We start from the raw sequence: 56821 nt of genomic DNA, 5'->3' as shown, positions 1-56821 counted from the left end.
CAAGCCCGGCGCGTCGCGCGCGCTTCTCGAGGAAGGCCTGGCGGTCTTCAACCGGAGCCAGTCCGGGGGCGCGGCCCGCGTGCGCCGGGCTCTGGTGCTGCGCGAGCCGCCCAGTCCCAACGCCCACGAGATCTCCGACAAGGGCACCATCAACCGCCGGGCGGTCATCGACCGTCGGGCCGCCGAGGTCGAGCGCCTGTTCGCGGACGATCCCGACGCCGAGGTGATGGTCGTTTCCTGACAAGGCGGCGGCGCGGGCCAGATGTCGCGCCGCCAATCACTTTCATAAAAAGATGCGAATGGCGCGCCGCGGCGCGCCGAACGGGGGAAGGCGATGCCTGACTATATTCTCATTCCGCTGGTGAACGCCGGCGTCATCCTCGCCGTGTTCGTGGCCGCCTGGGCCATCTGCGTGGCGATGCGCGACGTCACGCCCGTCGACAGCCTTTGGGGCCTGGGCATGGGCGTCGTCGCGGTCGCGACCTACCTGCAGACCGGCGGCGGCACGCAGCGGCGGATGGTCATGACCGGCCTCTGCGTCGCCTGGGCCCTGCGGCTGGGCGGCTACATGCTGTGGCGCTGGCGCGACCACGGCCCCGATGGCCGCTACGTGCGGATGCTGGCCAAGGCCAAGGAAGAGCGGGGCTGGGGCTTCGCCCATGCCGCCTTCCGCATGGTGTTCATGCTGCAGATGCCGCTGCTGTGGATGGTGTGCCTGCCCGTCCAGCTGGGCCAGATCGCCGACACGCCGACGCAGCTGGGCGTCCTGGGCATGGTCGGCGCGGGCCTGGCGGTGTTCGGCCTGCTGTTCGAGAGCCTGGCCGACTGGCAATTGGTGCGGTTCAAGAAGACCCCCGAAAACGCCGGCAAGGTGATGGACAAGGGCCTGTGGCGCTATACTCGCCACCCAAACTATTTCGGCGACGCCTGCGTCTGGTGGGGCCTATTCCTGATCGCGGCCGAGACGCAGCTAGGCCTGATCTCGGTCATCGGCCCGATCTGGCTGGTCTTCACCCTGACCCGCTGGAGCGGCGCGCCGACCGTCGAAGGCCGCATGCGTCGCCGCAAGCCCGACTACGAGGACTATATGCGCCGCACCTCGGGCTTCTTCCCATGGCCGCCCAAGCCGGCGAAGGCGGACTGAGCATGACGCTGCCCGCCAACCTCCTCGACCGCCTGAAAGTCCCGGCGATCGCCGCGCCGATGTTCCTGGTGTCCGGGACCGACATGGTGCTGGCCGCCTGCCGGGCCGGGATCATCGGCTCCTTCCCCGCCAACAACGCCCGCACCCTGGACGACCTCGACGCGTGGATGAACCTGATCGGCCGCGAGCTGCCGGCCGACGCGCCGCCGTGGGCGATCAACATCATGGTCCACCGCTCCTACGCCCGGAAGGACGAGGAGCTGGAGCTGGTGCTCAAGCACAGGCCGCCAATCGTGATCACCGCCCTGGGCGCGCCCACCGGCGTGGTCGACGCGATCCACGGCTATGGCGGTCTGGTCTTCGCCGACGTCAACTCGCTGACCCACGCCGAGAAGGCGGCGGCGGCCGGCGTCGACGGCCTGATCCTGGTGGCCTCGGGCGCGGGCGGGCATACCGGTCCGATCTCCGGCTTCGCCTTCGCGCCGGCCGTGCGCGAGATGTTCGACGGGACCGTCGTCCTGGGCGGCGGCATCGGCAGCGGCCGCGCGATCCTGGCGGCCCAGGCGTTGGGCGCGGACCTGGCCTATCTCGGCACCCGCCTGATTGCCTGCGCCGAGAGCATGGCCCAACCGGAATACAAGCAGATGCTGATCGAGTCGCGGGCCGAGGACATCGTCACCTCGGCGGCCCTGACCGGCATCCCGGCCAACTGGCTGCGCCAGAGCCTGCTGGCGGCCGGCTACGATCCCGCTTCACTGACCGGCCGCGCCGAGATCCAGCTGGGTCGCCCCGAGGACTCGGCCAAGCGCTGGCGCGACGTCTGGGCGGCGGGCCACGGCGTCGGCGAGGTCAAGGCGATCGAGCCGCTGGCCGCAATCGTCGAGTCCCTGGCCGCCGACTACGAACGCGCCCGCGCGACAGTGGGCGCCGGCCGGCGAGCTTGATAGAGAGGGCGGCGCGATGGCTATCGACCTTCCGCCGCCCTCGCCAGATACGGGACCTCATGGCCGAAGACAGTCCGCCGGAAACGATCTCCCCGCGCCCGCTGAACCAGTTGGTGCAGGCCAATTCGGCCACGCGGGCCCTGAACGTGGTGGGGGATCGCTGGACGCTGATGATCCTCTACCTGGCCTTCCAGCGGGTCCGGCGGTTCGACGATTTCCAGGCGCGCATCGGCCTGGCCCGCAGCTTGCTGACCGATCGCCTCAAGCGCCTGCAGGCGGCCGGCGTCATGGTCCGCACGCCCTATGCCGAGCGCCCCAACTGGTTCGAATACCGGCTGACCGAGATGGGCCGCGACCTCTATAGCGTCGCCCTGGCGATCATCGGCTGGGAGAAGCGCTGGTTCTATGACCCAGCCAATCCGGGCCACCGCCTGCGCCACAGCTGCGGAGCGGAGTTCACGCCGGTGCTGGCCTGCGGTCATTGCGGCGAGGCCCTGACGGTCCGCAACGTCATTGTCGAGCCAGGCCCCGGCGCGGGCTACGAGCCCTCGGCCCCGCCGCGCGCGCAGCGTCGGTCGATCGTCCCGTCGGAGGGGCTGAACAAGGGCAATCCGATGCTGGACCGCGCCTTCCAGGTGCTGGGCGACCGCTGGACCAGCCACGTCATCGCCTCGGCTTTCGCCGGCCGGCGGCGTTTCGGCGACTTCCAGGAAGCCCTGGCCATCGCCCCCAACATCCTGACCGACCGCCTGGGACGGCTGGTCGAGCTGGGCATCCTGCAACGCGTTCTCTATCAGACCCGGCCCGAACGCTGGGAGTATCGCCTGACCGACGAGGGCAAGGATCTGCACCCGTTGATCATCGAGCTGAACCGCTGGGGCGACCGCTGGCTGGCGACCGAGGCCGGACCGCCGACGGTCATGCGCCACCGGACCTGCGGCGCCGTGCTCGAGCCGCGCATGATCTGCGACCAGTGCGGGGGACCGGCCGACCTGACGACCGTCCTGCCGGCCGCCTAACGCGCGACGGGACGGCCGATCATTTCCTTGACCTCGGCCGAGAACGGCTCGCCGTTCTTCATCGCCAGGCTGAGGCGGCCGTCGAAATATTCGCGCCACTCGCAGACCTTGTCGCCCCGGAACTCCAGGCTGCCCGCATAGGGAATGGCGATGTGCTCGCCGGTGTGGAACCAGAACTCGTCGACGCCTTCCATGAACAGGCGATGGCCGTTCTCGGCGTGGTCGAAGATCCGCCAGTGGTTGGTCTTGATCTTGGACGCCATGGCCACCAGCACCTCGCGCATGGCCGCCTTGCCGCGGATCGCCGGGGCGAAGCCGCCCGAGTTGCGCCAGATAATGTCGTCGGTGACATGGACGAGCACGCCCTCGACGTCCTGACGACGCCAGGCGGCGATGATGGCTTCTAGGACCGGATAGAGACGGGCCATGCCAGCGCCCTCCGCTGAAGTGATGGGAAGAAGGGCCAGGGCCGCGCCCAGGCCCACGAGATCGCGTCGCGCCAGGCCGCTCATCCGACGGCCTCCCGACCGATCAGAGCATCGACCTGGGCGGTGAACGGCTCGCCGGCCTTCTGCTGGCCGATGACGCCGAGATCGACATAGTCGCGCCAGCCGGTGATCAGACCGTCGCGGAAGTCGAGCACGCCGGCATAGGGCACGGCCATGCGCTGGCCATCCGTGGTCCGGTAGTCGTCGACGCCCTCCAGGAACAGGCGGTCGGCCGTCTCGGCGTGGTTGAAGATCCGCCACTGGATGTCGTGCATGTCGCTCTGGAACTTGACCAGCAGCTTGCGCGCCGCCGCCTTGCCCTTGACCGGCGGCAAGGCCGGCGCGGCATAGTGCCAGACGATGTCGTCGGACATGTAGCTCAGCACCTTGTCGACATCCTTGGCCTGCCAGGCGGAGATGACTTCGGTCAAACGGGAGTACAGCGCGCCCATCGGCCCCTCGAAAAAGAAAGCGCCGGACGGCCCCAAAGGCCGCCGGCGCCAGGATAGGGAGTTAGAACTTGGTCGAAAGCTCGACGCCGAAGGTGCGCGGGGCGCCAAACGACGACACCGCATCGCCCAGGATGTCGATGATGTTGGTGCGGTAGACCTTGTCCGTCAGGTTGCGCCCCCAGACCGAAACCGCCCACGGCTTGTCCGCCGGCGACAGGCTGATGCGGCCGTCCAGCAGACCGTACGGCTTCTCGTACTGGACCGTGTCGGGCGCCCAGAACATCTTGCCCTGCTTCTTGTAGGCCAGCTTGAAGTGCAGCGCGTCCTCCAGCCCGAAGGCCGCGGTCGTGTATTCGGCGCTGGCCGACAGCTGGTACTTCGGCGTCCGCTGCATGAAGTTGTCGTTGTACGAGATCTTGGTCACCGGATCGACGAAGTCAGTATATTTGGCGTCGAGGATCGAGCCACCCAGCGCCAGGCGCAGGCCCCGCATCGGCGCGATCTGGAACTCCGACTCGACGCCCTTGATCTCGGCGGCGCCGGCGTTGGAAATCACGTTGCACAGGCAGGTGCCGTCGGTGCGCTGCACCTGCAGATCGGTGTAGTCCATGAAGAACACCGAGGTGTTCCACCGCGCGCGGCGGTCCATGAACTCCCACTTGTAGCCGGCTTCGTAGTTGGTGACCGACTCTGGCCGATAGGGTTGTTGCGCGGCGAAGGCGTTGGGCGCGTCGTTCTGGAAGCCGCCGCCCTTGAAGCCCACCGAGACCGTGGCATAGGCCATGAAGTCGTCGTTCGGGGTCCAGGTCAGGGTGGCCTGCGGGGTGACCTTCGACCACTTCTGGGCATAGGGCGTCAAGAAGCCGTTGGCGTCGGTCAGCGGGGTCAGAGGGGTCTTGTCATTGGGGTTCAGCTTGTCGCCCAAGGCGATGGCCCTGCCCTCCTGCGTGCCGCTCTTCTTGTCGCGCGTGTAGCGGACGCCGGCTTCCAGCTTCACCGTGTCCGTGAACTTGTAGCCGAGCTGGGCGAAGACGGCGATGTCGCGGTTCAGGCCGTGGTCATCCCAATAGCTTTCACCCGACAGCGCGCCCAGGACGGTGCTCTCGCCCCAGAAGCGGTTGGTCTGACGCACCTTGTTGTGCAGATAGAAGCCGCCGACGATCCAGTCGAAACGGCTGTTGTCATAGTGCGAGGTCAGACGAACTTCCTGGGTGAACTGGGCGATGTCCTCGACGAAGTTCACCGGCTCGGCGAACAGCAGCGGGGTGATGACGCCATAGCCGTTGGTCGGACCGACGCCCGACTGATCGTAGAGCGTGAACGCCTGGCCGCCGCGATAGCCGGTCACCGAGGTGAAGCCGACATCCGGGAAGATGTCCTTGTCGATCTTCAGGATGAAGCTGGCCGACTCGTGCTGGACGCGCTGGCGGGTCGGAGCGGCGTCGCCCTTGAACTGCGGCCACATCGGCAGGCTCTCGCGGATGGAGAGACCGCCGCGCAGGGCGGCGATGGCCAGGCGGGCCTTGTACCAGGGCGCGAAGCACTGGGCCGGCGTGGTGCAGGTCGTCTCGCCCATGCCCACGCGGTTGGGACCGTTGCTGGTGTCCCAGTTGTAGTCGGCGATGAAACGGACGCGCAGGTCGCTGCCTTCGGGCCTGTAGAGCAGCTGGCCGCGGATCTGCTTGGAGTCCAGGTCCTCCAGATCGACGTCGTGGAGAATGTCCTTGGCGTAGCCGGAGTGGTTGATCGTCTGGAACGACAGGCGGCCCGCCAGGGTGCTGGTGATCGGACCGGTCACGTGGCCGGTGGTCTGTTGCAGGTTGTAGTTGCCGAAGGTCACGGCCACCTGACCGCTATAGTCGAACTGTGGCGCGGCCGAGATGACGCTGATCGCGCCGCCGGCGACGTTCTTGCCCAGCACCACGCCCTGCGGACCGCGGATCAGCTCGACCCGGTCGATGTCGTAGAAGGACGTGTTCAGATTGCCCGAGCGGCTGACATAGACGTCGTCGACGAAGGTCGAGACCGACTGGTCGGCGGTCGGGGCCGACAGGCGCGTGTTGACGACGCCCCGGATGTTCAGTTCCAGCGCCTGGGGCGAGTTCTGGGTGAAGGACAAGCCGACGGTGGCGTGGCCCAGGTCCTCGGAATTCATGATCTTGTCGCGCGCCAGGGTCTCGCCGCCGACGGCCGAGATCGAAAGCGGGGCCTGCTGCAGGTTCACTTCGCGCTTTTGCGCGGTGACGATCAGTTCCTCGAGGGTGTTCTGCGGCGCGGTCTGGTCGGCCGAAGCCGCGAGCGCGGGCGCGCCCAGTCCGACGCCCGCGATCAGCGCGATGATGGAAGCGGATCTCTTGAGATGCATGTCATTCCTCCCCGGGGACCTGCGCCGATCAATCGGTCTTGGAGTCCCTTGTGTTGATGACCGGGCAAGCCCGGGTGGTTGCGGCTCGAGGGGGTGGCGCGCTGCGGGGGCGTGTCGTGCTCGCGACGGCCGAGGCCTGCTGGCAAATCGCTTGCATAACAGAAAGGCATTTACTGGATCACGGGATCGCGGCGGCCAGCGCGGCGACACTCGTGAAAGCCCCTATGAAGCGCTTCCCCTCTGATTTAGGGGCTCTTAACCGGCCCATGACGCGAGAATTGTCCTTTTAGTCTCGTAACGCAAGTGTCTATTTTAGGCGCGCAAACCGCCCCGCTCGCCCGTATCCATGGGTCGACAGAGGCGCGAGCCTGACATTAAGTACGGTTATAAAAGCTAAAAGAACAACGTCGGCTCTGGTCAAGCTTGGAGCCGATTTCAGGGAGAGAACCATGCTGACCCATGAACAGAAGATCGCGCGCGGCCTGGAGATGGCCGACGCCTGGAAGCGCATGGACTGGCGCGCGATCGCCGACATGTTCACGCCCGACGGCGTACTGCACTCGATGATGGTCGAACCCATCGTCGGGCGCGAAGCGATCTACGCTCGCGTCTCGGCGCTGGGCGAAGGGCTCGAGGCGATCGAGCTGAAGATTCATCACATCGGGGTGGTGGATGGCCTGCTGTTCATGGAGCGCAGCGACGAGTTCACGATCCGGGGCAAGTTCGGCTCGGCCCCGGTGGTCGGGATCCTCGAATTCGAAGGCGACCTGATCAAGACCTGGCGCGAGTACTACGACCGCGCCCACCTGCTGAAGGCCATGGGCGTCACGCAGGACTTCGACCACGCGGGCCGCCACTAGCTGGCGAACAAAAAGGGCGGGTCCCGCGAAGGACCCGCCCCAGTCTGGCGGCCGAGTAGGAAAGCCGCGGATCTCGTCTTAACGACCGAACGGGCGCAGGGCCGCCGACTTGGCCGAGTCCAGATACTCGTCCAGCCGCGTGATCACCCCGTTCTCGACCTTGACGACCACGCAGGCGTCCATCGCCCAGCGCTCGCCATTGGGCAGGGTGGCCTCCAGCACGTGCTGCTGCACGAAGCCGTCCGGCAGGGCCTCGACGCGCAGCACGCGGTAGTTGCGGTCAGGCAGGGTCTTCACGAACCAGGCCAACACCTTGAGGTTCTGGTCGACGGTCTGCTCGATATTGTCGGTGTTGTGCCACAGCTTGGCGTCTGGCGCGTAGAAGGCCCGGACGGCTTCACCGTCCCCGTCCTGGATGGCGGCCACGAAGCGCTTGGCGAAATCCACATAGTCCATTTTCGAGGTGTCGGGCTTGGACATGAACGCTCCTCAGCGGCCAGTGGTGACGCGCTCGCCCGCCAGGGAGCGCCGCATTTGAAGTTCGAAGCCCTTCGGATCGCGCGCCAGGTTGGCGCGCACGTCGATGGCCATGAAGTCGGTGTCGACCTCGTCGGCCTTGCGCTTGATGGCCTTCAGGCCGGCCTCGGCGATGGTCGCCGGCGTCTCCTTGAAGCCCTCGACATGGCTGGCCATCCGCGTGTCGACCGAGCCGACGATCAGGGCGACGACATTGGTGTTCTGCGGCGCCAGCTCGGCGCGCAGGCAGGTGCTCATCGCTCGCGCCGCGAACTTGGACGGGCTGTAGCCGCCCATGCCCGGCACGGCCACGAGCCCACCGGCCGACAGCACGTTGACAATCGTGCTCTCTGGACTCTTGGCCAGGATCGGCGCGAAGGCGCGGCTCATGCCCAGAGGGCCGAAATAGTTGACCTCCATCTCCAGGCGCGCGGTCTCCAGGGTGGGAGCCTTCAGCAGGGTCTGCATGCCGAACTGGCCGGCGTTGTTGACCAGGATCGTCACGTCCTGGCATTGCGCCGCCGCGGCCGTGATCGTCTCGGGCTTGGTGACGTCCAGCGCGATCGCCACGACCTTGCCGCCGGCCTCGTCGACCAGATGCTGGGCGCTGGCGACGTCGCGCGCGCCGACATAGACCTTGGCCGCCCCCGCGGCGACGAAGGCCCGCACGAAGGCCTCGCCGATGCCCCGGTTGCCGCCGGTCACCAGCGCGACGCTGTTCTTGATATCCATTTGAAACTCCCGGATTTCGGCGCGCTCAGGCGGCGCTGACGCCGTCGCGGATGAAGGCCCGGTCGGCCCAGACGCTATGGGTGCCGCTGGACAGCTTGTGCGGCAGGGCGATGCGCACGACCGGCCCGTCCTCGAAGCGCTTGCAGTCGATCAGCACGCATTCGGAGGTCTGCTTGTTCTCGTCGATGATGAAGCTGACGAGATAGCCGTCGTCCTCGTCCACGGCCCCGATGCGCGGCACGAACGGCGACTCGCTGGCGTAGCGCCCCTCCGGCAGGGTCACGCTCCAGGACTCGCCGGTCTCCAGGTCGTGCTTGACGAAGCCGGTGAACAGGAACCAGCCGGGCTTCGTCGTCGTCGAATAGGCGTAGCGGTAGGGCTTGCCGGCATAGCGCTGGTTGAACATGCCGAACTCGAGAATCCGCTCGTCCAGATGCTTCTCGGTCGTCTCGCCGGTCTTCAGGTTGAAGCGCCAGCGGTGCAGCTTGGGCCGGAACGACTGCTCGTCCAGGAACGCCATCAGGTGCCCCATGCCCTCGGGCGCGTCGGCCAGCGGCGGCGGGGTCGGATCCTCCTGGAAGTAGCCGTCCATGACGATCTCGTCGCCGTCCTCGTAGGCGTTGAGGAAGTGCAGGATGTAAGTCGGCGCGGCCTCGAACCAGCGAATCTCGTCGGAGCGTCCGTAGCGCGGGATGATCCCGAACCGCGACGGCAGGTCCCGGTGGAACCGCGTGGCGTGGATGTTGCGCTTCAGCAGTTCCTGGTCCCAGAACACTGGCAGGTCGTTGAGGATCGAGTAGTGGGTCGTGAAGACCATGTCGTGCGGCAGGCGCGGCCCGGGCAGGCCGATCGGCACGTAGTGCGTCGTCTTGCCGTGCCGGTCGACGACCCCGTAGTGCATGTACGGCGCGTGCTTGGAGTAGTTGAAGAACAATAGCTCGCCGGTGGCCTCGTCGATCTTCGGGTGGGCCGAGACGCCGTCCAGCGGTCCCCAGCTGGCCACTCCGCCCTGCTCCAGGGTTTCCGGATCCAGCCAGTAGGCCTCGCCGCACTGGTAGAAGGTCGAGACGATCTTGCCGCCGTGCACGACGACGTCGGTGGACGAGGCGTCCTTCATGCCGCCATGGCAGCCGAAGCCCGGCCGCGTCGAGACGCCCGGACCGTCCATGAGCCCGCCCCATAGGGAGCCGCCCGCCTCCTGCTCGGCCTGAAAGCCTCGCGTGCGCACGAAGCGGTTGCGGTAGTCGGCGCGCCCCTCGCGGATGCTGATCATATGGACCATGCCGTCGCCGTCGAACGGGTGATAGCGGCCTAGCGGACGGTGGACGGGGTTCTCGGTGTTGCGGATGTAGACGCCGTCGATGTCCGTCGGGATCGCCCCCTCCAGCACGGTCAGGTCGGTGGCGTTGACCTCCTCGTGCTGCGGCGTCCACGGCCCGGACATGTAGGGGTGATTGCTTTGCCCAAGCGTCGTCAGAACGGGGGGCAGGCGCTCCAGCTTCATCGAGACTCTCCCTGCTTCAAAGACGACGTGACCGCGCCTCTTGTCACGACCCTAGCACCATGGTCTTGTTATGCAAGTGATGTCGTAGCGTCATCCGGCGCATAAAAAGTCACGGGAGGAAATCATGAAGATCGCAAGCCTGGTCGCGTCGCTGACGCTCGCCCTGGCCCTCGCCTCGCCGACCTTCGCGCAGGACACCGACGCCAGCCGCTTGGCGGTGGCGCGCGACATGATCGCGGCCTGGAAGCACGCCGACTGGCGCAAGGTCGCGGACCTGTTCGCCGAGGACGGAACGCTGAAGTCGATGATGGTCGCGCCGGTCAAGGGCCGGACGGCGATCTACGAGCGCATCGCCGCCCTGGGCAAGGGCGCGCCCGACGGCGTCACCCTGGACATCGCCCACATGGGGATCATCGACGATCTGGTGTTCATGGAGCGCACCGACCGGTTCGTCTACAACGGCCATCCCGGCGCGGTTCCGGTGGTCGGCGTGCTCGACATCAAGGACGGCAAGATCGTGGAGTGGCGCGAATATTACGACCGCGCCAGCCTGGAAAAGGCGCTGAAGGGCGAGCCTTAGGGATCTAACTCAAAAAGCCTTCAGCTTCCCTCCTTGTCATCCCGGCCGGAAGACCGCGTAGCGGGCTGTAGAGCCGGGACCCAGGGGCAACCGCAGTGCATTGGCCCCTGGGTCCCGGACAGCCTCTGCGAGGCTTCCGGGATGACAAGAGTTTGTGGCTTTCGGGGGCGCTCCGATGAGAGCGCCCGCCTACCCTGCCCGCTCGAGAACCATAGCCGCCCCGACCCCGACGCCGCCCGTCGCCACGACCAGGCCGGTCTCGACATCGAACTGGGCCATGTCGTCCAGCAGGGTCGTGGTCAGGATCGCCCCGGTCGCCCCCATCGGATGGCCCATCGCCAGGTGCCCGCCATTGGGGTTGAGGCGCTCTGGATCAAAGCCGAAGTCGCGCTCGAACAGCACCGGCACGGCGGCGAAGGCTTCCATATATTCGACGACCCCGACCTCGCCGAGCGTCACGCCCGCCCGGTCGAGCGCCTTGCTCATCGCCACCGGCCCGGCCGTCAGCTGCAGGACATGATCCGCCGCCGCTTCGCCCAGGGCGCGGATCCTGGCGACCGGCGTCAGCCCCTGCCGTCGCCCCACCTCCTTTGAGCCCAGCAACACCAGCGCCGCGCCGTCCGAGATCGGCGGGCAGTGGGCGATGGTATGCAGATGCTCGACCTTGCCCAGCTCGGGGAAGCTCTCCAGCAGGATATCGTCATAGCCTTCCGCGCCCGTGGCCGCGAACACCGGCCCGAAGCGCTCCAGCGACTTGCCGTCGCCGTAGTCGCGGATGTTCTCGTCGCGATCCAGGGCCACCGTCTGGTCCTCATTCAGGATCGGCACGACCCGGCCGGCATAGCGGCCCTCGCGCCAGGCGGCGGCGGCGCGCTGGTGGGACTTGAGGACGGCGGCGTCCAGCGCGGCCCGCGTCAGGCCCTCGCGCGTCGCCAGCAGATCCGCCGCCAGCCCGACCGGCGCCCAGCCCATGCGCCTGGCCAGCGCCATGTCGGTATAGAAGTCGGCCTGGTCGGCCAGGAACGGCGTCTGTGACATCGACTCCGCGCCCCCCGCCAGGGCCAGGTCGACCTCGCCGGTGGCGATGCGCCGCGCCGCGTCCGCGATCGCCGACAGCCCCGAGACGCAGAAGTTGTTGATCGTCAGGCACGACATCGCGTCGGGCAGTCCCGCCTGGATCCGCGACGCCAGCGCCAGGTGGCCGCCCTGCACGCCGAACTGCGTCACGCAGCCCAGGGTGAAATGAGCGGCGGCGTGGACCGCCTCGCGACCGTTCCTCGCCTCCAGAGCCCGCACCAGTTGCGCGACGAGCTCGGCCGGCTTCACCCCGGCCAGCGAACCGTCCGGACGCCCCTTGCCGCGCGGCGTTCGCACCGCGTCAAAGATGTAGACGTCCATCCAGCCCCTCCCGGAAAGTCAGTATTCGTTTAAAAGTCTTTTTAACGAAGTGACCTAGATCCGACCAGAAAGCAATCCCATCGTCGGCGGATCGCGAGACGCGGATGGACGCTTTGAGGTTGCGCGGAGGTTGCGGTCAGCGACCGGCGCCGCTTCCCGAGACGGGGCCGCGGCGCCATGCCGATGGGACGATCAGGTCTGTTCCGCGAGCGCCTTCAGCACGGCGGCCGAGGTGATCGGGATGTGCCGCAGGCGCACACCGACCGCGCGGAAGATGGCGTTGGCGATCGCCGGGGCGACCACCGTCGTCGCCGGCTCGCCGAGGCCGACCGGGACCTCGACGCTGTCGACGAACTGGATGTCCAGCTCCGGCGTGTCGGAGATCCGAAGGGGCGTGTAGGTGTCTAGGTTCAGGTCCTTGACCTGGCCGTTCACGAACTCGGTCCCCTCGTGCAGGGCCATGCTCAGGCCCCACAGCGCCGCGCCCTCGGTCTGGGCGCGGGCGCCGTCGGGATCGACGATGGTGCCGGCGTCGGTCACCAGGGTCAGCTTCTGGACCGTGACCACGCCGCTGGCGCGATCCACATGGACCTTGGCGACGCAGGCGACCCAGGTCGGCATGTCGCGTTCCTGGCCAAAACTGGCAGCCAGGCCCAGGCCGGTGTCCTTCGGCAGGGGTCGCCCCCAGCCGGCGGCTTCCGCCGCGCGACGCACCACCTCGGCCTGGCGCTTGGCCCCGCCCTTGGTGCTGGCGTCGCTGCCCGCGTTGGCGCCGGCGCCGGTCAGCAGCTTCAGCCGCAGGGCGACCGGATCGGTCTTCAGGTGATGAGCGGCTTCGTCGATGAAGCTTTCGCCGGCCCAGTTGGTCCACCCCGGCCCCACCGACCGCAGCCAGCCAGGTCGGAAGGTCTCGTTGGCCAGGTCATTGTTGATGGCCCGCACCTTATGCGCGCCGACCTCGTACCAGTGGTCGGCGCCGGAAATGGCGAAGGGGTCGTAGGCCACGCCGTTCTTGCCCTTGGGCATCAGGGCCGGGGCGTTGGCCAGAGTCGGCCAGCCGGCGGCGGCGTGGTGCTCCTGGCCCAGGATGTTTCCGGCCCCGTCGAAGGCCATGCGCACCGTCTGCACCGAGGGCGAGCGCACCGAGTCGAAGCGCACATCGTCCTCGCGGGTCAGCACCAGCTTGACCGGCTTGCCCAGCGCCTTGGCCGCCAAGGCGGCCGGCACGGCGTAGTCGCCGTTCAGCCGCCGGCCGAAACCGCCGCCCAGCATATAGGTGCGCATGACGATGCGGGTCTCGGGACGGTCCAGCGCCTTGGCCAGGGTCGGCAGGATCAGGCTCTGCCACTGGTTGCCGGTGTGGATCTCCATCACCCCGTCCTTCTCGAAGGCCAGGGCGTTCAGCGGCTCGAGCTGGAAATGCAGGACGGTGGCGGCGGTGTAGGTCTGCTCCAGAACCGACTTGGCGGCCTTGAAGGCCGGGGCGGTGTCGGCGGTCTTGTTGTCCAGCAGCGCGCCGCCGTCAGGCCTGGCGATCAGGCTGGCGGCGTGGTCCTGCAGGTCCTTCTCCGACACCTTGGCGCCCGGCCCGGCGGCCCATTTCACCTTGACCAGTTCCGACGCGCGCAGGGCCGCCGGATAGCTTTCGGCGATCACCAGCACCCAGCCGGGAACGGTGTCGGACGGATCCTCGATCGTCAGGCAGCGCAGGTAGCCCTTGATCTTCTTGGCTTCGCTGTCGTTGACCGACAGAACCTTGGCCCCATGGCGGGTCGGCGGCAGCTTGGGCCGCGCGAACACCATGCCCGGGACCTTGGCGTCGATGCCGTAGATCGCCGTGCCATTGACCTTGGCGGCGATGTCCAGGGCCTTGCCGGGCTTGCCGATCAGCTTGCGTTCGGCCGCCGGCTTGATCGGCAGCTTGGCCAGTTCGTCGGGCGTGAACTGCCGCGCGACGCCGCCGCGCTTGACGATGTCGCCGTACGAGATCGACTTGCCGCCGACATGGACCACGCCGCCGCGCGCCGTCCCGCCGGCCGGCGAGACGTTCAGCAGCTTGGCCCCGGCCTCGACCAGGGCGATGCGTCCGGCCGCCCCGGCCTGGCTGAAGATCGGGAAGGTCTGCCACACCGACCAGCTGCCGCCGGTGACCATCAGCCCCCATTTGGGATCGGTGTCGACATGGACGATGCGGACCTTGTCCCAGGCGACGTCCAGCTCGTCGGCCAGGATGCGGGCCAGGGCGGTGCCGACGTGCTGGCCCATCTCGGCGCGGATGATGTTGACCGTGACGACGCCGTCGCCGTCGATGGCGAACCACAGGGTCGGCTCGAACCGGGGTCCTGCCGGGCTCACGGGGACACCGCCCGGAACGGCGGGATCCATCGCCGCCTCGACCAGGGCCGAGAAGCCGAAGGCCAGGCCCGCGCCGGTGGAGGCGACCAGGAAATTGCGGCGCGACAGGAAGCCGCCGGTCTCACCTTTCGGCGGCAGGCGGCTCACGACTTCTCTCCCATCGCCGCGGCGGCCTGCTTGATGGCCGCGCGGATGCGGACATAGGTCATGCAGCGACAGAGGTTGCCGCTCATGGTCGCGTCGATGTCCTGGTCGGTGGGCGCGGGGAAGTCCTTCAGCATGGCGGCGGCCTGCATGATCTGGCCCGACTGGCAGTAGCCGCATTGCGGGGTCTGCAGGTCCAGCCAGGCCTGCTGCACGGGGTGCTGGCCGTCCGGATCGAGACCCTCGATGGTGGTGACCTCAGCGCCGTCGACGGCGCTGATCGGGGTGATGCACGAGCGAGTCGCCCGGCCGCCGACGTGGACGGTGCAGGCTCCGCACATGCCGATGCCGCAGCCGAACTTGGTGCCGGTCAGGCCGATGTCGTCGCGGATCACCCACAGCAGGGGCGTATCCTCGTCGGCGTCGATGGAGACGGCCCGGCCGTTGATCGTGAACTGGGTCATGGCTGGCTCACTTTCCCTGCGCGCGGATCGCCGCGACCTTCTTCTCGAGGTTCGGCCAGGCGGGCTTGTCCGTGCGGGTGGCGCGCAGATAGGCGGCCAGCTTGGCGACGTCGGCGTCGCTGAAGCGGTTGAAGCCGGGCATCACGACCCCTGGCGCTCCATCCTTCACGCTGATCCCGTACAACACCACCTCGATCAGGTTGGTCGGGTCGTCCAGATTGACGGCGCTGTTGAGGGCCAGGTCCGGCCGCAGCGGATTGGGCTGGCCCGCGCCGTTGTAGTGGCAGGACGCGCAGGCCGCCGTGTAGAGCCGCGCCGACGGATCGTTCTGCGGACCGACGTTGAGCCGGTTGGCGGCGGCCGCGCGTTGCAGGGCCGGCGCCAGGGTCGAGGCTCGACTCGCCGCGCCGTCGCGGTCGGCGAAATAGACCGCCAGGGCCTGGATGTCGGCGTCGGGCAGCGTGACGAGTCCATCGTGGACCACCGGCGCCATGGGGCCGGCGGCGACGCCGTGATAGCGGCTGATCCCGGTGCGCAGATAGGCGACAAGCTCGGCCTGGTCCCAGGGCGCGGGCGACGGATTGGCGGCCGTCAGCGGCGGGGCGATCCAGTTGTCGATGGCCGCGCCGGCGAAGGCCTTGTCGTGCTTCTCGGCGCCCAGGACGTTGCGCGGCGTGTGACAGGCGCCGCAGTGGCTGACGCCCTCGGCCAGATAGGCGCCGCGGTTCCACTCGGCGCTCTTGGACGCGTCGGGCTCGAAGCGGCCGGGCTTGAAGAACAGCAGCTTCCATCCGGCCTGCAGCGCGCGGATGTTCAGTGGGAAGGGGACGCTGTTGCGCTTGGCGGGCGCGTCCACCGCCGGCCGGGTCATCATATAGGCGTAGAGGGCCGAGACGTCGGCGTCCGACAGCTTGGTGAAATGGTCGTAAGGGAACGCCGGGAACAGGTGGGCGCCGTCGCGGGCCACGCCCTCGTGCATCGCCCGGCGGAAGGCCGCCTCGGACCAGGTTCCGATCCCGGTCTTCGGGTCGGGGGTGATGTTGGTCGAGTAGATCGCGCCGAAGCTCGTCTTCATCGGATAACCGCCGGCGAACGGCTGGCCGCCCTTGGTGGTATGGCACGTCGAGCAATAGCCGGCCCCGGCCAGCACCGCGCCGCGCGCGACCAGTTCAGGCGCGAAGCTGGACGGCGCGGGCGGCGCGATCTTGTCGATCGCCGGGCGCCAGGCGAAGACCCCGAAGCCCACCAGGCCGACGACCACGATCGCCAGCGTTCCGACTAGGAGACGTTTCAGCACGGGGGCCCCTCCTGGCGGTCCCGCGCGGACGCGCAGCGCCCATCCGCAACAAGGCCAGATGCGGGGAGCTTGGGAGCAAATCCGACCCCAGGCAAGACATACGGACGTTCTGCGAGACGTTCGCAACGCCGCTCGGTCATCGCGAGCCCTCCGAGGACGGGGCGTCGATCAGGATCGCCCGGAAGTCATTGACGTTGGTGCGAGTAGGACCGGTGACCAGCAGGTCGCCGAGGGCGGCGAAGGCGCCGTATCCGTCGTTGTCGGCCAGACGCTCGGCGGCGTTCAGTCCCAGGGCCGAGAGGCGCGCCAGACTGCTCGGAAAGAGGATCGCCCCGGCGTTGTCCTCGGAGCCGTCGACACCGTCGGTGTCGGCGGCCAGGGCGTGAATTCCGGCCCGGCCGTCCAGGGCGACCGCCAGGGCCAGCAGGTATTCGGCGTTGCGGCCGCCTCGGCCGCCGCCCGTGACCGTCACGGTCGTCTCGCCGCCCGACAGCAGCACGCAGGGCGGCGCGACCTCGCCGCGCCCGGCGGCGATCTCCAGGGCTCGCCACGCCTGGGCGGCGGCGACGCCCCGGGCCTCGCCCTCGATCGCATCGCCCAGGATGACGGGAGTCAGCCCTCTTTCGGAGGCCGCCCGCGCCGCGGCGTTCAGGGCGTCGCGAGGGCGTGCGATCAGCGCCGTTCGCGCATCCGGGACGGCCTTGGGCGTTTCGCTGCGGGGGTCATCCAACCAGGCCCGGACACGGTCGGGGATGGCGATCCGCCAGCGCTCGAGGATCGCCAACGCCGCCTGGCGCGTCGTCGGGTCGGGAACGGTCGGCCCCGAGGCGATCGTCGAGATGTCATCGCCAGGCACGTCGGAGATGGCCAGGGTCACGACACGCGCCGGCGCGGCCAGCAGCGCCAGCCGGCCGCCCTTGACCGCGGACAGATGCTTGCGAACGCAGTTGATCTCGTCGATCGCCGCGCCGCTGCGCAGCAGTTCCCGCGTGATGGCCTGCTTGTCCGCCAGGGTCAGTCCCGGCGCGGGCGCGGCCAGCAGCGCCGAGCCGCCGCCCGACAGCAGGCACACCACCAGATCATCGGCGGTGAGGCCCTTCAGCAGCGCGATCATGGCGGCGGTCGCGGCCAGGCCCGCCGCGTCGGCGACCGGGTGCCCGGCCTCGACGACCGTGATGCGCTGGCACGGCGCGCCGTGGCCGTAACGGGTGATCACCAGCCCTTCGAGCGGGCCCTCCCAGTGAGCTTCCAGAGCGGCGGCCATGGCGGCGGCGGCCTTGCCCGCGCCGACCACGATCGTACGCCCCTTGGGCGGCGCAGGCAGATGCGGCGGCAGGCAAAGCCCTGGGGAGGCGGCGTCGACCACCGCCTGGAACATCGCCTTCAAGGCCTCCTGGGCTTCGATATCCGTCACGGGTCCGCGCCTTCTCCAGTCCGTCTCCGGGTTAGGCCGCCCACGGCCCATCCGGCGAAACGCATCGGATCCGCCGAAACCTGACGCGCCGCCTTCAGCGTCGCCGCGAAGCCAGCGCGCAAAAACCTTTTCCCGCCCATTTTTTGCGACGCGATCTATTGAGGCTCGCGGGCGGGCTCACGCTATAGAAAAGTCATGACTTCAGGACCACCCGACGCCGCTACCACCCCGGAGCCCCAGGTAGATCGCCTGATCGAGGCGGCTCGGCGAGAGCTTGCCCATGGCGGCCTGCGCGCGATGAGCTTCCGTCGCCTGGGCGACGCCGTGGGCGCGACATCGGGCGCCCTGGCCTACCATCTCGGCGCCAAGGCCGACATCCTGAGCGAGGTCGTCGCGCGCGAACGGCTTCGCGACCAACGCTGGCACGACGAATGGCTGGAACGCCTGGATGGCCTTGAACGCCTGGATCGCCAGGCCTTGGCCGCCATCCTGGAGCAGTATCTCGACGCCATGGTCCAAGGCGAGGCGCGCCTGACGCAACTGATCTGGATGGACCTGGCGCTACGGGCGCCGCGCGACGCCGAGGTCGCCGCCCAGGTGACGCCGTGGCTGGCCGAGCGCCGGGCCTTTTGGACGCGACTGTTCGAGGGGCGCATCGAGGCCCCGGCCATCTGGGCGGGCCTGGCCGCCGCCTATGTCACGGACGAGGGCTTCAACGGCCTGGTCGTGGGCGACGACCTCGACTATCGGCTGCTGCGCCGGATGGCGATCGACCGACTGTCCAGCCGGCTGGAACGCGACGGCATCGGGCGCGAACCGCTGTTCTCTCGGCTGGTGCGGCGCATGGATCGGCGCCTGGGCCTGCCGGTGGGCGATGTGGCGGCGGACGCCATGGGGCCAGGTCCAAGGCGCGAAGCCGCCCTCGCCGCCTGCCATGTTCTGGTCGATAGCGGCGCCGAAGCGCTCACCCACAGGGCGGTCGCCGAGCGCGCCGGTCTGTCCCGTTCGGCCGTGGGCTATTATTTCAGGACCGCGGCGGACCTGTTCAAGGCGGCGATCAGCGGGGTCTATCTGATCGCCGATGGGCGTGGCGATCCGCCCCCCGCGCCGCCCGGCGTTGATCCGATCCTGTGGCGAGGCCAGGCTGTCGCGCGCGGGGAACTCGCCGTGGTCCTGGCCGCCGCCCGGGACCCGGCGCTGTCGCCCTATGTCATCGATCAGCGCCGCTGGCGTGGCGTCAACTATGTCCGCCTCTTGAGATCCAGAGGCTATTCCGGTCTCGACGCCCTCGACGGCCAGACGGCTTCGCTGGTCGCCACCGGACAGACAATCCTGTCCGGTGTGGACGGCGACGACCGCCGCGACCTGTTGCTGAGCTGGCTGATCGCGCGCCACAAGGACTAGACAACCGTTCGATACCGTAAGGGGAAATCGGCGGCATCTCGCTTCCAAAATTAGGACAACTGTTATGTTGACGTCATAATCACCTGCGATTAAGCCCCTGCTCAATAACTTTTAGGGAGGGGCGCTTATGTCGGCACAAGGAATTTTTTCGGCCTTTCGTCTGGCTCTTTGCTGCAGCGTCAGCGCGCTGGGCGCTGGACAAGCGTTTGGACAGGAGCTGCCTGCTCATGACGATGTCGCGACCGTGGGCGATATCATCGTCACGGCGCAGAAGCGCACCCAACGCATCTCGGAAGTGCCCATGTCGATCAGCGCCTATGACGGCGCGACCCTGGAGCGGCTGGGGGTGACGGAGCTGGACAGGATCGCCCAGCTGACGCCGGGCCTGGTCATCCAGCTGCAGGACCGCCTGCTGCCGGGGATTTCGCTACGCGGCATCACCTCGGACGATACGTCGCCGGCGGCCGAGCCGCGGGTCGCCCTTTTTCAGGACGGCGTGCCGATCACGCAGATCGCTTCTGGCTATGGCGAGATGTTCGATGTTGACCGCGTCGAGGTCGAAAAGGGCCCGCAATCGACCCTGCACGGTCGCTCGGCCTTGAACGGGGGGATTTCCACCTTTCAGAAAATGCCGACCGACACGCTCGGTTTCGAAGTTCGCGCCGGACTGGGCGACCATGGTCAGCGGCTGGCGCAGGCCGTGGCCAATCTTCCGGTGAACGAGAGTTTCGGCCTTCGCATCGGGGCGCTGAAGCGTCAGCGAGACGGCTTCCTGAAGAACACCCAGGGCGGAACCTATAACAATGTCGACGGCCAGGCCTATCGACTGACGGCTCGCTACGCGCCCACCGACGCCTTCAAATTCCGGTTCTCGGGAACATACGACCGCGACGACACCGACAGCGGCGGCGCCTTCAAGTCCAACGTCTTCGTTCCCCGCAACCAACAGACCGGCGCGGTCGAGGGCGACCTGCGTTTCTGGACGCCGACCCACCTTGGTACGTTCGGCGACATGGCGGCGGACTACAGCCGACGGAAGATCGTCGGCCTCAGCGGGACCGCCGACCTGACTCTGAACGAGCGTTTCGACCTGACGTCGATCAGCGGGTATCGCTGGTACAAGGCCTGTCAGGCGGGCGATATCGACGGTACGCCCACCAACATCATCGCCTACGACCTCTGCAATGACGGGGAACAGTTCTCCCAGGAATTGCGCCTCAACATTCGACGTAACGGGATCTTCGAAGGTTTCGTCGGCGCCAGCTATTTCAACGCCAGCAATTCCCAGCAGACGGACCTCGGCGCCGACGAGCGCGCCATGGCGTTGCTGTTTTCGGGCACGCTGCACCGATATGCGCCCAACGGCCTGACGAACAGCCAGATCAACGCGGCGCTCGGTTCGGCGGCGGCCAACTACAAGCCTTTCCACCTGGATCGCCGGCGACAGACGGCGGACATCGAAACCTATGACCTGTTCGCGGATGGAACGTTCCATCTCACCGACAAGCTCCAGGCCTTTGTCGGCGGACGCCTGACCTGGGACGACAAGGCGGTGTCCATGCAGGTCACGACGCCCAAAGGCGTATCCCGCCTGACCGGGGGCGCGCTGCTGATGACCCTGACGCCGGCCGGCGGGATCGTCACGGGGGACCACGCCTCCAACCTGGCCACGGGACGGGCCGGGCTACGCTATCAGGTGACGCCGACCGTGAATGTCTACGCGGTCTACGGGATCGGCAAACGCCCGGAGAGCGTCGACCTGACCGCCTCCGGCGCCGTCAACATACTGCCCGCCGAAGAACTGGCGTCCGCCGAAACGGGGATCAAATATCGCCTCTTCAACGGCGCGCTGTTCGGCGACGCGTCGATCTACCACTTCGACTATTCCAACTTTCAGACCTTCCAGCGCAATGGCGACCGCCTGGAGCCCGTGAACGCGGGCAAGGCCAAGGCGACCGGTTTCGAGACCCAGGCGACCTGGCGACTGGCGGACGGTCTGTCGGTGTTCGGAAGCTACGCCTACAATCACGCGCGCTTCAACGGCGGCGCCTATGACGGCAACAGCTTCCGCAACAGCCCGGACAACAAGTTCGCGCTCGGCGTCAACGCCTCGGTTTCGACGCGCCTGGGCGAGCTGTCGCTCACCCCCGTCTACAGCTGGCAATCGAAGATCTTCTTCTCCGACGACAACGATCGCTCCGACCTTCAGGTCCGCTCGCGCGCGGTGTTCTCGGACAAGACGGTCGATGAATACCAGGACGCCTTCGGCCTCCTGAACATCCGGCTCGGCCTGACCCCCGCATCCGGCCCCTGGTCGTTCGCGGTCATGGGCGAAAACCTGTTGGACGAGAAATACATCGTCGACGGCGGGAACACGGGCGACTCCTTCGGCATGCCGACCTTCATCACGGGACCTCGCCGCACCGTGCGGTTCGAAGTCAGCGCTCACTTCTGACGCATCGGCGGTGACCGGAGCGTCGCGCGCGACGGTCACCGCCCCCCCCTAGGGAACCAGAACCATGAAGCTTGATCGACGCGCCGCCCTCGGCCTCGTTGGCGCGGCCGCCTATGCGGCGACCGCGGGAAACGCCACCGCGCGCTCCGAGGAGCCCGCGAATTTCCTGCACGGGGTCGCCTCCGGCGATCCCCTGCGCGATCGGGTCATTCTCTGGACCCGCGCCACGCCCTCGCGCCCCGACGCCGCGGCGGTGTCCGTGGATTGGGAGGTCTCGACGGACGCCGACTTTAGGAAGGTGGTCCGACGCGGCACGGCGACGACCACCGCCGCCCGCGACTTCACCGTCAAGGTCGATGTCGCGGGGCTGCGGCCGAACACCGAGTATCGCTATCGCTTCCGCGTCGGCGACCGGATCTCCCCCGTCGGCCTCACGCGCACCCTTCCGGTCGGCTCCGTGTCGGAAATGGTCCTCGCCGTCGCCTCCTGCGCGCTGTATTCGACCGGATTCTTCAACGCCTACCGTGACATCGCCAACCTCGATCGCGTCGATGTCGTTCTGCATCTAGGGGACTACATCTACGAATACGGCGGCGGCCCCGACCAACTCGGCATGAGCATCGGGCAGAAAATCGGCCGCGCGCCCACCCCCGCGCACGAGGCCCGCACCCTCGCCGACTACCGGGAGCGGCACGCCTGCTACAAGCTGGACGCCGATCTCCAGGCGGCCCATGCGCGAGCGCCCTGGATCTGCGTCTGGGACGACCACGAAACCGCCAATGACTCCTGGAGCGGCGGGGCGCAGAATCATCAGCCCGACGAAGGCGTATGGAGCGATCGTCGCGACGCCGCCGTGCGGGCCTTCTATGAGTGGATCCCCATTCGGGAGCCTGAACCGGGCGCATCGCCGCTGGCGATCAATCGCACCTTTGAACTGGGCGATCTGGCGACCCTGATCATGGTCGAAAATCGTTTTCTCGGCCGCGATCGCCAGATCAACCTGCGCGATCCCAACGATGTGACCTGGAACGCGGTGGACCTGACCGTTCCGGACCAGCCGGCTCTGGTCACCGATCCCGAACTCAAGCGGAAGATCCTGACCGCGTTCAGCCAGGGTCGGCCCGTGGCCGCGCCCTATGGCGTCAGGGTGGACGCCGATTCCATCCGCCGCTCCATGTCCCGGCCCGACCGCAGCGTCTATGGCCATGCGCAGGAGGCCTGGCTGCGCGATCGTCTGGCGGAGTCGGTCAAGGCTGGAAAGCGCTGGCAGGTGGTCGGCAATCAGGTGGTGATGGGGCACACGACGGGCGCCGACATCGCCGGCTTCCTGGGAAAAGAGGGCTGGGCGCGGGCCTTTGAACAGGTGACGCCCCTCCTGCGTCCCTGGCTCGAGCAACTGGCGACGCTGCCGAGCGATGTTCCGTTCGAATTCGACGGCTGGGACGCCTATCCCGCCGCGCGTGATCGCATGAACCGGATGTTCGTGGAGACGGGGAGCCGACCTCTGGTGCTGTCGGGCGACAGCCACGCCTTCTGGGTCAATGAACTGCACGACGCCCAAGATCGACGCGTGGCGGCCGAGCTCGGGGTCACCGCCATCACCAGCAGCAGTCTCGGCAACATGTTGGGCGACGTCGAGCTTGGGCCGGCCTTTTCAAAGGCCTGCCCGGAGGTCCGTTTCTGCCAGCATCTGACGAAGGGATACGGGCTGGTCACCTTGCGGGCCGACGACGTCCGGATCGACCTGATCGGCGTGACCACGGTTCTCGAGCGGAACTACGAGCGGTTCGTCCTGAAATCCTACCGGGTTCCCTCCAATCCGGCGGGCGGCGTCGGAGCGATGGAGGAAATCTAAACCGGGCGGGCGATCACGATCGATCGTGGACGAATGTGATCGCCCCGCACGGCCTCGCCGCTACCCGCCCGGATGCAGCCCCGGCGCTTCCTGGCCCGTGCGGGCGACATATTCGGTATAGCCGCCGCCGTACTGGTGGACGCCCTCGGGCGTCAGTTCCAGCACACGGTTCGACAGGGCGCCCAGGAAGTGGCGGTCGTGCGAGACGAACAGCATGGTGCCCTCGAAGTCCGCCAGGGCCGCGACCAGCATCTCCTTGGTCGCCATGTCCAGGTGGTTGGTCGGTTCGTCGAGCACCAGCAGGTTCGGCGGATCGAACAGCATCTTGGCCATGACCAGACGCGCCTTCTCGCCGCCGGACAGGACCCGGCAGGGCTTTTCGACATCGTCGCCGGAGAAGCCGAAGCACCCCGCCAGGGTGCGCAAGCTCCCCTGCCCCGCCTGCGGGAACGAGCGCTCCAGCGACTCGAAGATCGTCTCTTCGCCGTCCAGCAGGTCCATGGAGTGCTGGGCGAAATAGCCCATCTTGACGCTGGCGCCGATGTTGACCGCGCCCTGGTCGGGCTTGGTGTCGCCCGCCACCAGCTTCAGCAGGGTCGATTTGCCGGCGCCGTTGGCGCCGAGGACGCACCAGCGTTCCTTGCGGCGCACCAGGAAATCGAGCCCCTCGTAGATCGGCTGGGCGCCGTAGCCCTTGTGGACATTGCGCAGGCTGATCACGTCGTCGCCCGACCGCGGCGGGCTCTGGAACTCGAACTGCACCGACTGGCGACGGCGCGGCGCCTCGACGCGTTCGATCTTGTCGAGCTTCTTCACCCGGCTCTGGACCTGGGCGGCGTGCGAGGCGCGCGCCTTGAACTTCTCGATGAACTTGATTTCCTTGGCCAGCATGGCCTGCTGGCGCTCGTATTGCGCCTGGCGTTGCGCCTCGCCCAGCGCGCGCTGCTGGTCGTAGAAATCAAGGTCGCCGGAGTAGCTCGTCAACGTTCCCGCGTCGATCTCCACCACCTTGCCGATGATGCGGTTCATGAAGGCGCGGTCGTGCGAGGTCATCAGCAGGGCGCCCTCATAGTTCTTGAGGAAGGCCTCAAGCCAGATCAGGCTTTCCAAATCCAGGTGGTTGCTGGGTTCGTCCAGCAACATGCCATCGGGCCGCATCAGGAGGATGCGGGCCAGCGCCACACGCATCTTCCAGCCGCCGGACAGCATTCCGACATCGCCGTCCATGCGTTCCTGGCTGAAGCTCAGGCCGGCCAGCACCTCGCGCGCCCGCGCCTCCAGCGCATAGCCGTCCAATTCCTGGAAGCGCTCCAGCACCTCGCCATAGCGCTCCATGATGGCGTCCAGCTTGTCGGCCTGGTCGGGATCGACCATGGCCGCTTCCAGCGTCGCCATCTCGGCGGCCAGCGCGCTGACGGGACCGACGCCGTCCATCACCGCGGCGACCGCGCTCTGGCCCGACATCTCGCCGACGTCCTGGCTGAAATAGCCGATCTTCATGCCGGGATCGATCACGACCAGACCGTCGTCGGGCTGCTCCTGACCGGTGATCATGCGGAACAGAGTCGTCTTGCCGGCGCCGTTCGGGCCGACAAGCCCGACCTTCTCGCCCTTCTGGACGCCCATCGAGGCTTCGATGAACAGGAGTTGGTGGCCGTTCTGCTTGGAGATGTTGTCGAGGCGGATCATGGGCGGTCTGCTAACGCGGGCGGGCGGAGAACACCAGCCTTAGAGTCCCACCAATTCCTCGCCTCGCGCATCCGCCAAAGGCGGCGATCGGCGCGGAGTTCCACCTCGTCCGTCACGGCGTCGGCCTGCCGCTTTCGCCGTTCATGTTGTTGTGTGTCAATGCGCGGAGGTCGGGCGATCGTAGTCGATCGGCAAGGGAAATAAACGCATGACTGCAAGCGCGAGCGCCGCCAGGGCGAATAGATGGTCGGCGGTTTCCATCGTCGCCCGCGCCGCGCGGACGATGCTCGGTGGCCGAGTTTTCAAGATTGCGTTCGCCGCGTCCGTGTTCCTGGCGGCCCTATGGCTGCTCGGGCGGGAGCTTCGGGGATCGTCGCTCACGGCGGTCGTCGACGCGGCGCGCGCGACGAGACCGTCGGCGTTCTTTTGGGCCATCGTCGCCACGGCGATGAGCTATGGCTGCCTGGCCGTTTCGGAATGGTGGGCGCTGCGCACTGTCGGGCGCCGTCTTTCCGCGCCTCGTATCGGGCTGGTGACCTTCGTCGCGTACGCCCTGTCCAACGGCCTGGGCTTCAGCATGGCGACAGGCGCGGCGGCCCGGCTCCGCTTTTACCGCCCGTGGGGACTGAATACCGCTGAGGCGGCGGCGGTGAGCGTGCTGGCCGGGCTTGCCGTGACCCTCAGCGGCCTGGTGACCGCCGGGATCGCCCTGCTGGTTGTCGGCGACCTTCCGCTCGCTTACCGCGCGCTGGGCGTCTTGCTCGTTTCGCTGGGCGCCCTGTGGTTCGTGCGGCTGCCGGACAGGCTATGGTTTCTGCCGGGCTTGAGACCGCTCACCCCGCCGCGCAGGCTGGGCGTGCTGGCGCTTGGCGGGGGCGTCGCCGACTGGGTGTTCTCGGGCCTGGCGCTGTTCGTCCTGCTGCCCGGCGCCGCCGTCGCCGATTTCCTGCCCTTTCTCGCCATCTTCGTGTTCGGCTCGGTCGTCAGCGCGGTCTCGGGCGTGCCCGGAGGGGTTGGCGTATTCGACGCCATCGTGCTGGGCTTGAGCCACCGCTTCGCCGTCGCCCACGAGACGGCCGCGGCCTTGATCGTCTACCGACTGGTCTACGCGGTCGGACCCTTGATGATCACCGCCGCGGGGTTGTGCGCGGCTCAGTTGGTCCGCGGGTTGCGCGGCGCCCGGCGCGCCGAGCTGAAGGTTGTCGCGGCGATCTCCGCGCCGACCGTCTTCGCCGCCCTGACGTTCTATCTCGGCGCGGCCCTGCTGCTCGCCGCCGCCAACGCGCCCATTCGGCTGGCGTCGCTCCAGATGGGCGCCGAGCTCCCGCGCTCGGCCCTGATGTCGAGCGTCACCGGCGCGCTGTTGCTGGTTCTGGCCCAGGCGCTCTGGCGCCGGCGGGAGGCGGCCTATTATGCGAGCCTGGCCTTGCTGCTGGCCGGCGCCGTCGGCGAACTCTGGCGGGGGTTTGGCTGGATCTCGGCCGGCCCCTTGCTGGCCCTGGCGCTCTTGCTGGCGCCCTGTCGCTTCGCCTTCGATCGCCGCTCGGTCTTGACCCGCGACCTGGCCTCGCCGGAGTGGTTGGCGGCGATCGCGCTTTCGGGCGCGGCGGCCTGGATCCTGGCCCGCATCGTCGCGGCGGACGCGCAGGCCCTGGGCCGTCCGTGGTGGTCGTTGGCCGTGACGACGGGACGCTCCGGCGCGCTGGCCCTGGCTGCGGCCCTGGCGGCGATGGCGCTGATCGCGGCGGTCTGGAGTCTGCTCCGCGCGGCTCGGCCCGGTTTCACGCGTCCGGAACCCCAGGCGCTTGAGCGCGCCAAGTCCATCATCCTTGACGCGGGCCATGTCTCCTGTGACGCTTTTCTGGTCCTGATGGGCGACAAGGCGCTGATTTTCTCGCCTTCGGGCCGCAGCTTTGTGATGTACCGGCCGCGCGCGGGGCGTTGGATCGCCATGGGCGACCCGGTCGGACCGACCCAGGACCGCCCCGCGGCGATCGAGGCCTTCGCCGCGGCGGCCGATGAACACGATGCGCATCCCGTGTTCTACGCCGTGGAGGAAGAGAGCCTGGCGGATCTCGTGGCCGCGGGCTTCCTGCCCGTCAAAATTGGTGAGAGCGCTTCCGTCGATGTCGCGCGCTTTGACCTGAAGGGTCATGACAAGCAGGACCTGCGCCTGGCTCGCAACCGCGCCCTGCGCCACGGCTTGGTGTTCGAGGTCTTCGCGCTGGGCGATCCGGCGACGCCGTGGGCGGCGCTGGCGAACGTCTCGCACGAGTGGCTTTCGGCGCACGCGGGCGCGGAAAAGGGCTTCAGCCTGGGAGCCTTCGATCTCGGCTACCTCAACAACTTCCCGATCGCGGTGCTGCGGCAGGGAGCCGACGTGGTGGCTTTCGCCAATATCGTGGCGTCCCCGGATCGCTCGAAGTTCGGCGTGGACCTGATGCGGGCGCGCCGGGACGGGCCATCGAGCGCCATGGACGCCCTGTTCATTGAGCTGATCGCCTGGGGCCGCGACCAGGGCTATGGACGCTTTGAGCTCGGGATGGCGCCGCTGGCCGGGCTTGAGATGAGCGGCGTGGACTCCTGGTCCCGGCGCATCGAGCGGTGGATCTACCATGCCGGCGAGGGGCTCTACGGCTTCGAGGGCCTGCGGGCCTACAAGGACAAGTTCGGTCCCGAGTGGCGGCCCATCTTCCTGGCCGCGCCGCCGGGCCTGCGTCCGCTGGCTCTTCTCACCGACGTGGCGCTCCTGACGAGCGGCGGGGCGCGGGGGTTGGCGCGCAGGCCGCGTCCGGAAGGCGGGGCCGAACCATGAAGCCGCCCCGTGCCGCTCGCACGCCTTGGCGCACCGCGGCATGCGAGTCACCGTGGTGAGGCTTGACGGCGATCAATGTACGGTCGCGTGCGGCGCGCACTCTGGGGCCTCGGATGGATCCCGGTCGGGGTCGGCGCATCCGTCGGCTTGGAAGCCTTAGGCGCCGCGGCCGCAGTGCATGATCAAGAGGAGCAAAGCCATGACGACCCCGCATTTCGAAAGTCCCTTTGGTGTTCAAATCCGAAAAGGGGCCAACCACCTGATGTGGCTCGGCGGCGCGCTGCTGGCGATCGGCGTCGCGGCGCTGGTGTTCCCCGTCCTTTCGACCCTGGTGGCCACCGTCTTCGTGGGCTGGCTGGTCATGATCTTCGGCCTGACGACGCTGTTCGCGTCCTTCTCGATCCGCGCGGCCGGCCCGTTCTTCGGCGCGCTCCTGAGTTCGCTCCTGTCGATCGCGGGCGGCGTCTTCATCCTGATGCGCCCGGATGTCGGCGCGCTTGGCCTCACCATCTGCCTTGGCGCGCTGTTCATGGTCCAGGGCGCGTTCGAGATGATGCTGGCGGTCCAGCTGCGCCCCGCGAAGGGCTGGGTTTGGATGCTGGTGTCGGCCCTGACGAGCATCCTTCTGTCGCTCGCCATCGTCTCGGGCCTGCCCGGAACCTCGCTGATCTCGCTGGGCGTGATCATCGGCTTCAACTTCATCAGTACGGGCATCGCCTACATGTTCCTCGGCGGGACCGTGAAGCACGAGGTCAAGGCCTAGCGTCCTCTAGATGTTTGACTCGAGGGCCGCGGAGTTCCCGTGGCCTTCGAGAAGGCGTCCGAGCTTGATTTTATTGACGGTTCCGGGCTTTCGAGGGTGAGCACCGTGGAGCGTTTTGTGGAGTACTCCGTGGAGCGATTACTATCACCTCCGCGCTCTGGAGGTGATATGGAACACTGCCTTGTCCGGGGGGCGCGAAGCCGATCAGGCGCCACGGGTAGAGTAGACGCCTCCTTTCAGAAAATTCTTAGATTTTGCAATGCTGCGGGCGCTCCCTCGAAATGAGGTACAAGGCAAGCTAGATCATTGAGTTCATGCTCTGGGTCTAGCGGCCAACGCGAGTTTTACCTCTTGACCATAAAAGACTTCCCGGGCGTTGCGACCTTGGTTCTTGGCCCCTTCTTCGGCAGCTTCATCGGCCTGCTGAGCCTTCGTCTTCCGGCGGGACGAGCCTGGGTCGCCTCGCGGTCCGCCTGCTCCGCTTGCCATCGCCCCTTGGGCGTCACCGACCTCGCGCCGCTCTTCAGCTACCTTGCGCTCCGGGGCCGTTGTCGAACCTGCGGAGCCGCCATACCGGTGCGCTATCCGCTGTTCGAGGTCGGCTGCCTGCTGATCGCGGTTTGGAGCTTCGCGACCCAGACCGGCTGGCTCATTCCCGCCACGGCCCTGCTGGGCTGGCAGCTTCTGCTGATCGCGGTGATCGACGCCGAACACCTCTGGCTGCCGGACCTCCTGACCCTGCCGCTTGGCCTGGCCGGCGCCGTGGTGACGATCGCGCTGACCGACGCCCCCTACTGGGCGCCGCTGGCGGGCGCGGCGGTCGGCTATGGCGTGCTTGGCCTGATCGCCTGGCTCTACAAGCGGACGCGCGGACGCGACGGCCTCGGCGGCGGCGATCCGCGCCTGCTGGGCGCGATCGGCGCCTGGGTCGGCTGGCAGGGCCTGGCCTCGGTCCTCGTCTGGGCCAGTCTGGCGGGACTGAGCGTGGCGGCGGCGATGCTGATCACCCGACGCCGACTGGCGGAGGACAAGAAGCTGCCGTTCGGGACCTTCCTGGCGATCGGCGCCTGGCTGACCTGGTTATGGGGCCCGCTTCACACCTTGCTTCGCTGAGCTCTTGGGTGGTCCGAACAGCCACCCGTCGATCGTGCGCCGGACACCCGAGGCGTCGCGGGTGAAGCCGGTGGCCATCAGTCCCTGGAGCATGTCGGGATCGGTGGTGGCGACCGCCAGTTCCAGCTGAAACCCGCCCGCGCCGTTGACGCGCGAGGTCAGATTCAGCGTCGAGCCCGGCGCCTGGCCGACGAGGGCCACCGTCCACGCTTCTCCCCGGCATACGGGCGTTCCCTTGAGCGCGCTTCCCCGCAATGGCCCCTCGCTTGTCAGCCTCACGCGGACCTCGCCGCCGGCCTTGGCGCAGCGTCCCTCGCGGAACACGGCGGCGGCGTCCTGGAAGGCGATGTCGCCGGCCACCGGCAAGCCGATCGCGGTCAGGTCGACTGGCGTCAGCAGGGTCAAGTGGTCGACGCCCCTGTCGCGTCCGGCCAACAAGAGCTTGGCCTTCTGGTCCGACCCGGCCTTGTCCTGCCTTAGGCTCAGCTTGACACCGCCGCCCAGCAGCGCCAGCGGGTCCAGCCCCGCGCGCCAGCTGCCCAGCGGCGCGCCGACCACGGTCAGGTCCCGGAGCCGTCCGCTCCAGACCGTGCCACTAACCGCCGAGACACCGGCCAGGCTCGAACCGACCAGATCGGAGACCAGCAGACGCATCGGCGTCAGCACCGCCGTCATCACCAGGGTGAGGATCACCAGAAGGGCGATCAGGGCGCGGTTGCTCATCGGGACGCCTTCGCGAAGGTGATTTCAGCTTCCACCGCGCCGTTGTCGAGGCGCGACGCGGTGAAGTCGGTCACCGCCACGCCGCCGTCGCGCTCCAGCGACGCCAACCACGGCAGCAGCGCCCTGGCGTCGATCGTGGAGACCCAGATGGTGAAGCGGCCGTTGGCGTCCTGACGTCGGCGGGCGATCGACACCCCAACCTTGCCGGCGGCGGCCTCGACCAGGCTCTGCGCCGTGCCCTCGCGCGACGTCGTCGCCGAGGCGGGACGCGCCGACGCCCAGGAGCGAAGCTCCCCCAGCCGGGTCGAGGCCAGTTCGACCCGCTCGCGCGACGACTTCGACAGGCTCTTGAGAGGCATGGCCACGCCGTACCAACCGATCACGGCCAGCAGCACGACGCTCATGAGGCCGAGCATCACCCGTTCGCGAGGCGAGCGCGACAGCCACCACTGAACAGCGGCTTCCATGCGACCGTTCATGGCTGTCTCCTGATGACCAGATCGCTGGTGATCCGCCCGCCCTCGGCGACGGTGCTCTGCTCGGTCAACTCCAGGCGCAGGCGCTTGGCCGCGGCGCGCAGCTGGTCCATGTCCGAGGCGTTGACGTAGTCGATCGTCGACCGGATCACGCCCTCCTCGCCGTAGACCAGGCTGTCCAACCGTACGCCCGGCGTCGACTGGATCATGGTGAAGTAGACCGCGACGAGATCGCTGAACCCACCGCCGCCTCGCGCCGCCGCCAGGCGCGACAGCGCATAACCCGCCGCGTTCTCGTAGCGCGCCGCCTGCGGGACCAGCGACACCGCCAGGGCCGTGGCCCGCTTTTCCATCGCCTGAGCGGTCAGCACGTCATGGATGATCTGGGTCGCCAGCACGATCAGCGGCGAGATCACCAGCGCCGCCGCCAGGATCGCCAGACGACGCGGCCCCGGCGCCGTGGTCTGGTCGCGGCGACCGAACCGGCCTTGCAACAAGTTGATCCGCGGCGCTCGGGCCCCGGCCGCCAGCCATCGGTCCAGGTCCGCGGCCGGGATCAGCCGGTGCGGTCGGTTCTCGATCAACAGCGCGGCGAGGTCGGGCTCCACAGTCATGGCGCCGCCCGGCTCGCGAAGCGCCATTCGCTCGCCCAGCTCGGCCACCACCAGCTCGCCGTCCTGACCGTCGGGCAGCAGCAGATAGTCGGGGAGGGCCGCCACCGCCGTGGCGCCCCGCGCCGCCGCCAGCTCGAGCCAGGCCTGCAGTTTCTCGCGCGCCGTCCAAACCACTAGCGTGCGGCCGTCCGCATCGACGTCGCCGACGGCGATGTGCAGGTCGCCGCCGCCCAGCGCCACCTCGTCCTCGAGGCGGAAGGCGACGGCGGACCGCGCCTGCGCGGGGCTTCCGGTCGGCAGGTCCATCCACCGCGCCGTCGTCTCCGCGCCGGGCACGACCAGCGTGACCGGCCCGTCGAGGCCTTCGTCGGGCGCCAGCGTCCACCGGCTGACGCCGCCGCCGGTGACGTCTAGCACTTCGAGCGGCGCGTCCGGCTCGGGCGGCATGAACAGAAGTCGCGTTGAGGTCATTCGTCGGCGGTCCAACGTCGCGCGACCAGGACGACATCCTTGGTGGCGCGGGCTTCGAAGAGGGAGGTCATGAACACCGGCATGTCCGCGAAGACGACCTGGCTGTCCAAGGCGAAGAAGAGGGTGCGGAAGCGCACCTGGTTGCGCACCTCGTCACCGGGCGGATTGGCCAGCAGGGCCTGCTGCCCCCAGAAGGCCTGGGCGTCGGACCAGCCGTTCGCGGGGCGCGCGTCCAGCACCTGACGCGCCGCGCCACGGTCGATGCGCCCTTCGGTGAGGGCCGTCAGCAGCACCGCGCGCTCGGGCGACAGGGTGTTGAGGTTGATCGGCGAAAGGTCGGTCGTCGGCAGCGCGCAGACATAGGGCCGGATGGCGGCGTAGACCGCCGGGGTGAAGCCGCGGATGGCGCGCAGCTCGCTGACCTCGGCCAGAGGTCCGCCAGCGGTCCGATAGGGCTGGGGCAGCCTGGCGTAGCCGGGATCCTCGGCGTCGGCGTCGCCGACGTCGTTGCTATCCATCCACTCGGCCAGGCCCTCGGCCAGTTGCTGACCGCCGCCGACCCCCAGCTGGGTCAGCAGGGTCGCGAACTGCCGTACCCCCAGCTCGCGGCGGCGGAACGGCTCGCCCTGATTGGCCACCACCACGCTGTTGAGGTTGAAGCACCCCGTGGCGTCGGTGAGCCGGGCCTGCATCTGGCCCTGCTCGATCGGGAACGAGATCGCCCGCCCGTTCCAGCCGCCTTCCAGCGTGGTCTTGTTCTGGTCGCGGTCCAGCAGTTGAAGAATACGCGCGCGCGCCAGTTGCTCGGACCCGAGGGCGTACCAGTGGGCCTGGTCGGAGATACGGGCGTTGAAGGCGCGTCGCGTTCCGAACCGGATATCGTCGAGCACGCCGACGGCGATGACCGAGATGACCGCCACCAGCAGCAACACGGTCAGGAGCGCCGCGCCCTCTTCGTGCGCGCGCTTCATCGCCCTTCCCCCGAGGTCAGGAACAGCTGGTCGATCTCGCCCAGGTCCTCCAGCTTCATGTCCAGACGCACGGCGACCGGGATATCGCCGGTGGGATCGCCGCGCCAGCCGTCACGCCAGACGCCATCCAGGAGGTAAGACGAGCGGATGCTCTCGACGCCCGTCAGCATCACCTGCGCCGGGCCCAGGCGGGCGCCGTCCAGGGCCGGCCGCGCGCGGCGCTCCAACCGCCCTTCGACCAGCCGATATTCGACATATTGCATCGACGCGCGCGGCGCGAGATCGGGGTTCTCGTAGCCGCGGCGCGTGAGCGCCAGCAGGGGCCCGTCCACGACATAGGGGTTGACGCCGGCGAAGGCGGTCAGGGCCGGCTGCCCGTCCTCGCCGCGCGTCCGGCGCGTGGCGGCCTGGGACAGATCGGCCTTGAGGATGGCCCGTGTCCGCTGCAGTTCGGCGTAGCGTTCGACGTGGTTTCGCACCCGCGTCTGGTTCGTCAGGGTCGAACTCATCACGGCCACGCCCGCGGCCGTGATCAGCGCGAAGATGAACAGCGCCACCATCATCTCGATCAGGGTGAACCCATTGGCCTTCATGGCAGGGCCCTGAACACGGTCGCGGCCGCCGCTGGCCGGCGCGAGCGCGGCGTGGTGACCAGGATGTCGACCCTCAGGATCTTGGGATCGGCCGTGCGGCTGACGCCGCGCGTCCACAGCCAGGTCCGTCCGGCGGCCTGCTCGGCCCCGGCCGTGCGGCCCAGCGCCGGGGGCGTGGCGCTGGTCACCGCCTCGATCGCCCGGTTGTCCAGCACGACCTCGGCCACGATCCGGTCCTCCAGTTGCTGACCGGCGCGGGTGTTCTCCCCCGCCAGGTTCAGCAGGGCCAATACGGCGATGCCGAAGATCGCCAGGGCGACCAGCAGCTCGATCAGGGTGAACCCCGCCTCAGAGCGCGCGCGCGGCATTGACGGCAACATTTCCGGCGATGTCGACGCTGACCACATAGTCGTCCGCGCCGCCGCGCCCCAGGGTGAATTCCGCGCCGCTGGCCTGACCGGTCGGTTCGAAGACCACGACGGGTTCGCCAGCGCTTGCCGCCACATGGGTGTCGGGCTCCCAGACCATCGGCGAGAACGGCGCCTTGTCCAGCGCGCGCCAGTCGCGCCCGTCGCGGATGTCGAAGCGGTACTCGGTGGAGGACACGCTCACGCGGACCTGACGATTGACCAGCAGCGACTCCTCGCGCGCCCGCAGCAGACGGGCGGCGAAGCGTTCGCTCTCCCGCGCCAGCGACAGCTGGCCGTTCGGAAGGGTCAGGATCACCGCGGTGGCCAGCAGCCCCACGATGACCAGGACGACCATCATCTCGACCAGGGTGAAGCCGGACCGCGCGGCGCGCGGCGTCAGGGCTCGCGCGGGGCTAGCTCCAATTGCCAATGTCGGCGTCCTTGCCTTCCCCGCCCTCGCGGCCGTCCGCGCCGAACGAGAACACATCGATCGCCCCGTGCGCGCCCGGCGCGCGGTACTGGTAGGGATTGCCCCACGGGTCCTTGGGCAGGCGGCGGATGTAGCCGCCCTCGCGATAGCGGTCGACCTGGTTCAGGCCGGGCGGCGGCGTGACCAGCGACTCCAGGCCCTGCTCGTTGGTCGGGAAGGCGAAGTTGTCGAGGCGATAGGCCTCCAGCGCCTGTTCCAGCACCGCCACGTCGGCGCGCGCCTTGCCCTTCATGGCCTTGTCCTGGCTGGGCAGCACATTGATCGCGACCACGGTGGCGAGGATGCCCAGGATGACGATGACGACCATCATCTCCACCAGGGTGAAGCCGGCTTGTCGCGCCCGGCGACGGTTCTTCTGTTGATCGGGGTTCGGCATGGCTGCGCCTCCTACTTCAAGGCCAGGGTGTTGATCTGGAGGATGGGGAGCAAGATCGACAGCACGATCATGGCCACCACGCCCCCCAGGACGACGATGATCGCCGGCTCCAGCAAGCTCAGGAGCGTGGAGGTGAAGGTGTCAAACTCCCGCTCCAGATAGTCGGCGGCCCGCATCAGCATGGCCTCCACCCGCCCGCTGGCCTCGCCGCTGGCGGTCATGTAGACGAGCACCGGCGGAAAGACCTCGGCGCGGCGCATGGACGTCGACAGGGCTCCACCCTCACGGATCGCCGCGACCATGCCGTCCATGGCTTCCCGCAGGACGGCGTTGCGCACCGTGCCGGCCGTGAGCATCAGCCCTTCCAACAGCGGCAGACCGCTGGCGATCATGGTGGCCAGAGTGCGGGCCAGGCGCGCGGCGTGCACGTCGCGGATCAGCTTGCCCAGCAGCGGCGTCGCCAGAAGGGTCCGGTCCACCGCCAGCTTGAAGGGACGATGACGCAGGCCGCGCAGGAAGGCCGCCACGGCGGCGATCGCGAGCAACGCGATCAGCCAGCCGAAATGTGCTAGTCCGTTCGACACGGCGATGACGATGCGGGTCAGCAGCGGCAGGGTTTGCCCCATGGAGTCGAACTGCTCGACCACCTTGGGGATCACGAAGATCATCAGGGCGGCGACCACCAGACAGGCCACCACGGCCAGGACGATGGGATAGACCAGGGCCGTCGTGACCTTGGACTGCACTTTCTGTTGCTGTTCGAGCAGGTCGGCCAGACGCTCCAGGATCGTCGGCAGGGCGCCGGAGGTCTCGCCGGCCGCGACCATGGCCCGATAGAGCGGCGGGAACGCCTTGGGGGGACGCGACAGGGCGTCGGACAGGCGGTGGCCCTCCAGGACGCCGCCATGCACCTGGCCGATGATCTGCCGCAGCTTCGGCTTGTCGGCCTGGGCGGCCAGGGTCCGTAGCGCCTCTTCCAGGGTCGAGACCGTGGTCAGCGTCGCCAGCTGACGCGTGAACATCGAGCGGTCCTTGGCGCTCAGGCCCGCGCCGAACCCCACGGCCAAGCGATCGGCGGGCTTGGCGGTGACGCGCGCGATCCGGACCAGCGCCAGACGGCGCCGCTCCAGCTGGACGACCGCCTCGGCCTCGTCGCTGGCGCGAACCCGCCCTTCGCGGGTGCGTCCGGCCAGGTCCATCGCGACATAGTCAAACGTCGCCATCGCGCGCCCCCGCCCCCGTGATCCGCAAGGCCTCCTCGACGGTGGTCAGGCCGTCCAGGATGTAGCGGCGGGCTTCCTCGCCCAGGGTCGCGCCCAGCCCGGCGGCGGTGATCTCCTGCTCGCTGGCGTTCTGGCCGATCAGCCGGCGCAATCGATCATCGACGCGGATGGCCTCGTAGAGGCCGAGCCGCCCCTGATAGCCGGTGTGGCCGCAATGGGCGCAGCCGACCGCTCGATAGTGAATCTGGCCCGGCGCGATCCCGGCCAGGGCGGCGGCGGACGGGTCGGCGGGCTCCGGCGCGCGGCAATGCTCGCAGAGGCGGCGCACCAGGCGCTGGGCGATGATCAGGCGCAGGGTCGAGGCCAGCAGGAACGGTTCGACGCCCATGTCCCGCAAGCGCACGACCGCGCCGGCGGCGTCGTTGGTGTGGACCGTCGACAGCACCAGGTGGCCGGTGAGGCTGGCCTGGACCGCGATTTGGGCGGTCTCGGAATCGCGGATTTCGCCGACCATGATCACGTCCGGGTCCTGGCGGAGAATAGCGCGCAGGCCGGCGGCGAAGGTCATGCCGACCTTGGTGTTGACCTGGGTCTGGCCAATGCCGTGCACGGCATATTCGACCGGGTCCTCGATGGTCAGGATGTTGCGGCTGTTGTCGTTCAGCACCGCCAGGGCCGCATACAGCGTGGTGGTCTTGCCCGAGCCCGTCGGGCCCGTGACCAGGATGATGCCATGCGGCTCGCGCACGGCGCCGTTCAGCGCGCTGAGCACCCCCGGCGACATGCCCAGGTCCGTCAGACGCAGGCCGGCTTGATCCTTGTCCAGGATCCGCATGACCACCCGCTCACCCATGCGGGCCGGCAGGGTCGAGACGCGGACGTCCAGGCTCTTGCCGCCCAAGGCGAGCGAGATCCGCCCGTCCTGCGGCAGGCGCTTCTCGGCGATGTCCAGCTTGGCCATGACCTTGACCCGCGACACCAGCATGGCGGCGATCCGCGGCGACAGGCTGAGCACCTCGCGCAGCACGCCGTCGATGCGCAGCCGCACGATCAGCGCGTGCTCGAAGGGCTCGATGTGGATGTCCGAGGCCCCCAGTCGGACCGCCTCGGCGATCAAGCCGTTGATCAGCCGAATGATCGGCGCGTCGTCCTGCGGATCCAGAAGGTCCGCCGCCGCCGGGATATCCTCGAGCAGCGAGTTCAGCCCGCCCTCGAGGTTCAGGCTGTCGGCGCTGGACGCCGAGGCCAGACCCGCGCCGGCATAGACCTCCGAGAATTTCCGATCGAAAGCGGGCGCCGCCATCACCTCGACGGACAGCGGCACGCCGACCGACCGGCGCACCTCGATCAGCGCCGTCGGGTCATAGCCCGCCCGAACGCCGACGAGCGCCCGCTCGCCCAGCGACAGCAAGACCACGCCATTGCGCTTGGCGAAGCCGTAGGCGAGCATCGGCGTCATCGCGGCGGCGTCGCGGGCGAGGCCGGCGGCGTCGCGACGGGACGCGCGGCGTTGAGGTAGTCGCGCATGACCGCGTCCAGCGAATTGTCGCCATCCGGCGCGGTCATCGGCGGCAAGGAACGCATGTAGTCGTAGCGCGGCGCGGTGACGTTGCGAGCGTCGTCGATGGTGCGGATGATGCGCGGCCGGATGAAGACCATCAGGTTGGTCTTGCCCCGCTCGCGGGCGGTGCTGCGGAACAGCGCGCCGACACCCGGGATGTCGCCCAGGATCGGCGTTCGCTGGACCGACGAGGTGTCCTTCTGGTCCAGCAGGCCGCCCAGCACGACGATATCACCGTCATCGACCAGGGCCGTGGTCTCGATCTCGCGCTTGTTGATCACCAGCTCGGTCGAGCCGACGGACACGGGTCCCGCGACACTGGAGACCTCCTGGCGCAGGAACAGGGTGATGCCGCCGCCCGCGTTGATCTGCGGCTTGACCTCCAGCTGAACGCCGACGTTCTGGCGCTGGATCGTGCGGAAGGGATTGGAGTTGTTGGCGCCCAGCACCTCGCCGGTGGTGATCGGCACTTCCTGACCCACCAGGATCCGGGCCTCCTCGTTGTCCAGCGTCATGATCGACGGCGTCGACAGGACGTTGGAGCCGGCGTCCTTCTTCACGGCGTTGATGATCCCCGCGAACAGCACGTCGCCGCTGCGGCCATAGATCCCCGAGGTGACGCCCGAGGCCGTCAGCAGCGAGCTGACCGCCGCGTCGCGCAGGGAGGTCAGGCCTTGCGAGTCGCCCGTCTTGGAACCCGCCCCGGCCCCGGCGGCCACGAGCGGCAGCAGGCTGGGCGAGGCGTTGGTGTAGTTGGTGGCCACGAACGGCACGGTGCCGTTGGCTCCGCCCAGCAGGAACTGGACGCCCAGCTGCTTGGCGGTGTTGTCCGACACCTCGACGACGATGGCCTCGACCAGGACCTGCTCGCGACGGATGTCGAGCTGGCGGATGACCTCGGCCAGGGTGCGCTGGGTCTCGGGCGGGGCGTTGATGATCAGGGCGTTGGCGCCCGGATAGCGCGCGACGCTGACCTGCTTGCCGGTCGCGCTGCTGGCCGCCGGGACGGCGCCGACGATGGGCGCGGAGGCGTTGGAACTCCCCGTCGCGCCGGTCGATCCGGAGGCGCGCGACGCGCCCAGGGTGCGCGACGAAATGCCGGGGGAGACACCGCTGGTCTGGCCCACCAACTGCTGCAGCACTGGCAGCATCTGTTCGGCGTTGGCGTGGCGCAGGAAGACGACGCGTACATCGTCGCTGGACTCCGCGCGTCGGTCCAGATCGGCGATGATCGGCAGCAGGCGCTGGACCGCGTCGGCGTCGCCGCGCAGCAGCACCGAGTTGCTGCTCTCGACCGGGACCACGGATACCGCGCCGCGACCGCCCTTGCCGTCCGCGCCGGGCGTCGCCAGCACGTCGTTGATCACCTGGGCGATCTCGCGCGCCGAGCTGTTGGTCAGGGTGACGGTGTGGACCGCCGCGCGGTCCTGGTCCACCTGGGCCAGCAGCCCGCGAATCCGGCGGACGTTGTCGGCGTAGTCGGCGACCACGACGGCCTGGCCGCGCGGATTGGCCACCACCTGCCCCTGCGGACCGACCAGAGGCTTGAGCATCTCGACCGCGCTGGCAGCGTCTATCGTCCGTAGACGAAAGACTTCGGTCGCGAACTGGCCGCCGGCGGCGGCGGGCTGGCGCGCGGCGTTGTCGGCGGGCTCGACTCGATAGGTCCCCGCGCCGGCCGGCGTCGCCACCAGACCGTTGGCGCGCAAGGTCGCCAGGAACACCTCGAACAGTTCGCGGCGGCTCAGGGCGCCGTTGCTGGAGACCGACACCGTGCCCTTGACGCGCGGATCGATCAGCAGCGTCGTCCCCGTCGACTTGGCGATGTCCTGGATGAACACCCGGATGTCGGCGTCCTGGACATTCAGCACCTGGGTCTGGGCGCGGACGGGCGTCGTCGGCGCGACGGCGCAGCCCAGGGCCAAGGCTGCGGCGATAGCCAGAAGCGAGGTTCGCTGGCGATGGACCTTGGTCATGGGTTTCCCGGGAACGAAAGGGTGATGCGCGCCCCGCCACGGGACAGTTCGATATGGTCGGCGGCGACCGCGGCCAGGGTCAGTCCGTCGGCCACGGGGTCGCCCACGGCATACGATTTCTGGACGCCGTCGGGTCCGGCGATGATGGCGGAGCCGCCGCCGACGCCGCCGGCGCGCACGCCAAACAGGCGGAAGCTCGCCTGGGCCGGCGAAGCGCCGGGCGCGCCTTGCGCGCCGAACGCGTCGAAGCTGGCCAGGACGCCGAGGTCGGTGGGAGGACGCGACACGACGGGACGAGCCTTCAAGGCGCCGCTGGGGACAGCCACCGTCCACACCAGCCGCGAGGACTGGACCGCCAGCCCAAGAACCATCGCGATCTCCAGCGCCAGGATGATCCTGGGTCCCGACGAACGGACAAGTTCAGTGAGATTCAATGGAGCCCGCCAACTGGTCGTCTATAGCAAGGCGGAGTAACGCTGCTGCGCCGCAGATCTGCGACAGTTGAATGACAGTCTCGTGACAAACGCTCCTCGTGCGGACTATTCGAGGAGGTGAAAGACCTGTCGCAAACGGGGGAGAGGCTGGCCTCTCCCCCTACGCGTGCTAGAACTTGGCCGAGGCGCTGATCGTGAACGTGCGACCCAGGTCGTAGGTGTTCACGTCCAGGCGATTGCCGGCGGCCTTTTGCGACTCTTCATGCTTTTCGCCAGTCAGGTTGCGCGCTTCGAACTTCAGTTCGACCTCGCGGCCCAACAGCTCCAGCCCCTGGCGCGCGATGAAATCGACGCGCACGCCGGGATACTCGATGATGTCCGGTTGACCGCTGTTGACGAGACCGCGGCTGACAACCCGCTTGCTGGCGTAGTTGATCAGCAGGGTCTGCTGCGACAGGCGACCGGTGTCCTCGAGCCCGAACTGGAGGTTGGCGACGTGGTCGGACTGACCGGTGAGCGGCGCGCCGTCACGGAAGAAGTCCGTGGCCTTGGTCGAGCTCGAGGCGAAGGCCGCGACGGAGTCGTTGGCGCCCACCTTCAGTTCGGACTTGGTGTAGGTGTAGTTGGCGATCGTCACGAGGCGGCGGCTGGCCCAGAAGCCACCCTTCCAATCCGAAAGGTCGAAGTACTTCTGCGCTTCGAATTCGGCGCCGTAGAGGCTGGCTTCCGGAGCGTTCGCGAAGCTGGTCGTGAAGTCGTCGCCCGAGACGTAGGTCTCGATCGGCTTCTTGATCTTCTTGTAGAAGCCCGCGGCCGAAATGCGCTGGTCGGCCGCGAAGTACCACTCGTAGCGGCCTTCGAAGTTGGTCAGTTCACTGTCGACCAGCAGCGGATTGCCGCGATAGGTGCGGTTGTTCTCGGGGTCGAAATAGAACTGGTAGATCAGCTCCCGGAACTGCGGGCGGGCGATCGTCTTCGACGCGCTGGCGCGGATCTGGGTGTCCGGCTTGACGTGCCAGGTGACCGTCGCCGCCGGCAGCCAGTAGTTTTCGTCGAGGCTCGTCGCCGCCAGCGAGGCGCCCGGCGTCTTGAACACCTGGCTCGGCGCGACCTTTTCGCGAGCCTTTTCGTAGCGAACGCCGGCGTCGAATTCCCACGCGTTGAAAAGCGTTCCGTTCAGCTTGCCGTAGAACGCATGGTTCTGCAGCAGGGCGCGGAAGGCGGGGTTGCCTTCGTTGCTTTCGATGAGGTTGATGTTGAAGGCGTTGATCACGCCCGGCGCCAGCAGCAGGTCGGGACGCAGCATGTCCACGCCGCGCGGCAGGTCGTTCGGCGCCTGGAACTGGAAGTCGCGTCGCGAGCTGTCACGGTCGGTGTGCAGATAGGCGTAGCCGACGGTGCCGCTGAAACCCGGAGCAAACTTGTAGGAGGCGTCGACGCCGCCCGACCACAGGTTTTCGTTGAGGTCGGAATAGGCGACCGTGGCGTCGCCGCCGTTACCGTTGTTCAGGCGGTTGATATAGTACTGGCCGAAGGGATCGGCCGCGGCGTTGGTCCGCACGTATTCGAAGGTCAGCTCGCTCGGCGCCTTGCGCTTGGTGTTCGCATAGCTCAGGCGCGTGTCAACATCGAGCTTCGGCGTCACCTTGAATTCGCCGACGAACTGCGTGTTGAACAGCTCGCGTTCGAACCACGCGGTCCTCTGCTGCATGAAGTCGGCGGTCGTGCCGTGACGATTGCCGACGCCCAGGCTGGCGTTCTTTATGGTGTCGTGGACGTAGAGATTGGTCCAGCGAACCTTGTTGTCGCCGAAGCTGGCGGCCACGCCGACCAGGCCGTTGACGACGATGCGGTTGTCCGTCGTGACCCGGCGGAAATCGCTTTCCTTGTCCTGCAGATTGGCTTGCAGCGAGTTCTGGTTGATGGCCTCGCGTGACGACCACTTGTTGCTGTAGCCGACGGTGGCGATCAGCCCCAGGTCCATCGAGTTCAGGTCGAACGGCTTGGCCGCCGTGATGTCGGCCGTGAAGTTGGCCGGCAGGTGGTTCCAGGTCTGGAGCACCGCATTGCGGCCGTTCACCAGCTGGCCGGCGATCGGCTTGGTGTCGACCTTGCCGGAGCTGATGCGCTCGCCGCTCTTGAAGAACGCCGCCAGAGCCGACGGAGTGTCGCGATTGCCGTTGTCGTAGCCCGTCCAGTCGGTCTTGCTGCCGTAGTACGAATAGCCGAGCTGATTGGTGGTTTCGGTATCGGCCGAAACCGAACCGCCGATGCTGACGAAGCCTTCCGCCGGGATCGACTTGGTCGTGAGGTTGATCACGCCGCCGCCGAACTCACCGGGGAAATTGACCGAATAGCTCTTCTGGACCATCGACGAGGCGATGATCCGGCTCGGGAACAGGTCCATCGGAACCACCCGCTTCAGGGGCTCCGGGCTGGGCAGCTGCGAACCGTTCAGCAGCGCCAGCGAATAGCGGTCGCCCAGACCGCGGACATAGACATAGCCATTGCCGACTAGGCTCAGACCGGTCACGCGGCTCAGGGCGCCGGCGATGTTGCCTTCGCCCGTGCGGGCGATTTCGGCCGCCGACAGGACCGAGACGACCTGCGAACCGGTTCGCACGACGTTGCCCGTGCGGCTGGCGGTGATCACCACCGAGTCGACCATCCCCGGGATGGATACTTCAGGCTGCTCTTGCTGGGTCTCGCTTGGAGTCGTCGAAGGCGCGGCTTGGGCCAGGACCATCGACGGTATCGAGAGCGCAGTCGAAAGCAGCAACAGAGACGTAAGCCGCCGCGTCATCATTATCCGATCCCCTCGGAAATTCGTTTATGAAAAGAGGGGGCAGCCGCTTTCCGGCCGCCCCCTCCGTCACGATCAGACCGCGATCAGGTCGTCGGCAGCGAGGTGCAGCTCGTGTTGGACGAACCGAGGTTGGCCGCGCTGCTGTTGCAGGTCCAGCCGCTGTACCAGGTGTCGTTGCTGTCCTTCACCGCGCCGATGTTGCTCGGCTTGGCGAAGAAGGCGCCCAGGCCCGTCGCGTCGAAGGCCGCGACCGCCAGCTCGCTGGCGCCGTTGATGAAGGCGCTCAGCGTCGAGGTGAAGGCGTCGTTGTTGTTGTTGGCGCCCGAGCCGAACTGCGTCGAGGTGGTCGTGGCGTTGTAGCTGCCGGTGCCCAGGTACTTGGTGGCGTTGCAGCTCATGACGACCGAACGGGCGGTCAGCGTGGCCGGCGTCGCGCCCGAGCCGTTGAGGCGGATACACTCGTTGTTCGGCGTGTAGATGACGCTGTTGGCCAGGGTCACGTCCGAGTTGCCGCGGATCAGGATCGAGGCTTGGTCGTTGGCTTCGCTGTTGCTGCTGAGCTGGCGCTGGATCATCGTGAAGTTCGAGATCTTCAGCGTCTGGCGCGGCAGGTCCGACTCGAAGCCGTTGCTGTCGATTTCCATCAGGGCGTCGCCCGCGCCGTCGCGCTGGATCAGCAGGCCGTACTGGAAGTTGCCGGTGATGCCGGTGTCGGCGTCCAGGCTGTCGTCGTCGGCGCCGACGGCGACATAATACTTCATGTTGACGTTGCCGCCGAAGAATTCAGCGCCGTCGTCCGAGCTGTTGTAGCTCATGATGTGGTCGAGGACCGTGCCGCTGCCGACGCCTTCGGTGGTCAGCGACTGCAGTTCCTTGTCGGCGCCCAGGACGTATCCCGAGTAGCGAATCTGGACATACGACATCGCGCCGCTGTTGTCGGCGTTGTCGTTGCCGCCGAACAGGGCCGGGTCGGCCGCGCCTTCGGTTTGGCGTTCGCAGGTGTTGGCCGTCGTCGAGCCGGTGGTGCAGTCCGTCACCTTCGCGCGGCCCAGCAGCACAACGCCGCCCCATTGGCCTTGCGAGGTTTCGGTGTTCAGGCCCAGCACGTTGTCGCGGCTGGTGAAGATGATCGGCTTGGTGGCGGTGCCGACGGCGTTGATCTTGTTGCCGCGATTGACGGCCAGCCAAGACACGCCCGTACCGCCGTACAGGATGACGCCCGGCTCGATCGTCAGGGTGACGTTGGTGTCCGCCGAGGTCTTGGTGAAGCCGCCGTCCGTGCCGACGTCAACGCGCCCGCCCAGCTGATAGAGGAGACCCGAGATCTTCGGCAGGGTGACCGACTTGTTGAAGCGCGCCGGCAGCGTGCACACGCGCCAGGTGCCCGTCGGGCCCGTGATGGTGCCGTCGTCCTTGAGGCCCTGCGGATCGCTGATGGTCGGGCAGCCCGACGCGGCGGTCACCTTGCCGGCGTTCGGATCGGTCGGGGTGGTCGGCGTCGTCGGGGTGGACGGGTTGTTGATCGTGACGTTGCCGCCAGTGCCGGGCGAAGAGATATCATCCGAACCGCAGCCGGCGAGCGCGAGCGCGCTGCAGCTCACGATAAAGAGGTTCTTGTACAGCTTCACGGGAGTCCCCTTGATTTCCATGTCGCCGCGAACACTGCCGCCCGCGCCTTGGAAACCTTACTAGGCGGCGACTGTGACACTTTTTTTCAAACCGGGCCCGCCAGTGGCTGGTCCAGCCAGCCGCTCGCATGTTCGCCAGCCGAAGGCGAGACTGGCAGGAGGCGCGCGATCCATCGTTGCCGCGCTCTCAGGCAGGCCACAGCGCGATGCGGGGCGGCGCCTCTGGACCTGGGCGAGTCTAAGATCAAGAACGGCGCCCAGCGGGGCGCTGGCGCTCGGCTATGCCTAGAGCTTTTGTCGAACAGGCGATCGAATCCTCCACGCTCCCCGCCGCTTCACGCGGTTTGGCGCGCGTGGATGAATTGGGCCTATGCGTTCAACTTAATCGCGAAGATCTGGCACGATTGGATGAGGAGTGCAGAGCGGCCGGCGCAACACGCCGACGCGGGCTAAGATCTTGCGTTCGCGGCAGATTGAACGGCGCGATTCCCAACACTAAAATAGCTTAATAAATTCAATATTATAGCTGGAGCCGGTGGCGGTGAGAGAGGGATTCGAACCCTCGATAGAGTTTCCCCTATACACGCGTTCCAGGCGTGCGCCTTCAACCACTCGGCCACCTCACCAGCGCACGACGAGTCGGGGGTGGTTGAGACCCCCGGCGCGGGAAGGCGCGCAATATACTCAGGGACCGACAGGTAGCAAGCGCGTTCCCGGATGAAACCGGCGACACGAGCGTTTATATCGAGGCGCAGGAATTCCCGCCCCGAAAGGCCGCCATGCTGTCGTCCGCCAAGACCCTCGATATGCCCTCCGCCGACACGGCCCTACCGGGGCGCCCGGAGCCGATCCCGACGGCGGAGACGCACTTCATCAACGGCCATCCGCTGAAGGGTCCCTATCCGGACGGCCTGGAGACGACGGTCCTGGCCATGGGCTGCTTCTGGGGCGTCGAGCGGGTGTTCTGGGGGATCCCGGGCGTCCATGTGACCGCCGCCGGCTATGCGGCCGGGATCACGCCGAACCCGACCTATGAAGAGGTCTGCACCGGCCGCACCGGGCATACCGAGGTCGTCCTGGTGGTGTTCGACCCGAGGGTCGTCACCTATGAGACGCTGCTGAAGACCTTCTGGGAGAATCACGACCCGACTCAGGGCATGCGCCAGGGCGGCGACATCGGCACGCAGTACCGCTCGGGTCTCTATGTGACCAACGACGCCCAGGCCGCCGCGGCCGTGGAGTCGAAGGAAGCCTATCAGCAGGCCCTGTCGGCCAAGGGCCTGGGCGACATCACGACCGAGATCGCCGTCGCTGGCCCGTTCTATTTCGCCGAGGACTATCACCAGCAGTACCTAGCCAAGAACCCGGACGGCTATTGCGGCATCGGCGGCACGGGCGTGGTCTGCCCGATCGGCGTGGGCGTTTCGGCCTGATGACCCCGGAAGCGTTCGACAAGGCGTGCCTGGCGCTGCCGGGCGCCACGCTCTCGATCCAGTGGGGGAACGACCACGTCTTCAAGGTGGGCGGCAAGATGTTCGCCGTCCGCGGCGAGGGTGTCACCCTGGGCGGCGGGATATCCTTCAAGGCCTCGGACGTGGCGTTCGAGGTGTTGACCGAGACCGGCCGCGCGAGACCCGCGCCTTACCTGGCCCGCGCGCGGTGGGTGCACTTTCCGGAGTTGCCCGCGCTGGACGCCGACGAGGTGGCCGACTGGCTCAGGACCGCCCACGGCCTGATCGCCGCCAGGCTCACCCGCAAGCTTCGGGCGGAGCTAGGGCTTTAGGACCAGCCAGGCCCTTCATGGCCAAGACCTCGATGGCCTCCAGCAGGCGCTGGTTGGTCAGACCCGGCGTTCCCGGCGCCCACTTGGTCAGCCAGATCAGCATGCCCACCATCAGCTGCACCACCAGGGCCGGCTCGCACGGCGCGATGGTGCCGTCGACCATACCCTCCTCCAGGAAGCGCTCCAGCCGCCGGGACAGCCGCCCGGTCCAGGCCTCGATCGCCTGGCGCTGGTCCTGGTCCAGATAGGAGCTGTCGCCGAAATAGAGCTGCGGCCCATTGTCGACGGCGTCGTCCAGCAAGGCGCTCAGAAAACGCCGCAGCTTGCACAGGCCCGTGCCGCCGTCGGCGTCCACCTTGACCAGGATGGTCTCGAACCGTTCCAGCGACCGCTGGTGGCCGGCATAGGCCAGGGCCTGCTTGTTGGGGAAGTAGTAGTAGAGCGCCGCGTCCTTGAGATCGAGGGCGGCGGCGATGTCGGTCATCGTGGCCGCCGCGAAGCCCTTGGCGTTGATGATCTCGATGGCCGCGCGAAGAATCGCCTCGCGCTTCTTCACTGACTTCTGGCTCTGCGCCATCGGCCTGACATCGTCCCCATGACTCCGGGGCGTCAGGACCAGAGGGTCTCCGCCCTTAGCCAACCGCTGTCTCTCCTCCGTTCGGCGGGCGCGATTCTTCCGTCGCGCGATTACCGATGCCGCTGAGCATCACCCGAACGCGTTCTGCTGCAAACCGAAAATTCTAACTTGCGCTAGAATATCGAGGTCATATTAAAATCAGCGTCAGTTGCGGACGGATGCAAGCCGTTCGCGCTGGGGCGGAAACATGACGCAAAGCGTCTTCATCCTAGGCCAAGGGCTCGTGACCGCTCTCTGCGGTTCGCGCGGTCGGCCAGGATCGCCCTTCCCTCACGTCAACACGCCCGCCCTTCCCCAAAATAAACCCGCGATTGCTCGAGGCGGGATGGGAAGAGACGCGGCCGATAATAAAGAAAAACAGGGAGTTCGTTATGAGAAACGTCCATTTGCTGGGGGTCTCGGCCCTCGCGCTCGCCATCGCCGCGCCCGCCTACGCGCAAACCACCCAGGCTGACAGCAACTCGATTTCGGAAATCGTCGTCACCGCCACCAAGCGGGAACAAACCCTGCAGGACGTGCCGATCTCGGTCGCCGTCACGGGTCAGCAAACCATCGAACGCGCCCAGGTGCGTGACCTGATCGACCTGCAGTCGGTCGTTCCGTCACTGAAGGTCCAGCAATTCAACGCCGCGGGCCAGACCAACTTCGTCATCCGCGGCTTCGGCAACGGCAACGGCAACGACGGCATCGAAAGCTCGGTCGGCATCTTCATCGACGGCGTCTATCGCAGCCGCTCCGCCGCCGCCCTGGACGACCTGCCCGAGATCGAGCGCGTCGAAGTTCTGCGCGGCCCGCAATCGACGCTGTTCGGCAAGAACGTCTCGGCCGGCGCGATCAGCATCGTGACCAAGAAGCCGCAGTTCGACTTCGGCGCTAAGGTCGAGGGCACCTACGGCAACTACAACACCCGCCAGATCAAAGGCACGGTCACCGGCCCGCTCAGCGAGACCGTGGCGGTCCGCCTGTCGGGCAGCCTGAACAAGCGCGACGGCTACTTCACCAACCTGACCACCGGCGCCGACGTCAATGACCGCGACCGCTGGTCGATCCGCGGCGACCTGCTGTGGGAGCCGACCGACAAGACCTCGTTCCGCGTCATCGCCGACTACAACAAGATCAACGAGACCTGCTGCGGCGTGACCTCGATCTTCAACGGCCCGGCCACCCTGGCCATCGGCGGCCTGCTGAAAAAGCCGATCAGCGACACCACCAAGATCTTCGACCGCGACGTCATCTTCAACACCGACCCGGCGAACAAGCTGTCGGGCAAGGGCGTCTCGGGCCAGCTCGACCATGACCTCGGCTTCGCCAAGCTGACCGCGATCACGGCCTATCGGAACCAGAAGAACGCCTCGTTCCAGGACATCGACTTCACCGGCGCGGACATCTCCAACAACCGCACGGCCAACACCATCAAGACCTTCACCCAGGAAGTGCGCCTGGCGTCGAGCGGCGACGGCCCGTTCAACTGGCTGATCGGCGGCTTCTATCAGAATGAGAAGCTGGATACCGGCCGCACCGTCACCTACGGCAACGACATCCGCGCGTTCGCCGACGCGCTGTCGGGCGTCGTCAACACGGCCACCCTGCCGGCCGCGATCCGCCCCGCCCTGACCGGCCGATCGAACCTTTACACCCTGGAGTTCCTGCAGAGCCTGGTGACGCCGTCGATCAAGCCCGGCTTGACCTACTTCCAGCCCGGCCAAGGCATCGACGACTACTACAAGATGAAGCAGGAGTCGTACTCGCTGTTCAGCCAGTTCGACTACAAGGTCACCGAGAAGCTGACCCTGACCGGCGGCCTCGCCTACATGAACGACACCAAGAAGGCCCGCTCGAACGTCGTCCTGAACGACCCGTTCTCTTCGCTGAACCTGCAAAACGTTCCGCAGTTCGCCGCCCTCGGCCTTCCGGTGAACGCCTTCGGCGCCCTGGGCGCCCTGCAGTTCTTCTATGGCAACGACCCGACCCACGGCCCGGTCAACTATCCGAACGCCACCGAGTCCGGCCAATTGAAGGGCGACAAGGTCACCTACGCCGTTCGCGCGGCCTATGACTTCGGCGCGATCAACGCCTACGCCAGCTACTCCACGGGCTGGAAGGCCGGCGCCTTCAACCTGTCGTCGGACAGCCGTCCGCCGAACGCCAACGGCGTGGGCCGCACCGCCCAGCCGGAAAACGTCGACGTCTACGAACTGGGCGTAAAGGCCAGCTTCCCGGGCGGCTACGCCAACATCGCGGCCTTCAAGCAGTCGATCAAAGGCTTCCAGTCGAACGCCTTCACCGGCCTCGGCTACAGCCTGGTCAACGCCGGTGAGGAGTCGGTGAAGGGCTTCGAGGTCGACAGCGCCTGGCGTCCGGTCCAATGGCTGAACCTGGCCGCTTCGGTCACCTATCTCGATCCGAAGTACGACAGCTTCTCCGGCGCGGCCTGCGTGACCTTCGACACCGTTCGCTGCCCGGTCGACCCGGCCACCGGCCGTCGTCCGAACTTCCGCAACCTGACGGGCGACACCCCTGCGGGCATCTCGAAGTGGTCGTTCTCGACCTCGGCGACGATCAACCACGACATCACCGAGAACTGGCAGGGCTATGCGCGCGTGGAATACGACCACAGCAGCAAGGTCCAGCTGACGGAAACCGTGTCGCCGACCCTGGCCAGCTACGGCACCGACATCGTCAACGCCAGCATCGGCGTCGTCCAAACCGCCGGCCAACTGGAGGTGGGCCTGTGGGCCCGCAACCTGACCAACGACAAAAGCCTGATCTCGGCCTTCCCGACGGTGGCTCAGGACGGCAGCTACAGCGGCTATCCGAACGCGCCGCGCACCTACGGCCTGACGGTTCGCAAGAGCTTCTAAGCCGATCTGACGAGGGCGGCCCGGCCTCACGGCTGGGCCGCCCTTTTCCTATACAAAGTGGCCTGACCACCTTTCCTTGCGCCCTGGCCACGGGGCATGCTTCAACCTCTGCGACAAAGCCGAACGGCTGCTGGAGGACGCGCAATGGGAACGGGATTGAAGGCCATGATCGGCGCGGCGTGCGCCCTGGCCGTGCTGGCCCCGCTGGGCGCATCGGCCTTGTCCCCCACTCTGACCCGGGCCGACAACCGCGACGGCCAGGATCTCTCGGGGACCTGGCATTACTCGGTCGATCCGTATCGCGACGGCCTGGCCGGCTTCCACCGCGGCGCGCCCGGCGAGGGCCATCGCCGCTATGACGACGTCGATGTCGACGCCGTGACCAAGGCCAGGCCCAACGCCCTCTACGAATACGACATGGACCGCTCGCCAACGGCCACCCTGCCCCAGGGTTGGGTCGGGCACGATCCGAGCCTGCGCTACTACCAGGGCCTGATGTGGTACGAGCGGCGCTTCGACGCCCCGGTCCTGAAACCCGGCCAGCGCGCCTTCCTGCGCTTCGAGGCGGTCAATTACACCGCCAAGGTGTTCCTCAACGGCAAGAGCGTCGGCGAGCACGAAGGCGGCTTCACGCCGTTCTCGCTGGAGGTCACCGAGACCCTGCGCGCCAGCAACAACCAGCTGACGGTCGGCGTCGATTCCACGCCCCTGGCCGACGGCGTGCCGCCACCGGTCACCGACTGGGAGAACTATGGCGGGATCACCCGGCCGATGCGCCTGGTCATCACCCCCGGTACCTTCGTCGACGAAGCCTGGGTGCGCCTGACCAGGGACGGCAGGATCGCCGCCACCGTGAAGCTGGACGGCGCGCAAGCCGCCAACCAGGAGGTGCATGTCCGCGTCCCGGAGCTGGGCCTGGATATTTCCGGCAAGACCGACGCCGGCGGCGTCCTCAACGCCTCGTCCGCCGCGCCCAAAAGCCTGGTCCGCTGGTCGCCCGAGAAGCCCAAGCTGTACGACGTCGTCGTCCAGGCCGGCGAGGACCGGCTGACCGACCGGGTCGGCCTGCGCACCATCGAGACCAAGGGCGGCCAGATCCTGCTCAACGGCAAGCCGATCTTCCTGCGCGGCATCTCGGTCCACGAGGAGGAGTTCGGCGACAACCCCGCCCGCACCATTACCGAGGCCGGCGCCCGCGCCCTGCTGGCCGAGGTCAAGGAGGGCCTGCACGGCAACTTCGTCCGCCTGGCCCATTATCCGCACAGCGAGATCACCACCCGCGTCGCCGACGAGATGGGCCTGCTGGTCTGGAGCGAGATCCCCGTCTATTGGCTGGTCGACTTCGGCAATCCGCGCACCCTGGCGCTGGCCAGAGGGATGCTGGCCGACAACATCCGCCGCGATCGCAACCGCGCCTCGATCATCATGTGGAGCGTGGCCAACGAGACGCCGATCACCGAGCCGCGCAACACCTTCCTCTATCAACTGGTCGACGACGTCCGGGCGCTGGACGACAGCCGCCTGGTCACCGCCGCCCTGCTGACGGCGCGCAAGACCAACGACGGCCCCAATGGCAAACAAGTCGAGATGGGCCTCAACGACCCGCTGGCCGACAAGCTCGATGTGCTGGCCGCCAACACCTACAATGGCTGGTACAGCGACGACACGCTCGACAGCCTGCCCGCCATGACCTGGAAGGCCACCGACAAGCCGATGGTGTTCTCCGAATTCGGCGCCGACGCCCTGTCAGGCTTCAGCGATCCTGCGCTGATGCGCAAGTTCTCCGAGGACTTCCAGAAGAGGTACTACGAGAAGACCCTGGCCATGGCCGCCAAGGTCCCGACCCTGGCCGGCATGTCGCCCTGGATCCTCAAGGACTTCCGCAGCCCCAGGCGCCAGCATCCGATCTATCAGCAGGGCTGGAACCGCAAGGGCCTGGTCTCGCCGACCGGGCGGCGCAAGCCGGCGTTCTTCGTGCTGCGGGACTTCTACAGGCAGAAGGAAGCAGAGAGGTAGAGCCAGACGGGCGGACGGCCATACTCAGGTATAAGTGCGACAGACCAACGCAGGTCCCGGCCAAGCCTTCGTTGAATGGTCCCCAAAGCGGGGATGAAGAACACTGATCGTCGAAACACGGAGCCCCTCTCCCCCCGGGGCGCAACGGAGATCGACGCCATGTCCTATCAACCCGCCGCCCGCAGCTTCGACACCGCCTCAAATCCCTTCGACGGCGTCGTCGCCGGCCAGATCCTGGACGACGAGGTTCGCGCGTTCGCGCCGAACCTAAAGGACATCCTGGCCCGCGCCGAACGCTCGATCGGCGGCGACCTGGACGCCACCCGCGCCCTGCTGGCCCGAGCCAATGCGATGATCGCCGAGGCGACCGAGACGCAAGGCCGACCTCGCGAGATCAGCCTGGGCGGTCTCGCCCCCTGGCAGGCCAAGCGGGTCAGCGCCCATATCGACGCCCACCTCGGCGACACGATCCCGGTCTCGCACCTGGCCCAGCTGGTCACGCTGAGCGCCGGTCACTTCAGCCGCGCTTTCAAGCGGACCTTCGGCGACACCCCGCACGGTCACGTCATGCGCCGGCGGGTCGAGACGGCCAAGGCCATGATGCTGAAGAGCGCCGAACCGCTCAGCCAGATCGCCTATCTGTGCGGCTTCGCCGATCAGGCCCACTTCTCGCGGACCTTCCGGAAACTGGCCGGCGCGACGCCCCTGGCCTGGCGCCGAGCCCACGCAAACGCCTGACCCCCTATGCAATCGACTGCGCGCGTTTGTCGCACACATTCGGCAAGCTAGACCGTTGCCATTCGCTCGGGACTCGACGAGAGTCTTCGGACTCGGCGCACCCCACCGCGTCCGACACCTTTTAAAGCCGGCTGGCCACGCCTCGCGCGAGACCAGCCGGCTTCATTTATGGGTCCCGCGCTAGGCCAGTTCTTGGTCCCGCGCCGGCTCGCGCCCGTGACGATCACGCCGGGCCTTTGGGGTGGCGATCATCTAAGCGATCTCGACGCTTCTAGGCCGTCGGCAGGACCACCTGGAACAGGGCCCCGCCGCCCGGCGCGGTCTCCATGGCGATGCCGCCGCCATGCGCCTCGACGATCGACTTGCTGATCGACAGGCCCATGCCCATCCCCGTCGCCTTGGTCGAATGGAAGGCCTTGAACAGGACTTGCGCGTCCTGCGCCGCCACGCCCGGACCCGTGTCGGCCACCTCCAGCACCACACGATCGTCCGCGCGCCGGGTGCAGAGAGTCAGATCGCGCACACCGTCGCGTCCCGCCATCGCCTGGATGCCGTTCATGGCCAGATTGATGACCACCTGCTGCAACTGCACCCGGTCGCCCCGGACCTCGCCGACGTCCGGCGACAAGGCCATGATCAGTCGGACATCATGCGCCGCCAGTTCACGCTTCAGCAGCAGGGCGGCGTCCTCGATCGCCGCGTTCAGCGCCACCGGCGCGCGCTGCGGATCCTTGTTCGAGGCCAGAGCGCGGATGCGGCTGATGATGTCCGAGGCCCGTTGGCCCTCGACGATCATCCGCCCCATCGCCGCGCGGGCCTCTTCCAGGTCGGGCTCGGCGCGGTTGATCCAGCGCAGTCCGGCCTCGCCGTTGGTGACGATGGCGGCCAGGGGCTGGTTGACCTCGTGGGCGATCGAGGCGGTCAGTTCGCCCAGGGTAGAGACGCGGGCGGCGTGGGCGAGATCCGCCTCGGCCTTGCGCAAGGCGTCCTGCGCCGCCAGCCGATCGCTGATGTCGACAATGCCGATCAGCACCGTGCCTCGCTTGACCCCGTCGCGGGGGTAGCAGGTGGTGAACAGGGCGTCGAACTCGGTCCCGTCGGCCTTGTAGAACCGCGCCTCGGCCTCGTAGCTATGCCGCCGCTCCAGCGCCGCGAAGACGCTCTCGGCGAACACGCCTTCGCTGGACCGGGGCCAGAACCGCGACACCGAACCCAGAAGCTCTTCGCGGGGTGCGCCGAACAGGGCGACGGACTTGTCGTTGACGTCGACCACATTCGAGACCTCGATCATCCGGCGGACGACCTCCGGATGGGCGGCGACGTGGGCGCGGACATCGGTCACGCCTTGCCCTTGCAGTTCGGCCAGCATCTGGCTCAGGCCGTTGAAGTCCAGCTCCCAGAACGACACGGCCATGGCCCGAAAGACGTTGCTATAGCGATATTCGCTGTATTTCAGGGCCCGCGCCGCCTCGCGGGCGGCGGTGACGTCGCGGCCGGTCTCCAGAACTTCCGCGGACGCGCCATCCGCGTCTCGACGCAGAGTCCAGCGACCGTCGACGACCACGGTCTCGCCGGCGGCCGTGGTCCGCGTCAGCTCGCCCTCCCAGTGACCGGTCTCGATCAGCTGGGCCTTGATCGCCGCGATCTCGGCCGGATAGCGCGTCGCCAGCAGGACGTCGGGATCACGACCCACGGCGTCCTCGCGCGCATGGCCGTACAGCGCCGACGCCCCGCGATTCCAGAAGGTGATCCGGCCCTCAAGATCGCTGACGAAGATGGCGTCGTGCGCCGCGTCCAGCATCTCGGCCAGTTCCTGGCGGCGACGCTCTACGTCTTCGGACGCAGCCAGGGCGAACATCGCGGACGAACTGTCGATCATGCGGCCCCATCTCCAAACGCCTTTATTGACGAGGCGGCGCGGCTGGTCCAGCTAACGAACACGATGGCCTCCCAAACAGTCCATATCGTCGATGACGACGGCGCCCTGCGTGAAGCGCTGGGCAGCCTGTTCCGGTCCGTGGGGCTGGAGACCAAGGCGTTCGGCAACGCCCAGGAGTTCCTGCAGTCAGGCCACGCCCACGACGCCGGCTGCCTGGTGCTGGACGTGCGCCTGCCGGGCCTTTCGGGCCTGGACTTCCAAGAGAAGCTGGCCGCCGCCGACATCCGCATGCCGATCGTGCTGATGACCGGTCATGGCGACATCCCGATGAGCGTGCGCGGCATGAAGGCCGGGGCCGTGGACTTCCTGACCAAGCCCTTCCGCGACCAGGACATGCTGGACGCCGTCGCCGCGGCCCTGGAACGCGATGCGGCCTCCCGCGCCCAGCAGGGCGGCCTCGACGACCTGCGCGCCCTCTACGAAACCCTCAGCGGGCGCGAGAAGCAGGTCATGGCCCTGGTCGCGAGCGGGCTGATGAACAAGCAGGCCGCCCACCAACTGGGCCTGTCCGAGATCACCGTGAAGATCCATCGCGGCAACCTGATGCGCAAAATGGAGGCCCGGAGCCTGGCTGACCTGGTCCGCATGGCCGAGACGCTCAAGCTGCGGCCCGAAGACCCCTCGTGACGGGCCGTCTTGAACGATCCTTACGCAAGGCCACACAAACCTCCGTATAATTTCCGCGACCGCGGTTATCGGGCACTGATCATGACGCGCCCCGCCGTCGCGCGTTCGAGGAAGCCCGCTTGTCCCCCTCCCCCCTCATCTGTGTCGTCGATGACGACGACTCGGTCCGCGTCTCGCTGGAGGGGCTGCTGCGATCCCTGGGTCATCGCGTCCAGGCGTTCGACAGCGCCACGGCGTTCATGGCCTCGGCCGCGCGCGGTCTGGCCGACTGCGTGATCAGCGACCTGCAGATGCCGGGCATGACCGGCGTCGAGATGAAGGAGGCCATGATCGCCGCTGGCGAGAACACCCCGGTGATCCTGATCACCGCCTTCGCCGACGAGACCCAGAGGCTCCGCGCCGAGAAGGCGGGCGTGACCTGCTTCCTGCCCAAGCCGTTCACCGGCGAGGCGCTGATCGACTGCCTGAACCGGGCTTTGATCGGCTGACTAGAACGGCTTGTCGCCCTTGATCGTCACGCGCTCGACGATCCGCTCCTGGGGCCAGTAGTCGAGGATCGCGTAGTGCTGCGTCGCGCGGTTGTCCCAGAAGACGATGGCGTTCGGGGTCCAGCGGAAGCGGACTTGGTATTCGGGCGCCTTCACCCGGTCCAGCAGGTCGGCCAGCAGCGCCTTGGCCTCGTCCTCGGGCAGGCCCAGGATCCGGGTGGTGAAGACCTTGTTGACGAACAGGTGCTTCTCGCCGGTCTCCGGATGGATGCGGACCACCGGGTGGATCATCGGCGGATACTCCGCGCGCAGCGCCTGGCGCTTGGCCTCGTCGACGCGATAGCCGTAGCTCTGGATGATGTCGTGCTCGGCCGTCAGGGTCGCCAGTTGGTCCTTCAGAGCCCGCGGCAGGTCGGCATAGATGGCGGCGGTGTCGGCGAACAGGGTGTCGCCGCCCAGCGGCGGCATGCGCCGCATCCGCAGGACCCCGCCCATCGACGGCGCCTCGCGGAAGGTGACGTCGGTGTGCCACTTGTTGGCCGCGCGGACGAGCGGGACGATCTCCTCGCGCAGCTTCATGCCGTCGGCGGCCTCGATATGCAGGATCTCGGGGAAGCCCGGCACGTGGGCGGTCACCGGATGGCCTTCCAGTTCGCCGAAATAGCGACCGAAACGGACGTGATCCTCGTAGGAAATGTCCTGGTCGCGGAAGAACACCACCTTGTGGCGCAGCAGGGCCGCGCGGATCGCCGCGACGATCTCGGGCGTGAGCGGCTTTGTGAGGTCGAGACCGGAAATCTCGGCCCCCAGCACCGTGCTGACGGGCGTGACCGTCAGGCCGGCATAGAGGGCGGCGTCGGCCTGTGAAATCGAAACAGGGGCGTTCACGGCGGTCTCCCTGGGCCGTCTGGTGCGGCCCCGTGGGAGCGACCTTAAGAGCGAACAGGGTTCACTCAACTCACAATTTCTGATCTCCCCTACACCCGATCTCCCCGGCGAATGCCGGGGAGATCGGGATTTAGGGATTTCCGAGCACGGCCCGGTACGCCCGTTCCTCATAGTCGAACCAGTCGAAGTCGGCCGGCGCGGCCGTTCCGGCGGTGTCCTGACAGGCCATGCCGACGAAGGCGCCGGTGAAGTTGGGCGCGCCGGGGGCGGTGGCTTCATCCGACAGGATCGAGGCGTCGAACACCTCCGGCAGCCAGGTCCA

General features: G+C 67.6%; 50 protein-coding genes and 1 tRNA gene (2 of these 51 only partly in view). 19 read left to right on the top strand and 32 right to left on the bottom strand.

Annotated features, from left to right (window positions below):
• The 4 genes from AC1RNC_RS01290 to AC1RNC_RS01275 form a co-directional block, all read left to right on the top strand.
• Positions 1 to 241 carry the 3' end of an AMP-binding protein gene (locus AC1RNC_RS01290; RefSeq protein WP_492883052.1) on the top strand. 1544 nt of this gene lie to the left of the window's left edge, so the window shows 241 of its 1785 coding nt (coding positions 1545–1785); its start codon lies off the left edge, out of view; the stop codon is at positions 239 to 241.
• 93 nt (positions 242 to 334) lie between these two features.
• On the top strand, positions 335 to 1144 hold the full coding sequence (locus AC1RNC_RS01285) for a DUF1295 domain-containing protein (RefSeq protein WP_492883051.1): 810 nt from the start codon (positions 335 to 337) through the stop codon (positions 1142 to 1144).
• Entirely contained in the window at positions 1114 to 2088 is a 975-nt protein-coding gene (locus AC1RNC_RS01280; RefSeq protein ID WP_492883049.1) for an NAD(P)H-dependent flavin oxidoreductase, read from the top strand. The genes AC1RNC_RS01285 and AC1RNC_RS01280 overlap by 31 nt, the downstream gene beginning before the upstream one ends.
• A 59-nt stretch (positions 2089 to 2147) precedes the next feature.
• Positions 2148 to 3107, top strand: a complete 960-nt coding sequence (locus AC1RNC_RS01275) for a winged helix-turn-helix transcriptional regulator (protein ID WP_492883047.1) — start codon at positions 2148 to 2150, stop codon at positions 3105 to 3107.
• On the opposite strand, the gene AC1RNC_RS01270 is transcribed toward AC1RNC_RS01275, so the two are convergent.
• The 3 genes from AC1RNC_RS01270 to AC1RNC_RS01260 form a co-directional block, all read right to left on the bottom strand.
• Complete coding sequence (locus AC1RNC_RS01270) at positions 3104 to 3619, bottom strand: nuclear transport factor 2 family protein (RefSeq protein WP_492883045.1); 516 nt, start codon at positions 3617 to 3619, stop codon at positions 3104 to 3106. The two genes, AC1RNC_RS01275 and AC1RNC_RS01270, sit on opposite strands and share 4 nt — an antisense overlap.
• Entirely contained in the window at positions 3616 to 4047 is a 432-nt protein-coding gene (locus AC1RNC_RS01265) for a nuclear transport factor 2 family protein (RefSeq protein ID WP_492883043.1), read from the bottom strand. The genes AC1RNC_RS01270 and AC1RNC_RS01265 overlap by 4 nt, the downstream gene beginning before the upstream one ends.
• A gap of 61 nt (positions 4048 to 4108) precedes the next feature.
• Positions 4109 to 6412 (bottom strand): TonB-dependent receptor, encoded by a 2304-nt coding sequence (locus AC1RNC_RS01260; protein ID WP_492883041.1) that lies wholly within the window; start codon positions 6410 to 6412, stop codon positions 4109 to 4111.
• 449 nt (positions 6413 to 6861) lie between these two features.
• On the opposite strand from AC1RNC_RS01260, the gene AC1RNC_RS01255 reads away from it, so the two are divergent.
• Complete coding sequence (locus tag AC1RNC_RS01255) at positions 6862 to 7272, top strand: nuclear transport factor 2 family protein (protein WP_492883039.1); 411 nt, start codon at positions 6862 to 6864, stop codon at positions 7270 to 7272.
• A gap of 78 nt (positions 7273 to 7350) precedes the next feature.
• Here AC1RNC_RS01255 and AC1RNC_RS01250 read toward each other — a convergent pair whose 3' ends face one another.
• Genes AC1RNC_RS01250 through AC1RNC_RS01240 form a run of 3 tightly spaced genes read right to left on the bottom strand, consistent with a single transcriptional unit; the run spans position 7351 to position 10024 of the window.
• Complete coding sequence (locus AC1RNC_RS01250) at positions 7351 to 7752, bottom strand: nuclear transport factor 2 family protein (protein WP_492883038.1); 402 nt, start codon at positions 7750 to 7752, stop codon at positions 7351 to 7353.
• 9 nt (positions 7753 to 7761) lie between these two features.
• On the bottom strand, positions 7762 to 8520 hold the full coding sequence (locus AC1RNC_RS01245) for an SDR family oxidoreductase (protein ID WP_492883036.1): 759 nt from the start codon (positions 8518 to 8520) through the stop codon (positions 7762 to 7764).
• 25 nt (positions 8521 to 8545) lie between these two features.
• The gene (locus tag AC1RNC_RS01240; protein ID WP_492883034.1) at positions 8546 to 10024 is read right to left on the bottom strand and encodes a carotenoid oxygenase family protein; all 1479 of its coding nucleotides are present in this window, start codon (positions 10022 to 10024) and stop codon (positions 8546 to 8548) included.
• A 124-nt stretch (positions 10025 to 10148) separates the two neighbouring features.
• Here AC1RNC_RS01240 and AC1RNC_RS01235 point away from each other — a divergent pair, with 124 nt between their 5' ends.
• Entirely contained in the window at positions 10149 to 10604 is a 456-nt protein-coding gene (locus AC1RNC_RS01235) for an SgcJ/EcaC family oxidoreductase (protein WP_492883032.1), read from the top strand.
• Positions 10605 to 10793: 189 nt separating this feature from the next.
• On the opposite strand, the gene AC1RNC_RS01230 is transcribed toward AC1RNC_RS01235, so the two are convergent.
• The 5 genes from AC1RNC_RS01230 to AC1RNC_RS01210 form a co-directional block, all read right to left on the bottom strand.
• Entirely contained in the window at positions 10794 to 12002 is a 1209-nt protein-coding gene (locus AC1RNC_RS01230) for an acetyl-CoA C-acyltransferase (RefSeq protein ID WP_492883030.1), read from the bottom strand.
• A gap of 192 nt (positions 12003 to 12194) precedes the next feature.
• Positions 12195 to 14504, bottom strand: coding sequence for a xanthine dehydrogenase family protein molybdopterin-binding subunit (locus AC1RNC_RS01225; RefSeq protein ID WP_492883028.1), 2310 nt, complete (start codon positions 14502 to 14504; stop codon positions 12195 to 12197).
• A complete protein-coding gene (locus AC1RNC_RS01220; protein WP_492835348.1) occupies positions 14501 to 14965 on the bottom strand; it encodes a (2Fe-2S)-binding protein in 465 nt (154 codons plus the stop codon). The genes AC1RNC_RS01225 and AC1RNC_RS01220 overlap by 4 nt, the downstream gene beginning before the upstream one ends.
• A 7-nt stretch (positions 14966 to 14972) precedes the next feature.
• The gene (locus AC1RNC_RS01215) at positions 14973 to 16262 is read right to left on the bottom strand and encodes a c-type cytochrome (RefSeq protein WP_492883026.1); all 1290 of its coding nucleotides are present in this window, start codon (positions 16260 to 16262) and stop codon (positions 14973 to 14975) included.
• 136 nt (positions 16263 to 16398) lie between these two features.
• On the bottom strand, positions 16399 to 17676 hold the full coding sequence (locus AC1RNC_RS01210; RefSeq protein WP_492883024.1) for a glycerate kinase type-2 family protein: 1278 nt from the start codon (positions 17674 to 17676) through the stop codon (positions 16399 to 16401).
• Between the two features lie 195 nt (positions 17677 to 17871).
• Between AC1RNC_RS01210 and AC1RNC_RS01205 the strand changes: the two genes are divergently transcribed.
• From AC1RNC_RS01205 to AC1RNC_RS01195, 3 genes are all read left to right on the top strand, one after another.
• A complete protein-coding gene (locus AC1RNC_RS01205; RefSeq protein WP_492883022.1) occupies positions 17872 to 19080 on the top strand; it encodes a TetR family transcriptional regulator in 1209 nt (402 codons plus the stop codon).
• A 244-nt stretch (positions 19081 to 19324) separates the two neighbouring features.
• On the top strand, positions 19325 to 21535 hold the full coding sequence (locus AC1RNC_RS01200) for a TonB-dependent receptor (RefSeq protein WP_492883021.1): 2211 nt from the start codon (positions 19325 to 19327) through the stop codon (positions 21533 to 21535).
• A 64-nt stretch (positions 21536 to 21599) separates the two neighbouring features.
• On the top strand, positions 21600 to 23390 hold the full coding sequence (locus AC1RNC_RS01195) for an alkaline phosphatase D family protein (RefSeq protein WP_492883020.1): 1791 nt from the start codon (positions 21600 to 21602) through the stop codon (positions 23388 to 23390).
• Between the two features lie 60 nt (positions 23391 to 23450).
• Here the strand turns inward: AC1RNC_RS01195 and AC1RNC_RS01190 are convergent, their stop codons facing one another.
• Both AC1RNC_RS01190 and AC1RNC_RS01185 read right to left on the bottom strand, forming a co-directional pair.
• A complete protein-coding gene (locus tag AC1RNC_RS01190; protein ID WP_492835360.1) occupies positions 23451 to 25079 on the bottom strand; it encodes an ABC-F family ATP-binding cassette domain-containing protein in 1629 nt (542 codons plus the stop codon).
• Positions 25080 to 25235: 156 nt separating this feature from the next.
• Complete coding sequence (locus AC1RNC_RS01185) at positions 25236 to 25523, bottom strand: hypothetical protein (RefSeq protein ID WP_492884410.1); 288 nt, start codon at positions 25521 to 25523, stop codon at positions 25236 to 25238.
• Between AC1RNC_RS01185 and mprF the strand changes: the two genes are divergently transcribed.
• From mprF to AC1RNC_RS01170, 3 genes are all read left to right on the top strand, one after another.
• Positions 25405 to 27894: a bifunctional lysylphosphatidylglycerol flippase/synthetase MprF gene (mprF, locus tag AC1RNC_RS01180; protein WP_492883019.1), complete on the top strand. Its 2490-nt coding sequence runs from the start codon at positions 25405 to 25407 to the stop codon at positions 27892 to 27894. The genes AC1RNC_RS01185 and mprF overlap by 119 nt on opposite strands.
• Before the next feature lie 199 nt (positions 27895 to 28093).
• A complete protein-coding gene (locus AC1RNC_RS01175; RefSeq protein WP_492883017.1) occupies positions 28094 to 28657 on the top strand; it encodes an HdeD family acid-resistance protein in 564 nt (187 codons plus the stop codon).
• Between the two features lie 306 nt (positions 28658 to 28963).
• On the top strand, positions 28964 to 29770 hold the full coding sequence (locus tag AC1RNC_RS01170; RefSeq protein WP_492883015.1) for a prepilin peptidase: 807 nt from the start codon (positions 28964 to 28966) through the stop codon (positions 29768 to 29770).
• On the opposite strand, the gene gspN is transcribed toward AC1RNC_RS01170, so the two are convergent.
• The 15 genes from gspN to AC1RNC_RS01095 all read right to left on the bottom strand — a co-directional run bounded on the left by gspN (position 29738) and on the right by AC1RNC_RS01095 (position 45148).
• On the bottom strand, positions 29738 to 30493 hold the full coding sequence (gspN, locus tag AC1RNC_RS01165; RefSeq protein ID WP_492883013.1) for a type II secretion system protein N: 756 nt from the start codon (positions 30491 to 30493) through the stop codon (positions 29738 to 29740). The two genes, AC1RNC_RS01170 and gspN, sit on opposite strands and share 33 nt — an antisense overlap.
• The gene (locus AC1RNC_RS01160) at positions 30490 to 30972 is read right to left on the bottom strand and encodes a type II secretion system protein M (protein WP_492883011.1); all 483 of its coding nucleotides are present in this window, start codon (positions 30970 to 30972) and stop codon (positions 30490 to 30492) included. Before AC1RNC_RS01160 ends, gspN begins: the two co-directional genes overlap by 4 nt.
• On the bottom strand, positions 30969 to 32054 hold the full coding sequence (gene gspL / locus AC1RNC_RS01155; RefSeq protein ID WP_492883009.1) for a type II secretion system protein GspL: 1086 nt from the start codon (positions 32052 to 32054) through the stop codon (positions 30969 to 30971). The genes AC1RNC_RS01160 and gspL overlap by 4 nt, the downstream gene beginning before the upstream one ends.
• Entirely contained in the window at positions 32051 to 33025 is a 975-nt protein-coding gene (gene gspK / locus AC1RNC_RS01150; RefSeq protein ID WP_492883007.1) for a type II secretion system minor pseudopilin GspK, read from the bottom strand. The genes gspL and gspK overlap by 4 nt, the downstream gene beginning before the upstream one ends.
• Positions 33022 to 33618, bottom strand: coding sequence for a type II secretion system minor pseudopilin GspJ (gspJ, locus tag AC1RNC_RS01145; RefSeq protein WP_492835376.1), 597 nt, complete (start codon positions 33616 to 33618; stop codon positions 33022 to 33024). The genes gspK and gspJ overlap by 4 nt, the downstream gene beginning before the upstream one ends.
• On the bottom strand, positions 33615 to 33998 hold the full coding sequence (gene gspI, locus AC1RNC_RS01140) for a type II secretion system minor pseudopilin GspI (protein WP_492883005.1): 384 nt from the start codon (positions 33996 to 33998) through the stop codon (positions 33615 to 33617). Before gspI ends, gspJ begins: the two co-directional genes overlap by 4 nt.
• Entirely contained in the window at positions 33967 to 34458 is a 492-nt protein-coding gene (locus tag AC1RNC_RS01135) for a GspH/FimT family pseudopilin (RefSeq protein ID WP_492835380.1), read from the bottom strand. The genes gspI and AC1RNC_RS01135 overlap by 32 nt, the downstream gene beginning before the upstream one ends.
• Positions 34442 to 34894, bottom strand: coding sequence for a type II secretion system major pseudopilin GspG (gene gspG, locus AC1RNC_RS01130; protein ID WP_492883002.1), 453 nt, complete (start codon positions 34892 to 34894; stop codon positions 34442 to 34444). The genes AC1RNC_RS01135 and gspG overlap by 17 nt, the downstream gene beginning before the upstream one ends.
• An 11-nt stretch (positions 34895 to 34905) precedes the next feature.
• Complete coding sequence (gene gspF, locus AC1RNC_RS01125) at positions 34906 to 36117, bottom strand: type II secretion system inner membrane protein GspF (protein WP_492883001.1); 1212 nt, start codon at positions 36115 to 36117, stop codon at positions 34906 to 34908.
• Complete coding sequence (gene gspE / locus AC1RNC_RS01120) at positions 36104 to 37576, bottom strand: type II secretion system ATPase GspE (protein WP_492882999.1); 1473 nt, start codon at positions 37574 to 37576, stop codon at positions 36104 to 36106. The genes gspF and gspE overlap by 14 nt, the downstream gene beginning before the upstream one ends.
• Complete coding sequence (gspD, locus tag AC1RNC_RS01115; RefSeq protein ID WP_492882997.1) at positions 37573 to 39654, bottom strand: type II secretion system secretin GspD; 2082 nt, start codon at positions 39652 to 39654, stop codon at positions 37573 to 37575. Before gspD ends, gspE begins: the two co-directional genes overlap by 4 nt.
• Positions 39651 to 40025, bottom strand: coding sequence for a type II secretion system protein N (locus AC1RNC_RS01110; RefSeq protein WP_492882995.1), 375 nt, complete (start codon positions 40023 to 40025; stop codon positions 39651 to 39653). Before AC1RNC_RS01110 ends, gspD begins: the two co-directional genes overlap by 4 nt.
• 232 nt (positions 40026 to 40257) lie before the next feature.
• Entirely contained in the window at positions 40258 to 42894 is a 2637-nt protein-coding gene (locus AC1RNC_RS01105) for a TonB-dependent receptor domain-containing protein (protein WP_492882994.1), read from the bottom strand.
• A gap of 83 nt (positions 42895 to 42977) precedes the next feature.
• Positions 42978 to 44522 (bottom strand): beta-helix domain-containing protein, encoded by a 1545-nt coding sequence (locus AC1RNC_RS01100; protein ID WP_492882992.1) that lies wholly within the window; start codon positions 44520 to 44522, stop codon positions 42978 to 42980.
• A 536-nt stretch (positions 44523 to 45058) separates the two neighbouring features.
• Positions 45059 to 45148: transfer RNA gene (locus AC1RNC_RS01095), tRNA-Ser, on the bottom strand.
• A gap of 153 nt (positions 45149 to 45301) precedes the next feature.
• Here AC1RNC_RS01095 and msrA point away from each other — a divergent pair.
• Both msrA and AC1RNC_RS01085 read left to right on the top strand, forming a co-directional pair.
• Positions 45302 to 45955 carry a peptide-methionine (S)-S-oxide reductase MsrA gene (gene msrA / locus AC1RNC_RS01090; RefSeq protein ID WP_492882990.1) on the top strand — a complete coding sequence of 218 codons (654 nt, stop codon included), beginning with the start codon at positions 45302 to 45304 and terminating at the stop codon, positions 45953 to 45955.
• Positions 45955 to 46305: an MmcQ/YjbR family DNA-binding protein gene (locus tag AC1RNC_RS01085; RefSeq protein ID WP_492882988.1), complete on the top strand. Its 351-nt coding sequence runs from the start codon at positions 45955 to 45957 to the stop codon at positions 46303 to 46305. Before msrA ends, AC1RNC_RS01085 begins: the two co-directional genes overlap by 1 nt.
• Here AC1RNC_RS01085 and AC1RNC_RS01080 read toward each other — a convergent pair.
• Positions 46271 to 46945, bottom strand: coding sequence for a TetR/AcrR family transcriptional regulator (locus AC1RNC_RS01080; protein ID WP_492882986.1), 675 nt, complete (start codon positions 46943 to 46945; stop codon positions 46271 to 46273). The genes AC1RNC_RS01085 and AC1RNC_RS01080 overlap by 35 nt on opposite strands.
• A 368-nt stretch (positions 46946 to 47313) precedes the next feature.
• Between AC1RNC_RS01080 and AC1RNC_RS01075 the strand changes: the two genes are divergently transcribed.
• The 3 genes from AC1RNC_RS01075 (at position 47314) to AC1RNC_RS01065 (ending at position 52557) form a co-directional block, all read left to right on the top strand.
• Positions 47314 to 49803: a TonB-dependent receptor gene (locus AC1RNC_RS01075; protein ID WP_492882984.1), complete on the top strand. Its 2490-nt coding sequence runs from the start codon at positions 47314 to 47316 to the stop codon at positions 49801 to 49803.
• A gap of 144 nt (positions 49804 to 49947) precedes the next feature.
• Positions 49948 to 51819: a glycoside hydrolase family 2 protein gene (locus tag AC1RNC_RS01070; RefSeq protein ID WP_492882982.1), complete on the top strand. Its 1872-nt coding sequence runs from the start codon at positions 49948 to 49950 to the stop codon at positions 51817 to 51819.
• A gap of 159 nt (positions 51820 to 51978) precedes the next feature.
• Positions 51979 to 52557, top strand: coding sequence for a helix-turn-helix domain-containing protein (locus tag AC1RNC_RS01065; RefSeq protein ID WP_492882980.1), 579 nt, complete (start codon positions 51979 to 51981; stop codon positions 52555 to 52557).
• A gap of 271 nt (positions 52558 to 52828) precedes the next feature.
• Here the strand turns inward: AC1RNC_RS01065 and AC1RNC_RS01060 are convergent, their stop codons facing one another.
• A complete protein-coding gene (locus tag AC1RNC_RS01060) occupies positions 52829 to 54436 on the bottom strand; it encodes a sensor histidine kinase (RefSeq protein ID WP_492882978.1) in 1608 nt (535 codons plus the stop codon).
• A gap of 63 nt (positions 54437 to 54499) precedes the next feature.
• Here AC1RNC_RS01060 and AC1RNC_RS01055 point away from each other — a divergent pair, with 63 nt between their 5' ends.
• Complete coding sequence (locus AC1RNC_RS01055; protein WP_492835436.1) at positions 54500 to 55123, top strand: response regulator transcription factor; 624 nt, start codon at positions 54500 to 54502, stop codon at positions 55121 to 55123.
• Positions 55124 to 55242: 119 nt separating this feature from the next.
• Positions 55243 to 55611, top strand: a complete 369-nt coding sequence (locus AC1RNC_RS01050; RefSeq protein WP_492882976.1) for a response regulator — start codon at positions 55243 to 55245, stop codon at positions 55609 to 55611.
• Here the strand turns inward: AC1RNC_RS01050 and AC1RNC_RS01045 are convergent, their stop codons facing one another.
• Together AC1RNC_RS01045 and AC1RNC_RS01040 are read right to left on the bottom strand one after the other, a co-directional pair.
• The gene (locus AC1RNC_RS01045; protein WP_492882974.1) at positions 55612 to 56499 is read right to left on the bottom strand and encodes a TauD/TfdA dioxygenase family protein; all 888 of its coding nucleotides are present in this window, start codon (positions 56497 to 56499) and stop codon (positions 55612 to 55614) included.
• Positions 56500 to 56629: 130 nt separating this feature from the next.
• Positions 56630 to 56821, bottom strand: partial view of a glycoside hydrolase family 43 protein gene (locus AC1RNC_RS01040; RefSeq protein WP_492882972.1) — the end only. 1446 nt of this gene lie beyond the right edge of the window; 192 of the gene's 1638 nt are visible here — the last part of the coding sequence; its start codon lies off the right edge, out of view; its stop codon occupies positions 56630 to 56632.

Source organism: Caulobacter sp. GW822-FHT01G02, from assembly GCF_058802865.1.
The sequence above is the reverse complement of the archived record's forward strand: the minus strand, read 5'-3'. Positions and strand labels throughout refer to the sequence as shown.

What these genes read in the sequence shown, in the direction of transcription:
- AC1RNC_RS01285 (WP_492883051.1), top strand. Translation starts at nt 335, where the DNA reads ATGCCTGACTATATTCTCATTCCGCTGGTGAACGCCGGCGTCATCCTC.
- AC1RNC_RS01280 (WP_492883049.1), top strand. Translation starts at nt 1,114, where the DNA reads ATGGCCGCCCAAGCCGGCGAAGGCGGACTGAGCATGACGCTGCCCGCC.
- AC1RNC_RS01275 (WP_492883047.1), top strand. Translation starts at nt 2,148, where the DNA reads ATGGCCGAAGACAGTCCGCCGGAAACGATCTCCCCGCGCCCGCTGAAC.
- AC1RNC_RS01270 (WP_492883045.1), bottom strand. Translation starts at nt 3,619, where the DNA reads ATGAGCGGCCTGGCGCGACGCGATCTCGTGGGCCTGGGCGCGGCCCTG.
- AC1RNC_RS01265 (WP_492883043.1), bottom strand. Translation starts at nt 4,047, where the DNA reads ATGGGCGCGCTGTACTCCCGTTTGACCGAAGTCATCTCCGCCTGGCAG.
- AC1RNC_RS01260 (WP_492883041.1), bottom strand. Translation starts at nt 6,412, where the DNA reads ATGCATCTCAAGAGATCCGCTTCCATCATCGCGCTGATCGCGGGCGTC.
- AC1RNC_RS01255 (WP_492883039.1), top strand. Translation starts at nt 6,862, where the DNA reads ATGCTGACCCATGAACAGAAGATCGCGCGCGGCCTGGAGATGGCCGAC.
- AC1RNC_RS01250 (WP_492883038.1), bottom strand. Translation starts at nt 7,752, where the DNA reads ATGTCCAAGCCCGACACCTCGAAAATGGACTATGTGGATTTCGCCAAG.
- AC1RNC_RS01245 (WP_492883036.1), bottom strand. Translation starts at nt 8,520, where the DNA reads ATGGATATCAAGAACAGCGTCGCGCTGGTGACCGGCGGCAACCGGGGC.
- AC1RNC_RS01240 (WP_492883034.1), bottom strand. Translation starts at nt 10,024, where the DNA reads ATGAAGCTGGAGCGCCTGCCCCCCGTTCTGACGACGCTTGGGCAAAGC.
- AC1RNC_RS01235 (WP_492883032.1), top strand. Translation starts at nt 10,149, where the DNA reads ATGAAGATCGCAAGCCTGGTCGCGTCGCTGACGCTCGCCCTGGCCCTC.
- AC1RNC_RS01230 (WP_492883030.1), bottom strand. Translation starts at nt 12,002, where the DNA reads ATGGACGTCTACATCTTTGACGCGGTGCGAACGCCGCGCGGCAAGGGG.
- AC1RNC_RS01220 (WP_492835348.1), bottom strand. Translation starts at nt 14,965, where the DNA reads ATGACCCAGTTCACGATCAACGGCCGGGCCGTCTCCATCGACGCCGAC.
- AC1RNC_RS01205 (WP_492883022.1), top strand. Translation starts at nt 17,872, where the DNA reads ATGACTTCAGGACCACCCGACGCCGCTACCACCCCGGAGCCCCAGGTA.
- AC1RNC_RS01195 (WP_492883020.1), top strand. Translation starts at nt 21,600, where the DNA reads ATGAAGCTTGATCGACGCGCCGCCCTCGGCCTCGTTGGCGCGGCCGCC.
- AC1RNC_RS01190 (WP_492835360.1), bottom strand. Translation starts at nt 25,079, where the DNA reads ATGATCCGCCTCGACAACATCTCCAAGCAGAACGGCCACCAACTCCTG.
- AC1RNC_RS01175 (WP_492883017.1), top strand. Translation starts at nt 28,094, where the DNA reads ATGACGACCCCGCATTTCGAAAGTCCCTTTGGTGTTCAAATCCGAAAA.
- gspN (WP_492883013.1), bottom strand. Translation starts at nt 30,493, where the DNA reads ATGAGCAACCGCGCCCTGATCGCCCTTCTGGTGATCCTCACCCTGGTG.
- AC1RNC_RS01160 (WP_492883011.1), bottom strand. Translation starts at nt 30,972, where the DNA reads ATGAACGGTCGCATGGAAGCCGCTGTTCAGTGGTGGCTGTCGCGCTCG.
- gspL (WP_492883009.1), bottom strand. Translation starts at nt 32,054, where the DNA reads ATGACCTCAACGCGACTTCTGTTCATGCCGCCCGAGCCGGACGCGCCG.
- gspK (WP_492883007.1), bottom strand. Translation starts at nt 33,025, where the DNA reads ATGAAGCGCGCGCACGAAGAGGGCGCGGCGCTCCTGACCGTGTTGCTG.
- gspJ (WP_492835376.1), bottom strand. Translation starts at nt 33,618, where the DNA reads ATGAAGGCCAATGGGTTCACCCTGATCGAGATGATGGTGGCGCTGTTC.
- gspI (WP_492883005.1), bottom strand. Translation starts at nt 33,998, where the DNA reads ATGTTGCCGTCAATGCCGCGCGCGCGCTCTGAGGCGGGGTTCACCCTG.
- gspG (WP_492883002.1), bottom strand. Translation starts at nt 34,894, where the DNA reads ATGCCGAACCCCGATCAACAGAAGAACCGTCGCCGGGCGCGACAAGCC.
- gspF (WP_492883001.1), bottom strand. Translation starts at nt 36,117, where the DNA reads ATGGCGACGTTTGACTATGTCGCGATGGACCTGGCCGGACGCACCCGC.
- gspE (WP_492882999.1), bottom strand. Translation starts at nt 37,576, where the DNA reads ATGACGCCGATGCTCGCCTACGGCTTCGCCAAGCGCAATGGCGTGGTC.
- gspD (WP_492882997.1), bottom strand. Translation starts at nt 39,654, where the DNA reads ATGACCAAGGTCCATCGCCAGCGAACCTCGCTTCTGGCTATCGCCGCA.
- AC1RNC_RS01110 (WP_492882995.1), bottom strand. Translation starts at nt 40,025, where the DNA reads ATGGTTCTTGGGCTGGCGGTCCAGTCCTCGCGGCTGGTGTGGACGGTG.
- AC1RNC_RS01105 (WP_492882994.1), bottom strand. Translation starts at nt 42,894, where the DNA reads ATGATGACGCGGCGGCTTACGTCTCTGTTGCTGCTTTCGACTGCGCTC.
- msrA (WP_492882990.1), top strand. Translation starts at nt 45,302, where the DNA reads ATGCTGTCGTCCGCCAAGACCCTCGATATGCCCTCCGCCGACACGGCC.
- AC1RNC_RS01085 (WP_492882988.1), top strand. Translation starts at nt 45,955, where the DNA reads ATGACCCCGGAAGCGTTCGACAAGGCGTGCCTGGCGCTGCCGGGCGCC.
- AC1RNC_RS01075 (WP_492882984.1), top strand. Translation starts at nt 47,314, where the DNA reads ATGAGAAACGTCCATTTGCTGGGGGTCTCGGCCCTCGCGCTCGCCATC.
- AC1RNC_RS01070 (WP_492882982.1), top strand. Translation starts at nt 49,948, where the DNA reads ATGGGAACGGGATTGAAGGCCATGATCGGCGCGGCGTGCGCCCTGGCC.
- AC1RNC_RS01065 (WP_492882980.1), top strand. Translation starts at nt 51,979, where the DNA reads ATGTCCTATCAACCCGCCGCCCGCAGCTTCGACACCGCCTCAAATCCC.
- AC1RNC_RS01060 (WP_492882978.1), bottom strand. Translation starts at nt 54,436, where the DNA reads ATGATCGACAGTTCGTCCGCGATGTTCGCCCTGGCTGCGTCCGAAGAC.
- AC1RNC_RS01055 (WP_492835436.1), top strand. Translation starts at nt 54,500, where the DNA reads ATGGCCTCCCAAACAGTCCATATCGTCGATGACGACGGCGCCCTGCGT.